Source organism: Mesorhizobium sp. M0909, from assembly GCF_040319515.1.
Classification (GTDB): domain Bacteria; phylum Pseudomonadota; class Alphaproteobacteria; order Rhizobiales; family Rhizobiaceae; genus Mesorhizobium.
In genome coordinates this window covers 223,786-281,068 of sequence record NZ_JAMYOA010000005.1, presented here as the reverse complement: position 1 = coordinate 281,068, position 57,283 = coordinate 223,786, and the positions used below count along the sequence as shown (strand labels likewise).

At 59.9% G+C, this 57,283-nt stretch carries 52 protein-coding genes and 2 pseudogenes (2 of these 54 running past the window's edge); 28 read left to right on the top strand and 26 right to left on the bottom strand.

Annotated elements, in window-relative coordinates:
• The 3 genes from NKH83_RS10120 to NKH83_RS10110 all read right to left on the bottom strand — a co-directional run.
• Positions 1-346: the 5' portion of a DUF411 domain-containing protein gene (locus NKH83_RS10120; RefSeq protein WP_352691287.1), read on the bottom strand. The gene continues 95 nt to the left of window position 1, outside the view; 346 of the gene's 441 nt are visible here — the first part of the coding sequence; it begins with the start codon at positions 344-346; its stop codon lies beyond the left edge, outside the window.
• A gap of 28 nt (positions 347-374) precedes the next feature.
• A complete protein-coding gene (locus tag NKH83_RS10115) occupies positions 375-1,811 on the bottom strand; it encodes a multicopper oxidase family protein (protein ID WP_352479359.1) in 1,437 nt (478 codons plus the stop codon).
• A 139-nt stretch (positions 1,812-1,950) separates the two neighbouring features.
• Positions 1,951-2,301 carry a hypothetical protein gene (locus tag NKH83_RS10110; protein WP_352803735.1) on the bottom strand — a complete coding sequence of 117 codons (351 nt, stop codon included), beginning with the start codon at positions 2,299-2,301 and terminating at the stop codon, positions 1,951-1,953.
• Positions 2,302-2,517: 216 nt separating this feature from the next.
• Between NKH83_RS10110 and NKH83_RS10105 the strand changes: the two genes are divergently transcribed.
• Entirely contained in the window at positions 2,518-2,868 is a 351-nt protein-coding gene (locus NKH83_RS10105; protein WP_352479357.1) for a hypothetical protein, read from the top strand.
• Between the two features lie 56 nt (positions 2,869-2,924).
• Here the strand turns inward: NKH83_RS10105 and NKH83_RS10100 are convergent, their stop codons facing one another.
• Positions 2,925-3,593, bottom strand: coding sequence for an ArsR/SmtB family transcription factor (locus NKH83_RS10100; RefSeq protein WP_352803731.1), 669 nt, complete (start codon positions 3,591-3,593; stop codon positions 2,925-2,927).
• 70 nt (positions 3,594-3,663) lie between these two features.
• Here NKH83_RS10100 and NKH83_RS10095 point away from each other — a divergent pair, with 70 nt between their 5' ends.
• Positions 3,664-4,401: an MBL fold metallo-hydrolase gene (locus NKH83_RS10095; protein ID WP_352803728.1), complete on the top strand. Its 738-nt coding sequence runs from the start codon at positions 3,664-3,666 to the stop codon at positions 4,399-4,401.
• Positions 4,402-4,479: 78 nt separating this feature from the next.
• On the top strand, positions 4,480-5,670 hold the full coding sequence (locus NKH83_RS10090) for an MFS transporter (RefSeq protein ID WP_352803726.1): 1,191 nt from the start codon (positions 4,480-4,482) through the stop codon (positions 5,668-5,670).
• Between the two features lie 56 nt (positions 5,671-5,726).
• Here the strand turns inward: NKH83_RS10090 and NKH83_RS10085 are convergent, their stop codons facing one another.
• Positions 5,727-5,921: a hypothetical protein gene (locus tag NKH83_RS10085; protein ID WP_254819356.1), complete on the bottom strand. Its 195-nt coding sequence runs from the start codon at positions 5,919-5,921 to the stop codon at positions 5,727-5,729.
• A 161-nt stretch (positions 5,922-6,082) separates the two neighbouring features.
• A pseudogene (locus NKH83_RS10080) lies at positions 6,083-6,339 on the bottom strand (KUP/HAK/KT family potassium transporter); the annotation flags it as partial.
• A gap of 123 nt (positions 6,340-6,462) precedes the next feature.
• On the opposite strand from NKH83_RS10080, the gene NKH83_RS10075 reads away from it, so the two are divergent.
• Positions 6,463-7,107, top strand: a complete 645-nt coding sequence (locus tag NKH83_RS10075; protein WP_352803724.1) for a hypothetical protein — start codon at positions 6,463-6,465, stop codon at positions 7,105-7,107.
• Between the two features lie 166 nt (positions 7,108-7,273).
• Here NKH83_RS10075 and NKH83_RS10070 read toward each other — a convergent pair whose 3' ends face one another.
• The 10 genes from NKH83_RS10070 to NKH83_RS10025 form a co-directional block, all read right to left on the bottom strand.
• Positions 7,274-8,185, bottom strand: coding sequence for an ABC transporter permease (locus NKH83_RS10070; RefSeq protein WP_352803721.1), 912 nt, complete (start codon positions 8,183-8,185; stop codon positions 7,274-7,276).
• Positions 8,182-9,282 carry an ABC transporter permease gene (locus tag NKH83_RS10065; RefSeq protein WP_352803718.1) on the bottom strand — a complete coding sequence of 367 codons (1,101 nt, stop codon included), beginning with the start codon at positions 9,280-9,282 and terminating at the stop codon, positions 8,182-8,184. Before NKH83_RS10065 ends, NKH83_RS10070 begins: the two co-directional genes overlap by 4 nt.
• Positions 9,279-10,802, bottom strand: coding sequence for an ABC transporter ATP-binding protein (locus NKH83_RS10060; RefSeq protein ID WP_352803716.1), 1,524 nt, complete (start codon positions 10,800-10,802; stop codon positions 9,279-9,281). Before NKH83_RS10060 ends, NKH83_RS10065 begins: the two co-directional genes overlap by 4 nt.
• A 2-nt stretch (positions 10,803-10,804) precedes the next feature.
• Entirely contained in the window at positions 10,805-11,899 is a 1,095-nt protein-coding gene (locus tag NKH83_RS10055; RefSeq protein WP_352803943.1) for a BMP family ABC transporter substrate-binding protein, read from the bottom strand.
• A 25-nt stretch (positions 11,900-11,924) separates the two neighbouring features.
• Positions 11,925-13,304: an amidohydrolase gene (locus tag NKH83_RS10050; RefSeq protein WP_352803713.1), complete on the bottom strand. Its 1,380-nt coding sequence runs from the start codon at positions 13,302-13,304 to the stop codon at positions 11,925-11,927.
• A 1-nt stretch (position 13,305) separates the two neighbouring features.
• Positions 13,306-13,965, bottom strand: a complete 660-nt coding sequence (locus NKH83_RS10045; RefSeq protein ID WP_254819361.1) for a glutathione S-transferase family protein — start codon at positions 13,963-13,965, stop codon at positions 13,306-13,308.
• On the bottom strand, positions 13,962-14,807 hold the full coding sequence (locus tag NKH83_RS10040; protein ID WP_352803710.1) for an aromatic ring-hydroxylating dioxygenase subunit alpha: 846 nt from the start codon (positions 14,805-14,807) through the stop codon (positions 13,962-13,964). The genes NKH83_RS10045 and NKH83_RS10040 overlap by 4 nt, the downstream gene beginning before the upstream one ends.
• Positions 14,804-15,454 carry an aromatic ring-hydroxylating oxygenase subunit alpha gene (locus tag NKH83_RS10035; protein WP_352803708.1) on the bottom strand — a complete coding sequence of 217 codons (651 nt, stop codon included), beginning with the start codon at positions 15,452-15,454 and terminating at the stop codon, positions 14,804-14,806. The genes NKH83_RS10040 and NKH83_RS10035 overlap by 4 nt, the downstream gene beginning before the upstream one ends.
• Positions 15,455-15,597: 143 nt before the next feature.
• Positions 15,598-15,867 carry an acylphosphatase gene (locus tag NKH83_RS10030; RefSeq protein ID WP_352648277.1) on the bottom strand — a complete coding sequence of 90 codons (270 nt, stop codon included), beginning with the start codon at positions 15,865-15,867 and terminating at the stop codon, positions 15,598-15,600.
• An 817-nt stretch (positions 15,868-16,684) separates the two neighbouring features.
• The gene (locus NKH83_RS10025) at positions 16,685-17,614 is read right to left on the bottom strand and encodes a substrate-binding domain-containing protein (protein WP_352803705.1); all 930 of its coding nucleotides are present in this window, start codon (positions 17,612-17,614) and stop codon (positions 16,685-16,687) included.
• A 34-nt stretch (positions 17,615-17,648) separates the two neighbouring features.
• On the opposite strand from NKH83_RS10025, the gene NKH83_RS10020 reads away from it, so the two are divergent.
• From NKH83_RS10020 to NKH83_RS09970, 11 genes and pseudogenes are all read left to right on the top strand, one after another.
• A complete protein-coding gene (locus NKH83_RS10020) occupies positions 17,649-18,695 on the top strand; it encodes a sterol desaturase family protein (RefSeq protein ID WP_352479343.1) in 1,047 nt (348 codons plus the stop codon).
• 97 nt (positions 18,696-18,792) lie between these two features.
• Entirely contained in the window at positions 18,793-19,758 is a 966-nt protein-coding gene (locus NKH83_RS10015; protein WP_352509023.1) for a sugar ABC transporter substrate-binding protein, read from the top strand.
• A 134-nt stretch (positions 19,759-19,892) separates the two neighbouring features.
• Complete coding sequence (locus tag NKH83_RS10010) at positions 19,893-20,903, top strand: ABC transporter permease (RefSeq protein ID WP_352803940.1); 1,011 nt, start codon at positions 19,893-19,895, stop codon at positions 20,901-20,903.
• Between the two features lie 9 nt (positions 20,904-20,912).
• Positions 20,913-21,935: an ABC transporter permease gene (locus tag NKH83_RS10005; protein WP_352704698.1), complete on the top strand. Its 1,023-nt coding sequence runs from the start codon at positions 20,913-20,915 to the stop codon at positions 21,933-21,935.
• 58 nt (positions 21,936-21,993) lie between these two features.
• A complete protein-coding gene (locus NKH83_RS10000) occupies positions 21,994-22,788 on the top strand; it encodes an ATP-binding cassette domain-containing protein (RefSeq protein WP_352803700.1) in 795 nt (264 codons plus the stop codon).
• A 138-nt stretch (positions 22,789-22,926) separates the two neighbouring features.
• Complete coding sequence (locus NKH83_RS09995) at positions 22,927-23,931, top strand: Gfo/Idh/MocA family oxidoreductase (RefSeq protein WP_352802950.1); 1,005 nt, start codon at positions 22,927-22,929, stop codon at positions 23,929-23,931.
• The gene (locus NKH83_RS09990; protein WP_352479339.1) at positions 23,928-24,887 is read left to right on the top strand and encodes a sugar phosphate isomerase/epimerase family protein; all 960 of its coding nucleotides are present in this window, start codon (positions 23,928-23,930) and stop codon (positions 24,885-24,887) included. Before NKH83_RS09995 ends, NKH83_RS09990 begins: the two co-directional genes overlap by 4 nt.
• A 12-nt stretch (positions 24,888-24,899) precedes the next feature.
• Positions 24,900-25,208 (top strand): MocE family 2Fe-2S type ferredoxin, encoded by a 309-nt coding sequence (locus NKH83_RS09985; protein WP_352802953.1) that lies wholly within the window; start codon positions 24,900-24,902, stop codon positions 25,206-25,208.
• Between the two features lie 5 nt (positions 25,209-25,213).
• Positions 25,214-25,300, top strand: a pseudogene (locus tag NKH83_RS31610) (hydroxypyruvate isomerase); the annotation flags it as partial.
• A gap of 50 nt (positions 25,301-25,350) precedes the next feature.
• Positions 25,351-26,175 (top strand): 3-methyl-2-oxobutanoate hydroxymethyltransferase, encoded by an 825-nt coding sequence (locus NKH83_RS09975; RefSeq protein WP_352803691.1) that lies wholly within the window; start codon positions 25,351-25,353, stop codon positions 26,173-26,175.
• Positions 26,176-26,180: 5 nt separating this feature from the next.
• The gene (locus tag NKH83_RS09970) at positions 26,181-26,531 is read left to right on the top strand and encodes a MurR/RpiR family transcriptional regulator (RefSeq protein ID WP_352479336.1); all 351 of its coding nucleotides are present in this window, start codon (positions 26,181-26,183) and stop codon (positions 26,529-26,531) included.
• Positions 26,532-27,175: 644 nt separating this feature from the next.
• On the opposite strand, the gene NKH83_RS09965 is transcribed toward NKH83_RS09970, so the two are convergent.
• Positions 27,176-28,045, bottom strand: coding sequence for a LysR family transcriptional regulator (locus NKH83_RS09965; RefSeq protein WP_352648298.1), 870 nt, complete (start codon positions 28,043-28,045; stop codon positions 27,176-27,178).
• A 234-nt stretch (positions 28,046-28,279) separates the two neighbouring features.
• On the opposite strand from NKH83_RS09965, the gene NKH83_RS09960 reads away from it, so the two are divergent.
• Together NKH83_RS09960 and NKH83_RS09955 are read left to right on the top strand one after the other, a co-directional pair.
• Positions 28,280-28,435 (top strand): YjiS-like domain-containing protein, encoded by a 156-nt coding sequence (locus tag NKH83_RS09960; protein ID WP_352648301.1) that lies wholly within the window; start codon positions 28,280-28,282, stop codon positions 28,433-28,435.
• A gap of 10 nt (positions 28,436-28,445) precedes the next feature.
• Positions 28,446-29,429, top strand: a complete 984-nt coding sequence (locus tag NKH83_RS09955; RefSeq protein WP_352803686.1) for an aldo/keto reductase — start codon at positions 28,446-28,448, stop codon at positions 29,427-29,429.
• A gap of 109 nt (positions 29,430-29,538) precedes the next feature.
• Here NKH83_RS09955 and NKH83_RS09950 read toward each other — a convergent pair whose 3' ends face one another.
• The gene (locus NKH83_RS09950; RefSeq protein WP_352803683.1) at positions 29,539-31,383 is read right to left on the bottom strand and encodes a calcium-binding protein; all 1,845 of its coding nucleotides are present in this window, start codon (positions 31,381-31,383) and stop codon (positions 29,539-29,541) included.
• Positions 31,384-32,270: 887 nt separating this feature from the next.
• Between NKH83_RS09950 and NKH83_RS09945 the strand changes: the two genes are divergently transcribed.
• Genes NKH83_RS09945 through NKH83_RS09930 form a run of 4 tightly spaced genes read left to right on the top strand, consistent with a single transcriptional unit; the run spans position 32,271 to position 38,961 of the window.
• Complete coding sequence (locus tag NKH83_RS09945) at positions 32,271-33,491, top strand: glycosyltransferase family 4 protein (protein WP_352480465.1); 1,221 nt, start codon at positions 32,271-32,273, stop codon at positions 33,489-33,491.
• The gene (locus tag NKH83_RS09940) at positions 33,488-34,744 is read left to right on the top strand and encodes an O-antigen ligase family protein (protein WP_352803680.1); all 1,257 of its coding nucleotides are present in this window, start codon (positions 33,488-33,490) and stop codon (positions 34,742-34,744) included. The genes NKH83_RS09945 and NKH83_RS09940 overlap by 4 nt, the downstream gene beginning before the upstream one ends.
• Before the next feature lie 4 nt (positions 34,745-34,748).
• Positions 34,749-36,743 (top strand): asparagine synthase (glutamine-hydrolyzing), encoded by a 1,995-nt coding sequence (gene asnB / locus NKH83_RS09935; protein ID WP_352480467.1) that lies wholly within the window; start codon positions 34,749-34,751, stop codon positions 36,741-36,743.
• 1 nt (position 36,744) lies between these two features.
• Positions 36,745-38,961 (top strand): GumC family protein, encoded by a 2,217-nt coding sequence (locus tag NKH83_RS09930; protein WP_352803677.1) that lies wholly within the window; start codon positions 36,745-36,747, stop codon positions 38,959-38,961.
• 312 nt (positions 38,962-39,273) lie between these two features.
• On the opposite strand, the gene NKH83_RS09925 is transcribed toward NKH83_RS09930, so the two are convergent.
• The 5 genes from NKH83_RS09925 to NKH83_RS09905 form a co-directional block, all read right to left on the bottom strand.
• Positions 39,274-40,320 (bottom strand): class I SAM-dependent methyltransferase, encoded by a 1,047-nt coding sequence (locus NKH83_RS09925; protein WP_352803674.1) that lies wholly within the window; start codon positions 40,318-40,320, stop codon positions 39,274-39,276.
• Between the two features lie 95 nt (positions 40,321-40,415).
• The gene (locus NKH83_RS09920; protein ID WP_352480470.1) at positions 40,416-41,459 is read right to left on the bottom strand and encodes a glycosyltransferase family 2 protein; all 1,044 of its coding nucleotides are present in this window, start codon (positions 41,457-41,459) and stop codon (positions 40,416-40,418) included.
• A complete protein-coding gene (locus NKH83_RS09915) occupies positions 41,456-42,991 on the bottom strand; it encodes a lipopolysaccharide biosynthesis protein (protein ID WP_352480471.1) in 1,536 nt (511 codons plus the stop codon). Before NKH83_RS09915 ends, NKH83_RS09920 begins: the two co-directional genes overlap by 4 nt.
• A 163-nt stretch (positions 42,992-43,154) precedes the next feature.
• Positions 43,155-44,237 (bottom strand): NAD-dependent epimerase/dehydratase family protein, encoded by a 1,083-nt coding sequence (locus NKH83_RS09910; RefSeq protein WP_352480487.1) that lies wholly within the window; start codon positions 44,235-44,237, stop codon positions 43,155-43,157.
• 243 nt (positions 44,238-44,480) lie between these two features.
• Positions 44,481-45,191, bottom strand: a complete 711-nt coding sequence (locus NKH83_RS09905) for a helix-turn-helix transcriptional regulator (RefSeq protein ID WP_352480472.1) — start codon at positions 45,189-45,191, stop codon at positions 44,481-44,483.
• Positions 45,192-45,478: 287 nt separating this feature from the next.
• Between NKH83_RS09905 and NKH83_RS09900 the strand changes: the two genes are divergently transcribed.
• Entirely contained in the window at positions 45,479-47,218 is a 1,740-nt protein-coding gene (locus NKH83_RS09900) for a PAS domain S-box protein (RefSeq protein WP_352480473.1), read from the top strand.
• 180 nt (positions 47,219-47,398) lie between these two features.
• On the opposite strand, the gene NKH83_RS09895 is transcribed toward NKH83_RS09900, so the two are convergent.
• Positions 47,399-48,073: a LuxR C-terminal-related transcriptional regulator gene (locus tag NKH83_RS09895; RefSeq protein ID WP_352480474.1), complete on the bottom strand. Its 675-nt coding sequence runs from the start codon at positions 48,071-48,073 to the stop codon at positions 47,399-47,401.
• 512 nt (positions 48,074-48,585) lie between these two features.
• Here NKH83_RS09895 and NKH83_RS09890 point away from each other — a divergent pair.
• The 6 genes from NKH83_RS09890 (at position 48,586) to NKH83_RS09865 (ending at position 54,762) form a co-directional block, all read left to right on the top strand.
• The gene (locus NKH83_RS09890; protein WP_023675619.1) at positions 48,586-49,308 is read left to right on the top strand and encodes a nucleotidyltransferase family protein; all 723 of its coding nucleotides are present in this window, start codon (positions 48,586-48,588) and stop codon (positions 49,306-49,308) included.
• Between the two features lie 47 nt (positions 49,309-49,355).
• Complete coding sequence (locus tag NKH83_RS09885) at positions 49,356-50,492, top strand: DegT/DnrJ/EryC1/StrS family aminotransferase (protein WP_352480475.1); 1,137 nt, start codon at positions 49,356-49,358, stop codon at positions 50,490-50,492.
• Positions 50,489-51,163, top strand: a complete 675-nt coding sequence (locus NKH83_RS09880; RefSeq protein WP_352480476.1) for a sugar transferase — start codon at positions 50,489-50,491, stop codon at positions 51,161-51,163. The genes NKH83_RS09885 and NKH83_RS09880 overlap by 4 nt, the downstream gene beginning before the upstream one ends.
• Before the next feature lie 74 nt (positions 51,164-51,237).
• Complete coding sequence (locus NKH83_RS09875; RefSeq protein WP_352480477.1) at positions 51,238-52,242, top strand: SDR family NAD(P)-dependent oxidoreductase; 1,005 nt, start codon at positions 51,238-51,240, stop codon at positions 52,240-52,242.
• A complete protein-coding gene (locus tag NKH83_RS09870; RefSeq protein ID WP_352480478.1) occupies positions 52,239-53,513 on the top strand; it encodes a hypothetical protein in 1,275 nt (424 codons plus the stop codon). Before NKH83_RS09875 ends, NKH83_RS09870 begins: the two co-directional genes overlap by 4 nt.
• Complete coding sequence (locus NKH83_RS09865; protein WP_352803665.1) at positions 53,500-54,762, top strand: polysaccharide biosynthesis/export family protein; 1,263 nt, start codon at positions 53,500-53,502, stop codon at positions 54,760-54,762. Before NKH83_RS09870 ends, NKH83_RS09865 begins: the two co-directional genes overlap by 14 nt.
• A gap of 36 nt (positions 54,763-54,798) precedes the next feature.
• On the opposite strand, the gene NKH83_RS09860 is transcribed toward NKH83_RS09865, so the two are convergent.
• Together NKH83_RS09860 and NKH83_RS09855 are read right to left on the bottom strand one after the other, a co-directional pair.
• Complete coding sequence (locus NKH83_RS09860) at positions 54,799-56,097, bottom strand: HlyD family type I secretion periplasmic adaptor subunit (RefSeq protein ID WP_352480480.1); 1,299 nt, start codon at positions 56,095-56,097, stop codon at positions 54,799-54,801.
• A 242-nt stretch (positions 56,098-56,339) separates the two neighbouring features.
• A protein-coding gene (locus tag NKH83_RS09855; protein ID WP_352480481.1) for a type I secretion system permease/ATPase crosses the window boundary here: on the bottom strand, positions 56,340-57,283 show its 3' portion. Its footprint extends 808 nt past the window's final position; 944 of the gene's 1,752 nt are visible here — the last part of the coding sequence; its start codon lies off the right edge, out of view — the gene reads right to left on this strand; the stop codon is at positions 56,340-56,342.

Genomic DNA, 57,283 nt, shown 5'->3' with positions numbered 1-57,283 from the left:
CTGCCGGCATGCCGGCCAGCGTGATGCCGCTAATGGCTGGCCGCTCGGTCAACAGCTTCTTGACGATTTCGACTGGCACAAGGCCGTCGACGACATAGCCGTCGACAATCAGTGTATGGCAGCCCTCAAGGTCCGCCGGCACGCCGGCATCGCTGCTGATTTGAGAGAGATTGTTGACCGGCTTGATATCGACCTTGAAGCCATTGTGCTCAAGATAGTTGGCGTAGGATTCACAGCAGCTGCATTGCGGGTTCTTGTACATGACGGCGTTGATCGTTGCGGCGAAGGCGGGCAGCGGCGTTGCGATCAGCAGGGACAGTGCGGCAAGGCGGTAGGTCAGTTTCATTGCAGTTCTCCTTGGTTGGATAAAACTTTCAGGTCACGCGGAACACTGTCATCAGGCCGGCCATCTGGTGATCGGCGACATGGCAGTGCAGCATCCAGTCACCGGGATTGTCGGCAACGAAGGCGCATTCGATTGTGTCCTTGGGGGCGAGCAGCACCGTGTCCTGCCATTGCCGGTGCGGTACCGGCAAGCCGTTGCGCGAAAGCACCGACAGGCTGAAGCCGTGAACGTGCATGGGGTGCCACCAGGCGGTTTCGTTGCGCACAGTGAGGTGGCAAGTCACGCCGCGTTTGAGCGTAAACTGCGGCGCCATGCCGGCATGGCCATCGCCAGTCATCGACATGCCGTTGATTGCCCAGGCGGCGGCGCCGTTCATGCCGGGCATCGCCATGCCCATCATGCCGCCGACGCCGGCCAGCTTGCCGCCGCCCATCATGCCGCCTTGCAGGACGATCTCATGCTGTTCAGCCTTGGCCAGGTCGGGGGCCGGCAGCGGATTGGCGGGCAGGCGACGCGGAGCATCGAGAAGATGGTGGCGCAGCGGCGGCGCCTTGTCATAGGCAAGCGTTGTCAGCGTGTAGACGAGGCCGTCATAGAAGTCGTCGACCACCGCGTGCCTGCTGCCGGGACCACCCTGCATGTCGAGCATAATGTCGATGCGCATGGCCGGTGCCAGCACCAGGCGGCCGTCTTCCGGTTCATGCGGGTCGCAGGGCTGGCCGTCGACCGCGACGATCACCGGACGGTGACCCTCGAAGCGCAGCGCCACCATGCGGGCAAGGCAGGCATTGGTGAGCCGCAGTCTGACGCGCTCACCTGCCGTCACGCTCAGGTCGGCCGGCGCCGCGCCATTGATGGTGACGGCATTGCCGACGCGGCCCGACATCGACGCATCCATCATGCTGCCGAAGCCGCCGGCGATCTGGCCGTCGCTGGTGAGCCGCCAGTCCTGCAGCAGCCAGAGGAGATCGCGGTCGGCGGCGACGGGTTCACGTTCCTCAACGATCAGCGGGCCGGCGAGTCCACGGCCGATCTGCACCAGGCTGTCGGCATGCGAATGGTACCAGAAGGTGCCGGCATCTGGCGGCGTGAACTCATAGACGAAGTTCTCGCCCGGTCCGATCGGCCTCTGGGTCAGGCCCGGCACGCCGTCCATGGCGTTCGGCAAACGGATGCCATGCCAATGGACGGTCGTGTCTTCGTCTAGTCCGTTCTCGACAGTGATGCGGACCGGCTGGCCCTGCCGCAGGCGCAATGTTGGGCCGGGGGTGGTGCCGCTATAGGTCCAGACTGCGGTAGACGGACCGTCGGCGCCATTGAGCAGCGCCTGGCCCGGGCCGGCCTTGATCCTGCGCTCGTCCTCGGTCGAGGCGCGTGCAGGACGCAGCGAGCAGGACACGGCAGCGCCCGCCGCGGCCGCAAAAAACCCGCGGCGCGATATCGAATGACTGAAATCGTATTTCACCCTGCTTGCCCTTTGCGATCTCGATCGATGGCGAGCCACTCGGCATCGAACTGGAATGCTGTATGCGCCCGCGCGCGCAACGATGCGCAACACAGGCGATCAGGCGCCGGGAATCAGCCGCGTCACGGCTGAAACGGCGTCAAGCGCTGAGTCGGGGAGGGTATGGGTCGGGTAGGGAACTTCGTCCCTGCAGGAACGGGGCAGCTTGCGTCGATGGCTGCTGCACGTGGAGAACTGCCGTCACCGCGAGGTCTTGCGGCAGCACCGTCAGCACCGGTGCGATGCAGGTCGGCGGACAATGCATCGGGTTGCCACTGTCGCCGATGTCTTTGAGGCACGCCCTGCAGTCGCCGTTCATGGAAGCACCGGCCAAAGTGCCTGTGCTGGCACCGGTGGACATCGCCATAGCGTCCGCCATCTTGGCCGACATGACGCTGGCCTGAGCGGCAGACAGGCTGAACCCGGCGGTCAGGAAGACCGCTATTAGCATGACGAGGAGATGCTTTGGCGACAGCCGGGCCATCATCCGCCTAGGCTGGCCGCAAAATGCAGCTTTTGCAAGTCCCCGATGCTGCGACATCAAGACTTACGCGATAAGCTCCGGATTGGCTTCGGTGAATTCAGCGTGCGGAACGAATGATGGCTAGTTCCTTCATCGCGAAGGGCCCGGTCGATCAGCACGAAATAGGGCGGTGGTCCAAGCACCGTGATCTGGCCGGCCGAGGTGATGCTGATCAGCAGGCGGCACCCCGACGCGAAAAGCTGCTCGGCGACCGGCACGGCGAAGGAGGAGCCGACCGCACAGCCAAATGATGCCAAGCGTCTGGCCATCCAGTTCGAACTCGTGAAGGACGGTATGATAGCAGGCCCAGCCCGACGATGGGCGGGCGCGGCCTTCTTTGCGCAACCGGCGCACTATGTCGCCGTCCGGATCAAGGACACACACAGAAGGCATGCGTTCCGGCGACAGGTCTTTTTGCCGCCGCGCCTCGCGAAGCATGCTTTCAACCTGAAACACGGACTCGGCCGAATAGTCCTTCAGCTCGAGCAGCGGTGATCGCGGAACTGGTGGCGTCATGTTGTTCGACCGAAGACTTTTGGCTGCGGGACCACTCAGGCCGCTGCCTCAATTGGTAGGCCTGCGGCCTTCCAATCGGGATACCCGTCCTCGAGCCGGTGAGCGACATACCCTCGCGCCCGCAATGCCGCGACAGCCTCGAACGAGAGAACGCAATAAGGGCCGCGGCAATAGGCAATGACCTCCCGGTTCGCGGGAAGTTCCGCCAGCCGGTTTTCAAGTTCAGCGAACGGGATGTTGAGCGCTCCCGGTAGATGTCCGAGCGCGAACTCGTCCTCCGACCGGACATCGAGAACCGTGACAAGGCCATCACGCAACCTTGAGACAAGCTCTTCACGCGACACAGCCTCCAAGGCGTCGCGAGCCTGGAAATAGTCGGTCATGACGCGGTTGACCTCGGCGACGTTCCGCTCACCCACGCGCCCCAGAGCCTTCATTAATTCAACCACCAGAACATCTCCTGCAAGGCGATAGAGCATATGCTTGCCCTGCCGCTCGGCCTCGACAAGTCGCGCGCGTCGAAGGATTTGAAGGTGGCGCGAGGCGTTGGCAAAGTTGAGGCCGGCCCGAGCCGCCAGTCCTTCGACGCTGCGTTCACCCTGTGCGAGGTGCTCCAGCAATTCCAGCCGGTGCGCATGCCCGAGCGCCTGAGCCACCTCGGCAAGGCTGGCGAAAATCGCCTGTTTTGGTCCAATGCTTGACACGACTGTTCCTCGGTGAAACATTCAGCAGAATAATTGAATATTACCGCAGGCGAGGTAGGGAGCGCAAGCCATGATCCTCCGTCAATTCCTCCATTCCGATCCCGTCGCCGCATCCTACCTGTTCGGATGTGGTGGAAAATCGGCCGCTGCGGTGGTCGATCCGGTCGGTGACATTGCGCCTTACCTTAGGGTCGCCGAGGCGACGGGCATGCGCATCCTCTATGTGGTCGACACGCACATCCATGCCGACCACATTTCCGTCGGGCGGGCGCTCGCTGCAGCGTCCGGCGCGGAATACCTGCTCTTCGAAGGCGCGGAGGCCGGGTTCCCGTTTCTGCGCGCCAAGGACGGTGACGTGCTCGAACTCGGCAATGTGACGATGGCCGTCATGCACACGCCCGGGCATACGCCGGAGCACATTTCGCTCATGGTCACCGATCGGACACGCGCGAGCGAGCCGTGGTTCGTGCTGACAGGCCACACGCTGATGGTTGGCGATCTCGGGCGAACCGAACTGGCAACCGACGCCAAGGCCGGCGCGCGGACGCTGTTTTCCAGCGTGCGCCGTCTCAAGCAACTGCCCGATCACGTCGAGGTGCTGCCCGGCGCATATTCCGGCTCGGTCTACGGGCGCTCGCTCAGCGGCAAGCCGACATCGACGATTGGCTTCGAGAAGCGCTTCAACAAAGCATTCCGCATTGAGGACGAGGGCACCTTCGTCGCCACGATGGTCGCCGACATACCACTCCCACCGCCGGATGCGGCGCGCAACCGAGCCACCAATGCCGGGTCGGTCGCCGCGGCCTGACCGATGGGCGTTTCGCGGTCAGCAGGCTCGACTGTCAGACTTGGGCTTAGGGAAAACTGGCGGCAGTTTGCTCTCCTGATGCTGGTGAATGCTTTTGTCGGCGGCATGGTCGGGATCGAGCGAACGGTCGTGCCGCTCATCGGATCGGAAGAGTTCGGCATCACGTCAACGACACTTGTCGTCTCCTTCATCGTAAGCTTCGGCGTGGTCAAGGCGCTTGCCAATCTCGTCTCCGGCCAACTCGCCGATAGCTGGGGGCGCAAGCGCGTTCTCGTCCTCGGCTGGCTTGTCGGCTTGCCGGTTCCGTTCATGATCATCTGGGCTCCGAGCTGGGGATGGGTGATTGCGGCCAATGCACTGCTCGGCATCAATCAAGGACTGGCCTGGTCGATGACTGTGGTCATGAAGGTCGATCTCGTCGGTCCGAAATCACGTGGCCTTGCAGTCGGCCTCAATGAGTTTGCCGGCTATCTCGCCGTCGGCGTAACGGCATTCCTCACGGGCTATCTCGCTTCGCGATACGGCCTGCGCCCGGTGCCCATCTATCTCGGGATCGGCTACGCCATCGTCGGCACCGTATTGTCGGTGCTGCTAATCCGTGACACGCGCGACCACCTCCGGTTGGAAACCTCCGCTCACGCAACGCAATCCGCGCCGATCAGTTTCCGGGAGGTGTTTGCGCTGACCTCGTTCCGGAATCGCAATCTGTTCGCGGCTTCGCAAGCCGGCCTCGTCAACAACCTCAACGACGGCATGAGCTGGGGTATTTTCCCATTGTTCTTCGTGTCCTTCGGACTTGGCATCGAGCGCATCGGCATCCTGAAGGCGGTCTATCCCGCAACATGGGGAATCCTGCAGGTCGTCACCGGCCCCTTGAGCGATCGCTGGGGCCGCAAGGGCCTGATCGTCGCCGGGATGTGGACCCAGGCCGGCGGTCTGTTTCTTACCGCCGCCACGGGCCGGTTCGAATGGTGGCTCATCGGCAGTCTTCTGCTCGGCCTTGGAACGGCAATGGTCTATCCAAGTCTGATCGCTGCCGTTTCCGACGCCTCGCATCCCAGCTGGCGCGCCCGCTCGCTCAGCGTCTATCGGTTCTGGCGCGATCTCGGCTACGCGATCGGCGCGCTCTCAGCAGGTCTCATCGCCGATCGCTTCGGGCTCTCGTGGGCGATAACATCGATTGCCGCATTGACGTTTGTCTCTGGCGCAATTGTTGCCATCGCGATGCAGGAGGCCGCCAAAGGTTCGCGCCAACCTTCCCGCAGATAGTCGACCGGGGGTCGGCCTGATATCCGATGGCACTCACGGACTCGCTCACGCTCATCCTACGGTACATTGGTGTTGCGCAACTGGCCATCATTGCCGGCCTGGCCGTTCGTGATCTGCGCTTCAGTCTCGTCGGCTATCTCGTTGCGGTGTTCTGCTTTGGGGTCGCCTCCAGCACCAGATTGCGAGCCTGCCGGCTCGGCAATCCTTAGCGTGTAGTATTCGATCGGAACGCCTCTCGTACCGACGCGCATCAGCTTGTTCCTCGCTAAAGGAACGCATTCAGGCAGTATGCTCGCATGGGTTGGATAAATCCATATGATGTCGACGCGAGCCAATGCGCCTGTGGGCTCACGTTGGGTTGACGGATGGGCAGGTGCCAAGTCGGACCAGCGCCTACTGTATATGCAGAAGCTTAGACAGCCACCTGGGTTACGATCTCGACCACACGTCCGGTCGGAATCTTGCAATATTCAGTCGCATCAGCCGCCGTGCGCGCCAGCCCGGTGAACAGCTTGTCCTGCCAGACCGGCATGCCGGAATTGGGCGATGTCTTGAGCGAGCGCCGCGACAGGAAGAAGGATCTCGTGATGTCGAACTTCCAGCCTTCTTGCGGCAGATCGCCAGCGCGCGGGGGATGTTGGGCTGCCCCATATAGCCGAAGGTCAGCGTCCCGAAAAAACCTTGGTCAAGCAACGGGGTAGAGCCCTCCAATTTCTGGAGCAGGGAACTTGCTTCTTCACGGGAAACACCGGAGGAATGATGATCAACTGAGAATTGATTCGGAGCTTGTGCATGCGCGGGGTGCAAGCGGCTTTGGCTGCGCTGATTCTGACCGGTTCCTTCACTTCCGCCCTCGCCGACAACCGTTCTCCCTTCATCTATTTTGCAACCGAAGATCCTTTCGCTGCCGGTCAACCGACGAAGAACGACGTCTATGTTTTTGGGGGCGTCTTTGTGACCGGGTCCTTCGGGGATACTATCAACGTCTTCGGGGCCGACTATACGAACAATTACATGATCGGAGCTGCTTACGGCCGTGATTTCGCCGATGTTGGCGCCGGTTTTGTCCTTGGCGGTGTGACTGGGGCTGCCATAAGGTTTGGCGAGGACGACGATACATCCGGAGAGCTTTGGGCCGGGATGCGGCTTCGCCACCAGGGCCTTGTCATCGGCGATCTGGCGATTGCGCCAGCGCTGACGGCCGGTGTCAGTGCCGTTACAGGCGTCACCGAGATCGAGCAAGCCCGCGAAATCCATTACGATGGCGATGCATCCTTCCTTGGTTTTATCGGCGCGGAGCTTTCTTTCAGACTAAGGCAAGCTCCCAACGTCGAGCTTGTCTATCAACTCCATCACAGATCCGGCGCCGGTGGCACGTTTGGAAACATGGGAGAGGGTTCCAACGCGAATACTGTTGGAGTGCGTTATCGCTTCTAGCTGACGCCTGAATGCTTCGAGTCGGGGCTGACATTCTGTGAAGGTGCGCCGGTTGCCGCCGCCCGTAGGCGACGAGCGGGGCCGAGTCGGCGCGCTGGATGGCTTCAGAGCGCGGGCGCAATCCACCATTCTTCACGGGATCCTTGATGGGCCGTACCAAGCGACACTATCGTTCGAAAGGTTCTCCCAGCGAAGCCACGCCGTTGAGCTTGAGCAGACGGCGGTTCGAAGAGATGATGCCGAGCACGATCACGGTCACGAGATAAGGCAAGCTCGACAGAAGTTGCGAGGAAACGTCCAGCCCTGTCGCCTGGGCCGCGAGGCTTGCGAGGGACACGGCGCCGAAGAGGCACGCACCGAGGAAGATACGGCTGGCAAGCCAAGTGCCGAAGACGACGAGCGCAATCGCAATCCAGCCGCGCCCTGCGATCATGCCATCGGCCCAGAGCGGAGTGTAGACCACGGATGCGTAGGCACCGGCGAAACCTGCCAACGCGCCGCCGAAGGCGACCGCGGCGAAGCGCACGGCGATCACCGGATAGCCGAGCGCACGGGCCGCCTTGGGGTTCTCGCCGACGGCGCGGACGACGAGGCCTGTTTTGGTGTAGGCGAACGTCGCCCAGATGGCGACGGTCGCGGCAAGCGAAAGCCACACGACAACGTCTTGGGCGAACAAGCCGCCGATCACCGGGATATCCGAAAGCCCGGGCAATGAAAGCTTCGGAAGCCCCTTAACCGTGAGGCTCTCATAGCTCTTGCCGAACAGCGCCGAGAGGCCTTGGCCGAGGATGCCTATGGCAAGGCCTACCGCAACCTGGTTTGCGCGAAATCCCAGCGCGATGACGGCAAAGACCAGGGAAAGAGCCGCGCTGGCGAGGCCCGCGGCGAGGAAACCGAGGAGATGCCCGCCGCCTTGATAGACGATAATGAAGGCGATGACGGCGCCGAGGGCCATCAGTCCCTCCACCCCGAGATTGAGGACGCCGGCCCGCTCGGCCACCAGTTCGCCGAGCGCCGCCAGGAGAAACGGCGTAGCCGCCGCCAACATCCCGGCGATGATGAACTCGACGGCGTTCATGACGTGCTTCCGTGGGCGGCATGGCGCCATTCGAGCCGGTAGCGGACGAAGGCGATGGCGACGAGATAGGCGAGCAGCAGGCTGCCCTGGAAAACCCTGACCGCAGCGACCGGCAGATTTGCCGAGACCATGGCGTTATCGCCGCCGATATAGAGGGCCGCCATGAGCAACGCGGAAAAGGTAATACCGACCGGGTGAAGGCCACCCAGATAGGCCACGATGATGGCGGCATAGCCGTAGCCGGTCGAGATGGAGCGCTGCAGCTGGCCGAGCGGCCCGGCCACCTCGGCCGCTCCGGCGAGGCCTGCCGCGAAACCGCCGATGAGCAGGGAAAGCCAGATCGCCCGTCCTTCGTTGAAGCCGGCATATCCGGCCGCGCGCGGCGCGAGGCCGCCGACCTGCAGCTTGAAGCCGGCGAAACTCCTCTGCATGAAGATCCAGGCCGCAAGGGAGAGCGCGCAGGCGATAAGCAGCGAGACGTTGACGCGGGTGCCGGGGATCAGGATCGGCACCATCGCGTCGGACTGGAACATCACCGATTGCGGGAAGTTGAAGCCGTTTGGGTCCTTCCAGGGGCCGAGAAGCAGGTAGTTGAGCAGTTGCGCGGCAACGAGCGCCAGCATGAGCGATACGAGAATCTCGTTTGCATTGAGCTTCACGCGCCAGAAGGCCGTGAGCGACGCCCACAGAGCGCCGCCCAGCGCACCGATGACAAGCATGGAGGGCCAGATCCATTGGCCCGTTGCCTCTGGGAACCAGATGGGAATGGCCGATGCGAAGATCGCGCCGAGGATGAACTGGCCCTCGGCGCCGATGTTGAAGACCTTTGCGCGAAAGCCGATCGCGAGCCCCTGCGCGATCAGCAGTAGCGGCGCGGTCTTAAGCAGGACTTCCGAGAAAGAGGCCCAAGACAGGAAGGGCTCCAGAAGCATCGCGTGGAAAACGGCTACCGGATCGCGGCCCATAAGGAGGTAGAGCACGAGATTGAGAAGCGTCGCCAAGGCGAGCGCGACGGGCGGGGCGATCAGTTTGACGGGAAGCGAGGCATGCTCCCGGCGAACGAGAACAGGAAGGAGCGGCGCGGACAGAGCGCTCATGCAGGGACCTTTTTGGCCGTCGAATGCGCGCCGATCATGTAGCGGCCGATCTCCTCGGGTCTCGTGTCGCGCGTCACCAGCGGCGGGCTCAGCCGGCCTTGATGGATCACCTGGATCGAATCGCAGAGTTCGAACAGTTCCTCCAGTTCCTCCGAGATGACGAGGATACCCATGCCTTCGTTGCGCAGGGCAACGAGGCGCCGGCGGATGGCGGACGCGGCGCCGATGTCGACGCCCCAGGTGGGTTGCGCCACGAACAGCAATTGCGGGGACAGCATGATCTCTCGACCGACGATGAATTTTTGCAGATTGCCGCCCGAAAGCGAGCCGGCCTCCGCCTCCGAACCGGGCGTGCGCACGTCGTATTGCCGGATGCAGTCCTCGGTGAAAGCCTTCACCTGGTTCGTGTCGACGAGGCCGCGTTTCAACAGGCCGAACGGATGGGCGGTCAGAAGGCTGTTGAGGACGAGCGACATTTCCGGCACGGCGCCGCGGCCGAGCCGTTCCTCGGGAACGAAGGCCAAGCCCAGTCGGCGGCGGGCGGCCGCGTCGAGCGCGCCAACATCCTTTCCCATCATGTAGATACGGTCGGACTGTTCGCGCGGCAGCACAGTTTCGCCTGAAATCAACGCTGCCAGTTCACTCTGCCCGTTGCCCGATATGCCCGCGATCCCGAGGATCTCGCCGGCCCGGACCGTCAGGCTGACGTCGGAAAGCGCCACGGCGAAGGGATCGTCCGGCCGATGGTCGAGGCCGACGATTTCGAGGCGCTTTTCACCGCCGGAATGCGCAAGCGCCGGCATGGGCTGCGGCATGTCGCGGCCGATCATCATCCGGGCAAGGTCGTGCGCGTCGTGGTCGCGCGGGTCCACGCGGCCGGTGACGCGCCCGCCGCGCAGGATGGTCGCGCGGTCGCAGACCGCGCGGATCTCCTCCAGCTTGTGCGAGATGAACAGGATGGACACACCGCGGTCGCGCAGCCGCCGCAATGTCTCGAATAGCTTGTCCACCGATTGCGGGGGCAGGACGGAGGTCGGTTCATCGAGGATCAGGAGTTGGGGTTCGGTCATCAGGCAGCGGATGATTTCCACCCGCTGCCGCTCTCCGACAGAGAGCGCGTGCACATGGGCGAGCGGATCGACTTCGAGTCCGAACTCGCGGCCGAGCATGCGGATGCGATCCGCAAGATCCGATTTGCCCCTGGGCACGACCAGCCGGATGTTCTCCACCACCGTCAGCGTCTCGAACAAGGAGAAATGCTGGAAGACCATGCCGATCCCCTTGCGCCTCGCATCCGCCGGGGAAGCAAGGGCCAGGGGTTCCCCATTCCAGGTCGCCATTCCGGCGTCCGGCTGCTCGACGCCATAGATCAGCTTCATCAGCGTCGACTTGCCCGCTCCGTTTTCCCCGAGGATCGCATGGATCGAGCACGGAGCCACATCCAGATCGATGTCTCTATTGGCATGGATTTGGCCGTAGCTCTTGGAGATGCCGCGCAGCGACAGGAGCGGGGTGGTCATGGTTACTTGGGCAGCGGCGTGGTGACACCCTTGACGTGCCAGTCCATTGCGACGATCTCGGCATCGGTCATCGTTTTGCCGGCGGGGACTCCCTCGCTGCCGTCGGCCTTGGCGAACGGACCGGCAAAGGGCGAGAAGCTGCCGCCGGCGATCTTGGCTTCAACCTCTTTGATCCTGTTCATCATGTCGGCCGGGATACCCGGGTTCCAGTCAACGACCTCTACAACCTTGTCGCCGACACCCAGGAAAGCGTTGACGCCCTTGAACTTACCGGCGAGGTGGGCGTCAACCGAGGCTTTGAAGAAGGGTGACCAATCGGTCGCCACGCAGCCTAGATAGGCTTTAGGCGCATATTTCTTCATCGACGAATTGAGGTTGAAGGCAGGGACGCCGGCCTCCTCGCAGGCCGACACGACGGAGGGCGTGTCCTGCGCGTTGGAGAAGATCACGTCGCATTTCTGCGCCAGCAGCGCCTTGGCGGCTTCCTGCTCCTTGGCCGGATCGAACCAGGAGTTCACCCATACCACCGAGACCTCGACATCGGGTTTCACCGCTTGCGCGCCCAGCGTGAAGGCATTGATGGAGGTGATCAGTTCGGGAATGGCGAAGGCGGAGACCGAGCCGAGCTTGCCGGTCTTTGACAGCGCGGCGGCCGCCATGCCCATCAGGTAGGTACCCTGGAAATATTGGGCCGCGAAGGGCGAGAAGTTCGGCGCTACCTGGAAACCGGAAGCATGCAGCACGGTGACGTCGGGGTTACGGCGCGCGATCTGCAGGGCACCGTTCTGGTAGCCGAAGGAGCCGGCGATCAGGAACTTGTTCCCGTCGGCGACCACCTTGTTCATGATGCGGTCGGCATCCGGTCCTTCCTGTATATTCTCGATGATGGTGACCTTCACCTTGTCGCCGTAGGCTGCCTTCACCGGCTCGAGCCCGTCGGCGAGCGCACGGCCCCAGCCGACATCGCCGACCGGCGACGGGACCACGAGCACGATGCCCAGAGGTTCGTCGGCAGCAAGCGCGCGGCCGCCCGCCGCTGCGACGAGGCCGGAGGCGGCCGCGCCCTTCATCAATGTTCTGCGGGTTAGATTTGTCAGCATGTCGGTTCCCCTTGTTTTCGGTTTAGAATTCCACGGTCGCGAGCGCCGCCTCGGCTTCCGCGAACAGCTGCGCCTCGTCGAGCCCCGGGAACTCGCCCTTGGCCCAGACGATGCGGCCGTTGATCATGGTCATGTCGGTCGGCATGCCGATGCCCACCTTGGCAAGCAGGCTCAGCGGATCGTGCCGCGTGCCGACATAGTCCATGCGCCGCGTATCGATGGCGAAAAGGTCGGCAGCCATGCCAGGCGTCAGCCTGCCGATGTCGCCGCGCCCGAGCAGCGCCGCGCCCCCGGTCGTCGCATAACCGAGAAAATCGGCCGGCGGCGGAACGGGATGGTCGCGTGTCGATGCCGACAGACATTGCAGCATGTAGGCGGAATGGATGCAGTGCATCAGGTTGGAATTGTCGTTCGAGGCGGCACCGTCGCAACCTAGTCCTATGCTGAGGCCGAAGGCCGACATCGCCGGGATATCGGTGATTTCGGCGCCGACGAGATAGACCGGCTCAGGGCAATGCGAGACGCCGGTACCGCTTGCGGCCATCTTGCGCAGCTCGTCGTGGGTTAGCTCCCAGCAATGGGCATAGAAGGCATCCGGCCCGCAGAAGCCGATCTCCGCGCAGTAATCCACCGTCCGCATGCCGTGACGGTCCTCGATGACCGGGCTTTCGCCCTCGCCGACATGGGTATGCATACGCACCCCGCGATCACGCGCTAGCGCCACCGATTCCACGAAGGTCTCGCGATAGCAGTTGACTGGCTGGCAGGGCGCGATGGCGACCTGGCCCATGCTGAAAGGGCCGGCATCATGATAGGCGTCGATCAGCCGGGCGCAATCGGCGATGAACTCGTCCGTCGTCTCCAGCATGGCATCGGGGATGGTCGAGCCTTTCGATTTCGGCAGCGTGTTGCCGCCGCGTCCGGCATGGAAGCGCATACCGAGGAGTTCGGCTGCTTCGAACTGCCGGTCGATCAGCCGCTTGCCGGCCTTCCACGGAAAGCAATACTGATGGTCGAATGCGGTCGTGCAACCGTGCTTTATCAGCTCGGCCATCGCCGTGACCGAAGCGTGGTAGAAGCATTCCTCGGTCAGCCGCGAGAAAATGGGATAGATGCGGTCGAGCCATTCGATGACCGACAACTTCGTCCAGTCCAGATCGGCGCGGTTTCGCACGAAGCATTGAAAGAAGTGATGATGGGTGTTGACGAGGCCGGGATAGACGAACCAGCCGGCGGCGTCCTGCGTGACGGTCCCGACGGGCAACTCTCCCTTGTCGAGGTCTTCGCCGATGGCCCGTATCGCCGGGCCGTCGGTCAAGACATCGACATTGCGCCGGATGTCCGGACCGTTGCCCTCGTCCACGATGACCGCTGCGCAGTTCTTCAGCAAGTGGCCCGCCAAGTCACGCCTCGCCGGCTTCGAGGACGGGCTCGGGCTTCAGTTCGTGCAGCCGGTGGATGCCGGGCATCTCAATGAAGCCCTCGAGACTGCGGATCGCCCGCGACCAGAGCCGGATCGCGGGATAGGGGTCGAGCGAAACGCCGCCGTCCGGCGCCAGCGCCACATAGGGAAAGCAGGCGACGTCCGCGATCGTCGGCCGGTCCGACGCGAGGAAGCGCTGGCCGCGGATATGCTGTTCGACAAGGCCGGCTTCCAGCTCCCGCAGGGCCGCTATCCCCTGCCCATGAAGGGTGGCGATATCGCCCGGACGCAGCAGCATCTCGTGCAAGCGCGCCGCCCCCAGGCTGCCGGTCAGCCGATGCGAGAAGGAAAGCCATTGCTGGACACGTGCCGCCTGCAGAGCAGTATCGTTGCCCAGCCATTGCGGTGCGGCCTTCGCGGCAAGATAGACCAGCATGGCCGAGGATTCGGTCAGGACGAGGTCGCCATCCTCCAGGATCGGGATCGAACCCGCCGGATTGAGCGCCATAAGTTCGGGACCGCGATGCTCGGCGCCGGGATGGAAGTCGACGGGGCGGATGTCAAGCTTCACCCCGGTCAGCGCAGCCATCAGGCGCGCCTTGTAGCAACTCGGGGACAGCACGTAGTCGTAGAGCTTCATTGCGCCACCAGTTGCGCGCCGTAGGTGTAGCCGTGGCGTTTCAGCCAGCGCCGGTAGGCAACCGATGTCAGGTCCGCCCTTGTGGGGATCTCCATGCCCGGATCGAGCGGCAGCAGCGTCGGGATCTGGTTTTCGAGAATCGACCGGTCCTGAAGGAAGATCGTCTGCTGGAAATGGATCAGGTCTGCCATCGATGTTTCGTCGTCAAACAACGCCATCCACGGCCAGACGTCGCACAGGTCTTCGGCAAGCGGCTGCACGAAAAGCGTGATGACGTCCCATTCACCCGGGCGCGGCGGGCAGGTCTTGTAGAGGATCGAGCAGGTCGGCGCAGGCACGCGATACATGTATTCGGTAGTTATGCCGCCTTCCGCCGACTTGGCGGCCTGCGGCTGGTAGAACTTCACCTGGGTCGCCCAAACCTCGTCTTCGTCCTCCCGTATCTCGACCTTGTAGTTCGGGACTTCCGTGTGCGGTTCGGCCCCTAATATGTCCGTATGCACGAAGGGGAAATGCGCAATGTCCAGGAAGTTCTCCACCGCGCGCAGCGGCGAGCAGCGCACGCGCACAACCCCGACATCGACGAGCCGGCGGCCGGGCTGATCAGCCTCGGGGATGGCAAAGAGCGCCTTTTGCGGGTCGCCGAGCGACGACCAGACATGGCCGTAGCGGATGCAGACCGGCAGGGCACGTCCGTTGCTGCCCGTAACCTTCGCGTTTCCGTCTGCGCCGAGCCTCACCCCGATCGGCTCGCCCATGAGCGCCGTCTGGCGCTCATGCGTGTCAAGCCGGCCGGCAAGGCCGACCGGATACCATTGGTCGATCATCGCGTTGCGGGTCATTGGGCGACGCCACTGCGCAGAATATCTTCGGCGGTCCGCCGTAGCGTCTCGGCTGCCCTCGACGCAGCGATACGCTTGGCCGGACCAGTGCCTTCGTCGACCAGAACATGCATCAGCGTCCGCGCTTTCCCCTGGGGGGTGAGCAGCAGCCGTAGGGTCTGGGCATTTTGCGCGTAGTCGAGCAGGCCTCCGTCGGCCTTCGTACCGGCGGCCGACTCCAGCGCGGCAATGCCCGCCTCTACTATCATGGAGCGAAGAGGGGCTAGGCCGTCGAACCGCGGCGGCCGAGCGGTGGGTTCGCCTACGGAAATCCATATGATTCCGCCGCTGTCCTCGACGGGCTGTGTTGCGACACCAATCGTTTCCGGCGGCGTCAGGCCCGGATGGGCTGGAATGCGCAAGCAGTTTCCGGCCTGGGCATAGCTCCAACCGTGATAAATGCAGGACAGGGCCTCACCGCGTACGAAACCACGGGAAAGGCGCATGCCGCGATGAGGGCATCTGTCCGCGAAGGCCGCCGCGCGGCCGGACCGGCTTCGCCAAAGGGCGATCGGTCCGACCGGGGTTTGCGCCGGCATTACGGTTCCCGCTGGCAAGTCCACGGAGAGGGCAACTGGCATCCATGAGCCGGACGGATAGGGCAGCATGCATCAACCTTCGAACGACATCGACCCATCTTCCCAAATGCAGATTCGCGGTCAAGACATGACGATCAGTCCGATCACGTTTGCACAATATTTTCGCACTGGCAACAATGCCCAAAAAAGAGGCAGAGACCCTGGTCCCAAACCTAGCCTGATTCGTTTTCTATCGGCGTCCGACGAATGGCCTCGACCCAGACATCGATTGGTCCAAGAGAGCACCCCATCTCCATCATATCGACCAGTTCCGCACGACCGGCAACGTCGAGTTCGATCCGGTCGGCACCGGCAACGAATATTGCCGGCGCGAGGCCGAGCTTGGCGGCATGACGCTCGATCCATGGAAGAAAGGATGCCGCTTTGACATCGCCGAGGATTGTCATGCGCTCGCGTGTAAAACGTCGATCTTGCTCGTTCATGAAGGACCCTAGCAACGAAATTGATATACAGATACGTCGTATCCAATCACGTGGCTAAGGGCGTGAAAAGGCGGGCGGATCTTTCGCCGACAAGGACGCTCGTCATCCTCGCCGACCGGTCAAGACCGGTCGCTGCCGTCCCGATGCTCCTTGGTAAGCGACAGACCTTTGACGGGCCATGTCCGGTAGCCCGTCATCGAGGGATCGGTTCGGAACTGCGTCGCAAGATCGGTCATCCGGCTCCAGGACTTTCCTAAAAGCGTATTTTCGGGAAACCAAGCCAGACGGCACCTGCGGAATAGTGGCGCCGGGGTCGCGGAACCATACGGAACGATGCGGGAAGATTTCTGATTTATACGAAAGGAGTACAATTCATTGAGGTCGGCCAGGAACCACCGACGGCTGGCGGTTGGCCAACTCCTGAAGGGCTCACGCAAAGGGCTGTATCGATGGCCACAGCGTTGGTTGTTCAAAGCGCTGCAGCCGGGATTGCTCGGCGCCGGAGATGGCGCGCAGCTCTTCGTGGATGATGCGAAGCAGGCATTTGGTGTGGCCAATTTCAAAGCGTCCGGTGGGGGCGGAACGATACGAGACAATACGGGAAACTCTCTGATTTAGGCCCACGAAAAAGCCAATAAAATCAATAGTTCGAGGACGTCCCCCAACAGTGCGCGACAGTGACCGTCCTACCAATAATGAATGGTGCCTTTAAATTGTTCATGCAGTCTCGACGAGGTTCGGAACCAGCGATCGGCAGCCTTGGCCGGACTAGCCCGATCCGCAAAGCACCGCTTGAATCATCGCCGAGATAAAAGCGTCAGATGTTTTCCGGCGTGACTATTTCAAAAGGTATAGACCGCTGAAGGGTCGCGACCGGTGCTTGCGGTCCAATCACGTCAATCATCGTCTGCACAAGGAGAGCCGAGGTCGCCTCGAGTGGATGACAAAGAGCTGCAGTGATCATTCCCTCGGACAAGCCTTTTCGCGTATCGGGGCCAATGTCACGGCAAACCAGCTTGATGCCCGCCCGCCTTTCAGCAGGGATCTCTCGAAGCGCACGGAGCACTCCAGTTATTCCGCCGCCCACGATCAGAATTCCTACGAGATCATCAGTCGTCTTCAGGAGTTCGGCCACCATACGGTAAGCCTCGCTCGATTCCTCATGAGTAGGGCGACTTTCTTCCACTGTGAGCCGCGGAGCGTGTTCGCGCAAATACGAACGGAAGCTGGCATCTGAAACGTCTTGGCATTGATATCGGTGATTTCCTATGAAAACCGCAATGCGACCCGGACCTTGGGTGGTTTGCGCAATCAAGAATGCCGCCGTACGCCCGAGCTTCCAGTTGTCCGTTCCCACATAGGCCGCTCGTTCCGGCGCGGATTGGTCCGTAATGTAAGCAACAACGGGCTTCCCCATTTCCTTCAGTGAACGGATTGCCTGTCCTATTATAGGGTGATCTGGTGCGATCACCGCGACTACGTCGCAGGTGTCGCCGAGCGCCACGAGTCGGCTAGAGATAATCTCCGGCGTCAGGAGATCCACAAACTCGACGACGGCCTCAACAATTTCGTCGCGACGATCGCGACAAGCTGCGATGATTTTCTTCCCGAACAGTTTGTAGAGTTCACGGGTCGATTGCTGCAGCAGGAAACCAAATCGGTGATGCGGCGACAGTTTCTTGGCCCGGTCGTCGATCGCCCCGAGCCCATATGAATCGCCTCTGCATTGAAGCCCGAACTGGTCCAAGGCCGGTTGGATGGTCGGTCAGGAGGCTATTAAGATGGATGACCTTCAGTATGGAACGCGCGACAAACGCGGAAACTGGGTCCCGCACCGCCGCGCCGAGCCGGTGCCGATCTGGCATCGCCCGTTCAACGCCAAGAAGGTACTGGCTTGGTTTCCCGAGTTTCTGTGGCCTTGGAACGCCTTCCACATGGCCACGGCAATCATCTGGGTCAACTTGCTCATTCCGAGCTGGGACAGCCTGGCAACATTTTCGCTGCTCAACTACCTTTGGCTGTACGGCCTGAACGCAGGGGGCATTTTTCTCTTCTACGGGTTCTTTGAGCTGCGCTATTACATCCAGCGCAAGCAAGAGACGCGCTTCAAGTATAATCCAAAATTCCCCTCCGACGCGCCGTCCGACGTCTTCTGGTTTCAGAGCCAGAATATCGACAATTTCAGCCGGTCGTTTTTCATCACTATACCGCTGTGGACCGTGGTCGAAATCGTGATGCTGTGGGCCTACGCTAATAGCTGGGCGGTCTGGCTGCCCTGGACGACGAATTGGCTTTACCTATCGTTCCTCGTCATCATCGCGCCGGCCGTGCATGAGATCTATTTCTTCTTCCTGCACCGCGCCATCCATTGGCCGCCGCTCTACAAATGGGTGCACTCGGTTCACCACAACTCGATCAACCCCAGTCCGTGGTCGTCGCTGTCCATGCATCCGGTGGAAGGGTTCCTCTACCATGCCGAAGCCTGGCTGCACCTGCTGATCCCATCCAACCCTGTCTGCGCGTACTTCACACTGCATGGGGCCGGCTTCGGAGCGGTGAATGGCCATCTTGGGTTTGAGACCTTCGAACTCACCGACAAGATCAAGCTCGATAGCCATTCCTATGTCCACTACCTGCACCACAAGTATTTCGAGGTGAACTACGGCGGTGACGGTCTGGTTCCTCTCGATAAGCTTTTTGGCACTTGGCACGACGGTAGCAAAGAAGCTGACGAGGCTATGAAGGCGCGCTTCCGCAAAAAGAAAGAAAAGCTGCGCGCGCAGCAGGAAGCCCGCGGCGGCCCGGCCACTGGAATGCCGGCGGAATGACGATCAGACGCTGTCTCGGCTAGGCCCGAGAGGAGCGGGTGCGGGGCAGCCAGGCTTTTGTTGAAACCCGCGGGGCGGGTAAACCGGGAGGAAGACTATGAAGCTTTTCAAGATACTTGTGTCCACAGCAGTGCTGGCTGCGTACAGCACCAGCAGCACGCTCGCCGCCGACATCTTCGTTATCGGCGGCAAGCCGGACGATCCATTCTGGTCAATCGTCAAGCGTGGTGCCGAAGACGCCGGTAAGGTGGTCGAAGCTCAAGGTGGTAAAGTCACCTGGCTCGGGCCGCAGAACTACGACAATCTGGGTGTGGACGCGGCCGAACTGATCCGCCAAGCCATCGACCAGAAGGCCGACGCCATTGTCGGTCCGGACTGGGTGCCGGAAGCCATGGATCCGGCGTTCAAGGCGGTTGTGGACGCTGGCATTCCGCTTGTTATCTACAATGCCGGCGGTTTGCAGGCGGCTGATCGCCTCGGCGCTATGAACTATGTCGGCTCGGACGATTACAAAGGTGGCGTCGCCGGCGGCGAGTATCTCGCTAAGGCCGGCAACAAGAAAGGCGTCTGCATCAACACACTGCCGGGTGCGGCCAATATCGAGGCCTACTGTGGTGGCTTTAGGGAAGGGATGAAGAATGGCGGCGGCGAGGCCGATGTGTTGCCGTTGCCAGCTACCTCCTTCGGCTCGGCAACAGCAGTGGCGCAGGCGGTGAAGGCCTATCTGCTGCAGCATCAAGCCGTGACCGCGGTGTTCACCATCGGCAATGTCGACGCCAATTCGGCCATGAACGGTATTACCCAGGCCGGCAAGGCCGGGCAGGTTCAACTCTGCGGCATCAACTTTGACGAGACCATCCTGAACAACATCAAGGATGGAAAACAGGCCTGCGCGATCGACCAGCAGGGCTACTGGCAAGGCTATCTCGCCGTCTCAATCTTGAATGGCAAGGTAAACTACGGGCTGACTGTGCCGACGCGCGAGATCCTCACCGGTCCTGGTATCATCGACAAGAACACTGTCGAGCTGACCATTGCCGGCGTGAAGGCCGGCGCGCGCTAGGTGTCCTTACGGCCGCCCGCCGTGTGAGGCGGGCGGCCAGTGCATTCTACTTCCATAGCGACCGCAATTTTTGGCGCTCGATAACTCGCGGATTACCCATGACGGCACATCCCGTGACATCCACCCCAACGCCGATGGCAAATCGCGGCCGTTCTGGACTGGCCCCAGGTCGTCTGGCACGGCGGCCCGAGACGGGCTCGTTCCTGGGCATGGTCGCAGTCTTTTTGTTCTTCGCCATATTCGGAGGCAGTGGCTTTTTGTCAGCAGCCGGTACGGCCAGTTGGCTGAGCATCGCCTCCGAGATCGGCATCATCGCTCTGCCGATAGGGCTGCTGATGATCGCTGGTGAGCTGGACATTTCGGTCGGCGCCGTGATTCCCGCGGCCTCTCTAACGGCCGCGATCATATCCGGCTACTATGGCCTGCCTGATTGGCTCGGCATCACGGCCGCCCTTGGGCTCGGTCTCGCCATCGGCTTAATCAACGGCGTGTTCGTCACGCGAACCGCGATCCCGTCCCTGATAATCACAATAGGAACGATGTTCGGCACAATGGGCCTGACGCTGGGCCTTACGGTGATGATCGCCGGCAGCACCGGTGTCTCGCTGGTACCCGACGAACTCACGAAGATGCTTCTCGGCCAATATCTCGGGGGCATGTTCCAAGTGACGATTCTCTGGTGGCTCGTCTACATCGCCGCCCTTCTCTGGCTCCTCCACATCTCGCCCGTGGGCAACTGGATCTATGCACTCGGGGGCGACAAGGAGAGCGCGCGCAACGCGGGCATCCCCACCAAGCGGCTTACCATCGGTCTATTCATGCTTTCGGGGTTTTCCGCCGCGTTCGTCGGAGTCAGCCAGGTGATGGTCTACCAGAGCGCTCAGGTTCTGGCTGGGCAGTCCTTCATCTTCAATTCGATCATGTGCGTAGTCATCGGAGGCGTTCTGCTTACCGGCGGATTTGGCTCTGTCGTAGGTATCGTGTTCGGCACGATCACCTTCTCTATCGTAAACCAGGGCATCTACTTCACGAGTATCGATCCCAACATAGGAAGCGTCATCATCGGCGCGCTTCTCCTGATCGCCGTACTCACCAACGACACCTTTCGGCAGCTGGCGCTCAGCTACTCATCGAAGAAGGCTTGAGGGACCGCCATGACTGAGGCAATCAAATCCTTGTTGCGCCGCCCGGAAGCAGGCTCGATCCTCAGCCTGATCGGGGTGGTGCTGTTCTTCGTATTTTTCGGTGGCGTGGACCTGGGCACACTCCTTGGGGCGGCGAGTTGGGTGAACTTCGCCGCCAATCTCGGCATTGTCGCCATTCCGGTCGGTCTGCTGATGATCTCGGGTGAACTCGACATCTCCATCGGCGCATTGATTCCCGCGGGCTCTATGACCACCGCCATCCTTAGCGGCTACTATGACCTGCCCATCGCGGTGGGCATGGCCGGCGCCCTGGCGGTCGGTGTGGCGGTCGGCCTTGTCAATGGTTTGCTGACGATCCGCACCTCGGTGCCTTCGTTGATCATTACGCTCGCCACCCTGGTTGCGATGCAGGGCTTGGTGCTCAGTGGGTCCGTGTTGCTAACTGGCAACGCTAGCGTTGCCGTCACCGCGCCCGAATGGGCCAAATTCCTGTTCGGACAGCTTATCGGTGGAAGCCACCAGGTCATCATCGTCTGGTGGGTGGTGTTCGCTGTCATCATTGGCTTCGTGCTGCACAAGACCCGCTTTGGCAACTGGCTGTTTGCAATGGGCGGCGATCGCGTCAGCGCCCGCAATGCAGGCATTCCGACAAGCCGCATGACCATCGCACTGTTCGTGCTGTCCGCCGTCAGCGCCACATTCGTTGGCATGTGCCAGGCGATCCTGTTCAACTCGGCCCAGGTTTCCGGCGGAATGAACTTCATCTTCAACGCGATCGTGTCCGTGGTGGTCGGCGGCGTGCTGCTCACGGGAGGGTTCGGCTCGGTCATCGGCATCTTCGTCGGTACCATCACGTTCGCCATTGTCAGCCAGGGCATCTACTTCACCCAGATCGACCGGAACTGGTCGAACCTGATCATCGGCGTGATGCTTTTGACGGCGGTGCTGATGAATCAGGCATTCCGGGAACTGGCTCTGTCTTACCGGCGAGGTTCAAAACAAAGCGTGCCGAGGGCACCCATACAGCACTGAGCGATGCGGCTGCAGTTGCGATCAGCGACTGCTTGGAAGAACGAAAGATGCGATAATTATGAGCGAAAAACCTGCCATTCTCGAACTGAAAAATGTCAACAAGTCTTTCGGCCCGATCGACGTGTTGCATAACATCTCGCTGCAAATTCGCCGGGGTGAGGTCTTGTGTCTCCTCGGCGACAACGGCGCAGGAAAGTCCACTCTCATCAAGGTGTTGGCAGGCGTCCACAAGCCGACCAGCGGCGAGATACTGATGGACGGAAAGGCGGTCAGCTTCGACCGTCCGAGCGCTGCGCAGGAGCGGGGCATTGCCACCGTGCACCAGTTCGGCGGAACGTTCCCCTTAATGAGCATCGGCCGCTCCTTCTTCGTTGGGTTGGAGCCGACAAAGGGTTGGTGTCCGTTCAAGATCTACGACCGCAAGCGCGCCAACGAGATCGCGGTGAAAGCGGTGCGGGATTTCGGCATCACGCGTATCGACGACGGTGACCGGCTTGTTGGTGGCCTGTCAGGCGGGGAACGCCAGTCTTTGGCCATTGCCCGCGCCGTGCATTTCGGCGCTCGCGTTCTGATCCTCGATGAGCCGACAGCAGCGCTCGGCGTCAAGCAGGCAGCTCACGTGCTGCGCATCGTCAATGAAGCCAAGCGGCGCGGTCTCGCGGTCGTCTTCATCACCCACCAGGTGATGCACGCCATGGCGGTGGGAGACCATTTCGCCGTCCTCATTCGCGGTGCGATCGCCGCCGATTTCCGGAAGCGCGAGAAAACCCGCGAGGAGATCACCGATCTGATGGCCGGCGGTGAAACCATGGCTGACCTCGAGGCGGAAATCGAGCATGAATTGCATGCATGATCACAATGAAAATGCGCCGCCTCTCGAGCTGGATGGGCGGGCGGCCCGATCGTTTTCCTCGGGAAACCTCTGCCTTCGACCGGCCCTGATGACCCTTGGCGCCACCAGCCTCTTCACGTCGAACAAAGCAGAAGAAATATGACAATACGGATTGCGGTGATCGGTGCCGGTGTGATGGGCGCCGACCACGCCAGGATAGTGGCGGAAGACCTTCCCGGAGCAAGCCTTCAGCTGGTGTGCGACATGGATGAGGCGCGTGCCCGCACTGTTGCCGACACCTTTGGTGCGCTCGACATCTCCACCGATCCAGAAGGCGTTGCCGCGCGGAAGGACGTGGACGCAATCATCGTGGCGAGTCCCGATGCCACGCATGCGCCGCTGTCGAAAGCTTGTATTGCCGCCGGCAAGCGTGTGTTGTGCGAAAAGCCCCTCTCCCAAGCGTACGCTAACTGTATCGCGGTGATGGAGGCCGAACAGAAGTCGGGCGCGAAATTCGTCCAGCTTGGTTTCATGCGGCGCTACGATCGCTCCTACGAAGAGATTAAGCGGGCGCTCGCAGACGGCCGCCTTGGCCGGCCCCTGATGATGCACAATTTTCACCGGAATGTCGAAACGCCGGCTGCAGATTTCACCGGCGCAATGGCTATCACCAATTCGGCTCCACACGAGTTCGATGTCGTGCGCTATGTGCTCTCGACGGAATATGCGTCGATTTCGGCCTTCCAGCCGAAGCGCTCAGATGCCCGGGTCGCGCCTGTCTTCATGGTGCTGGAGACGGTCGATGGCCAACTCGTCAACATCGAGATCAACAACAATGCCGCCTATGGTTACGATGTCCGTGCCGAGCTGATCGGCGAGCGGGGCACCGTTGCGATGAACAACGTCGCCTACACTCGCATCGATTCTGCGCTTACACAGAGCACGAGCTACGACTCCGACTGGCGGACCCGCTATGCCGATGCCTACCGTCGGCAGAACCGCGACTTCCTACGCTTCGCCATGACTGGTGAGTTCCCGGCAACCGCTGCGAATTGCTGGGACGGTTATTGCGCCGCCGTCGTTGCCGAGGCGGGCGTGAAGGCGTTGCACGAGGGCCGCCGCGTACCCGTCCAAATGATCGCAAAGCCGGAGTTTTACGCGTGAAGCTGGGTTTCGTTTCAGACAGCCTCGGCAACCTGCCCTTCGAAACGATGCTGGATCATGCGAAGCGCATGGGTGTCTCCGGCGTCGAGGTGAACACCTGTGGCTGGTCCACCGCGCCGCATTTTCGGCTTTCGTCCATGCTGGGCAACAGGGAAGGCCAGAAGCGCTTCGTTGGCGCGTTCGAGGCGCGCGGGCTAGAAATCATCAGCCTCAACGCAAACGGCAATCCGCTGCACCCGACCGACCCGGCCCAGGGCGAAGGGCTGAAAACCACTATTCGCGTCGCGGGCGAAATGGGCATCCGGACGGTCTGCACCATGAGCGGCCTCCCGGCCGGCAACGCTGCAGATACAATGCCCAACTGGGTCGTCTCGTCGTGGCCGCCGGAAACACAGGCCATTTTGAAATACCAGTGGGAAGAGAAGCTGATTCCCTTCTGGACCGAGATCGTGGCGTTGGCTGAAGAGAACGGCGTGGAGCGCATCGCGCTTGAACTCCACGGCAACCAGTGTGTCTTCAACGTGCCCTCGCTTCTGAAGTTGCGACAGGCGGTCGGACCCGTCGTGGGGGCGAATCTGGACCCTTCGCATCTGTTCTGGATGGGTGCCGACCCGCTGGCGGCGGCTCAATCTTTGGGCGAGGCGGTATATCACGTTCATGCCAAGGACACGATGCTCAACGCACCAGTGCAGGCGACGACATCTCTGCTCGAGAATGGCAGCCTGATGGATCTTCCAGCCCGGTCATGGAGCTACATCACGCTTGGCTTCGGCCATGGCGAGGAGTGGTGGCGGCAATTCTGCTATCGCCTCAAGATGGCCGGCTATGACGGCTGGCTTTCCATCGAGCATGAGGACGTGCTCCTGAACTCTCTGGAGGGACTCGAAAAGTCCGTGGCGCTACTGCAGGGAGTCATGCCGTCCGCCCCCGCCGACTACAAACCGCAAGCCATCTGAAGGAAGGTTTCCATGCCTTGGATCGACGCCTGTGCCGCCGCCGACATCGAAGCCGAGGAAGCCAGGCGCTTCGATCATGGCGGTCGCACCTTTGCGATCTTTCGAAATGATGCGGACGAATATTTCTGCACCGACGGGCTTTGCACGCACGAGAGTATTCACCTCGCTGACGGTCTCGTAATGGGGAATACAGTGGAGTGTCCTAAACACGCATCCGTTTTCGACTTCACGACTGGGGACGTAGAGACCCCGCCCGCTTGCGAGAATCTCAAGACGTACAAGACGAAGGTCGAAAATGGCCGCGTCATGATCGAGATCTGAGCCATATGGACCAGCCGTTCCAGCTTGCAGCCTGCGCCGAGATGCTCTGGCGCGACCGCCCGATTACTTGGCGCGCCGAAATGAATTGGCCATTCATCGCCAAGGCGCTGTTTGACTGCCTGATCCCCTGCGGAGGCTGATTATGGGCATGTATCACAACCGTCCTCATGTCGAGGACATCCGCAAGATGAAGAAGAGCGGACAGAAAATCTCCATGCTCTTCGTCAGCATCCCGGATGAGGCGGCTGCCGCAGCCGCCGCCGGCATCCATATGCTCTCCATCGAAGGTCGATATTTCGATCCGGAAATGCGCCAAGCAGCCGGCGATTGTTTCGTACAAGTCGGTTTGCCATATGGCAGCTATGGGAGTTTCGCGGGCCGCCCGCTCGCAACAGCGGAGGACTATCTGCGTGCAGCGTTCCACTTTGCCGGCACAGGCGGCGACGCCTTTTATTGTGCGGCGTCATACGACATCCAGAAGACGTTATGCGACAACTACATTCCTGTCGTTGGCCATATCGGCCTAGTGCCGTCTTATATCACCTGGACGGGTTGGCGCGCAGTCGGCAAGACCGCGGACGAAGCAGTGCGCATTTGGCGACACACCCAAAAGCTGGAGCAAATAGGAGTCTTCGGCGCGGAGCTGGAAGTCGTCCCAGATCGCGTCGCGAAATTCCTCACCGAAAACTCCTCGCTTGTCATGCTAGGCATGGGCGCTGGCAAATATGCCGATGCGCAGTACCTCTTCACAGAAGACGTTTGCGGTTACGGCAAGAACCATAAGCCGCGACACGGAAAAGTTTATCGAAACCTTGGCCCTGAGCTGGAGAAGATTCAGGACGAGCGCGTCGCTGCCTTTAAGAACTACAAGGCAGACGTCGATTCAGGCAGATATCCCGGTTACGAGCACACGGTTCCGATTGTGGATGCCGAGTTCGATATCTTCATGAAGATAGTTAAAGGTTGAGAACTATGTCTGTGGGCTCATCTTATCCCTCACGGACATGCGGTCGACAGCGCGTATCAGTTGACAACCGACGAGCGCCATCGCTTGACGAGCTCAAAGCGCTGATTGCCAAAAGGGAACTGACACTTCCGGAGAAGTCGGAGGCTGTCGCCCGGGTGATATTTGCGGAGCCGGATTACGTGGCTTTCGAAAATGCCGCCGCAATCGCGCGCCGATGCCATGTATCACCCGCGACCGTGTCCCGACTTGCATCGCGTCTCGGGTTTGGGTCGTTTGTGGAAATGCAGAGCTGCTTCCGAAATCATATACTGCATCGATTCAAACTTCAGGAAGAACACGTGAAGGCGAACTGCTGAGGATCATGTGCACGGACTTTTGACCCCGACAGCCGAGTGCTCTTTCCAAACTTGACGGCGATCGTAATTCCCGAGGCGGCTGTTGGGAGCTTTTTCGCTGACGCCCACCTTGCGCAGTTCCGGCCCCTGCTGAAGCCTGTCGAGAATGGCGACCTGGTGGGTGAGCGATTGAGGGCGGTCGCCCTGCCGGGTCATGCTCCCGGTCATACCGGCTAAGCGTTCGACACGGACGAGGACCGTTTCCTATTCTTCGGGGACGTCGTTCATGTGCCGGCCTTGCAGTTCGGCAATCCCGCGTTCAGTTGGGGCCATGACGACGATCAGCCGACGGCGCGCGCAACCCGCCTGAAGGTTTTCAGTGACGCGGCCAAGGCGGGGGACGTGGATCGCCGGCGCGCACCTTGGCTGGCCGGGCATCGGTCGCGTGGTGCGTAAGGGCGAAGCATACGGCTATGAGCCGGCAGGAGGACGAGTGACCGGATAGGCGGCCCGGTGCTGATCGGTTTATACCGCTCTCTTCGCCCAAGGCAAGGATCTCGACGAGCAGCGCGCCTCACTCCGGCGTCCTCAACAGCGGCGGCGCATCGTCCGGCCCACAAAATATCTGATTCTTGATCCACTGGCGGCCGATCGACGCCTGAGGCTTACCGGATCGGCGTCTCGCCGCGAAACAGCGGCTGGTGCGCCCGCATCAAGGCGGCAATCCGGTCGGCGACTTTTCGTACCGGCGGCGAGTGACGTTCCTCGTGATGGGTGACGATCCATTGGTCGGTTTCGAGCTCGGGGATAGGCTGAGCGACGCGAACCAGCCGCGGATCGCTGTCACCGACGAAGCACGGAAAGACCGAAAGGCCGGCGCCGGCGGCCACCAGTTCACGCACCGCATGGGTGTTGTTGCCACGTACGGCGATGCGGTCGCCGTGATGGGCTTGCAGCCAGCGCGCCGATGCAACGTTTGCGCCTTCGCCGGTGACGCCGACGAACAATCCAGCGGCGATGCCGTTGATCAGGTGACGTCCGGAATAAATGGCGTGAGCGACTTTGCCGCTCTGACGGCCGGCCAGCCACTGCTCGGTCGGACGCTCGCTGCGGATGCCGATGTCGGCGGCACGGCGGCCGATGTCGACCCGCTCGGTCGTGGTGACAAGCTCCACCCTTATGCCGTCATCGACCGTCCAGATCTCGCCGATATGGGCGGAAACGAAGGCCGACGTCCATGGCCCGGCCGAGACGCGGACAATGCGGTCGGGCAGGTTTCCCTCGCGCCAGCGGGTCAGCGACTGCATTGCTGCCTCGACGTCTTCGGCGCGCCGCAGCAGTTCTTCGCCGACCGGGGTCAGCCGGTAGCCGGTCTGCTGGCGCACGAACAGAGGTTCGCCGATCTGCTTTTCCAGCGCGGTGACGCGTCGTCCAAGGGTGGCTGCGCTGAGGCGCGTGGTTCCCGTCGCTGCGCTCAAGCCACCCAGCCGCGCAACGTCGAGAAACAACCTCAGATCGTCCCAGCCGATATCCATTTTGCAGAAATGAAAAACTCCTTGCGACCGTGGCTGTAGCGCGAAGGGCCATCATGCGCAAGTATGCAGGCGTTGGACGCGTTGGACATTCTTGCTTGGCGGGACAGTGACAAGCGCCTCGGCTGGCTAAGAAGCCACCGCAATCTTTTCGATCGCGCATGCGCTTCGCGCCGATGCTTTGCGCTTTCGACCAACCCAGGCGCGCGGGCATTCTGCACGCCAAAGGAGACGATCATGTTGGATGAACTTCGACACCGTTTCGCCCGCTGGCTTGCCTATCGCCAGACGCTTGCGAGCTTGAGGCGGGCCCCAGACAGCACACTTGCGGATGCTGGCATTTCTCGCGAAGAGATCCGCGAGCATGCCCGCCACGCCAGCGTGCGTCGTTGAGGAACCGGGCATGCAGATGATTGAGCTTTGGGATGGCCGCTCGGTACCGGGCATTGGCATCGGCACCTGGGCGGCGGGTGGCCCCGCGCGTTGGCGTGACACGGCGACAACCTATGGCGAGGTCGATGACATCAGGTCGCAAGCCGCGCTGGCGATGGCCTATGAGATCGGCGCGCGGGTGTTCGACACGGCGGCCGCCTATGGCGCCGGCAATGCCGAACTGATCCTCGGGCGAGCGTTGAAGGGTAAGGACGAAGCCGTCATCGTCACCAAGGTCGGCTATTTCGGCGATCCCGAAACGCGCAAGATCGCACCCGAGGATGCCTCTGCCGCGGCGATTCGGACATCGATCGACAATTCGCGGCAGCGCCTGCAGCGCGATTGTATCGACGTCGTGCTGCTACATATCAACGAGTATCCGATCGAGCGCGCCGGCGAGGTGTTCAATACGCTCGATCTGTTGCGCCAGGAGGGCAAGATCGGCGGCTTCGGCTGGAGCACCGATCACCGCGAACGGCTTGCCGCCTACGCGCCGCGCGAGGGCTTCGTCGCCGTAGAGAACGACTTCAATGTGTTTACCCCGGCGAACGGGCTGATGGCCGTTGCGGCGCGCGAGAACCTCGTCTCGTTCAGCCGGCTGCCGCTGGCAATGGGGTTGCTCACCGGCAAATACACGCCGGCCATGCGGCTGCCCACCAACGATGTGCGCGGCGGCAATGCCGAATGGATGGTATTTTTCAGGGATGGCGCCGCCAACCCGCACTATCTGTCAAGGCTCTCGGCAATCCGCGACCTGCTCACGTCGGGCGGACGCACGCTTGCGCGGGGCGCGCTCGGCTGGATCCTCGCCAAGTCGGCAATCGCGCTGCCGGTTCCCGGCTTCACGCGGCCCGAGCAGGTCGAGGACAATCTCGGTGCGCTGGAAAAAGGGCCGCTGCCGGCAGCGGTGATGGCCGAGATCGACGCCGTGCTGAAAATTGCCGAGACTGCTTAGGGTGTGGCGAATCCGAAATTCGCATTGGCGATAACGCGGCCTTCAGTGGCGCAATGGACAAAGACGGAGCGGCGGACACGCTCGAGTTGAAGGTCCGCCGCTCCGGTTTTCAGATCAAAGAGTGATGCTGCCACGGGAGATGGGTGGCGAGCTGCGCTTGAGCTGCGCCGCCGACCGCGTCGCTGTCGAGAGAGAGCGACCCGGTTGAGCTGTCAAAGATGATGTGGTGGGAACCATCATCCGTGGCCGTACCAGCAGGAGACGCATGCAATGAAAGCCCGCCCGACTTAAGCTCGGCAAGAGCGGCTTGATCGAGGTGGAGCTTGTCCTGAAGCTTGCTGAAGTCGAAGGCATCGTTGCCTCCGTGACCCGACATGATCTCGGCGGCGGCGCCGTTCTTTGCCTGGGCCCCGACATTTTCACCGCTCTGGACGGTCTGGGCGAACCCATGGCCGGTCAGGTTGGTTGCCGTTCTGTCGGAGTGATTGTTGGTGGCGAGAAACTCCGAGCCGGCAGAAAGAGCATGGCTCAACACAGCCAGCACCCGGTCAACGCCGCTGCCCAAATCGTCCATCTTGTTGCCGCCAGTGTCGACATGGGAGGTGTCGTTGCCGCTATGGCCCGCCATTTCGTCGGTGCTTGCACTTGCATGGGAGGCATCACTGGTGGCCTTTCCGTGACTGGCCGTGCGGTGGGAAGTCGCAGCTCCAGCAGAATTACTATCGCTAGTGCTGGCGTCGGAAGGGGCGATGGCGGTAGCAGTCGCAGTAGAAGTGCCATGGCTGGTCTTGGAGTCGGAGGCGGCCACAGTAGAGCTATTATCGGCAGCGGTGGCAGTGGAAGGCACAGTTGCAGTGGAACTGCTATCGCCCGTCGCGGCTTCGGAAGAGGCCGCGGCAGTCGAACTGCTATCGCCGGTGGCGTCATGGGAAGGGGCCGTGGCAGTCGAACTGATATCGCCGGTGGCGTCATGGGAAGGGGCAGTCGCAGTCGAACTGCTATCGCTGGCGGTGGCGTCGGAAGGGGCCGTAGCAGTCGAACTGATATCGCCGGTGGCGTCATGGGAAGGGGCAGTCGCAGTCGAAGTGTTGTCGCCGGTGGCGTCATGGGATGGGGCAGTCACAGTCGAACTGCTATCGCTGGCGGCGGCATCGGAAGGGGGTGTCGCGGCAGCGCTGCCGTCGCTGGTGTCGGAAGGTTCGGCCCCGGTGGTAGCGAGGTTGTGCTCCCGGAAAACGGCTTGCAATTCGGAGGAGCTTTCAAGCGCGGTGTCGCCGTTCTGCGTTCCCCATTTGTAGGTGTAGTCGAAGCCGGGCGTCGGAACCAATGCGGCCCAATGATCGATCATGGTTTGCATCTGTTCGGGGGTGGGCATGACATGTCTTCCGCCATCGGAAGTCTCCCAGTTACCGCCGCCAAAGGCCTGATATACCGGAACGATGTTGTTAGCCGGGATGCCCGACTTCACCGCTGCAGCCACGGCTCGATCGATCATGTCGTAATCGACCGTGTCCGTTCCCGTGCGCACCGGATAGGGGTCTATTCCGAAATAGTCGATATGCGTGTTGGCCGGATTGTAGGTGTTCGTAAAATCCGGATTGGTCGGGGATCCCATATTCATCATGGTGATGAAGGTCTTGGCGCCCGGAAAATGCTCATGGATCCAGTCGGATTCCGCCTTCAGGTTCTCAGCGGTTGCGTAGGTGCCCCACCTGCCGGTGGGATCGGGCTCGTCAACAAGATAGAATCCGAACACGTTCGGATTGCCGAGGAAGGGGGTCATTTTCTCGATGAAGGATGAGGTTACGCCCTCGTGCTCATTCAGATACACCAGGCCCTTCATGCCATCCGGCAATGCGTTGACCTGGCTAACATATTGAACGTCGGCCAGATTGAACCCGGCGGTTGCGATTTCGGTGGCGGAGCCACCCGAGGCGTAGTGCAGAGTTGCCATCCAATATTCCTTTGTCTCATTCGATAGCGCCCGGGGATTGCCTACTAGAGGGTGTATATTAGCGCCAAATCACATACCTGCAGCCTCTGATAGAATGGTTGATCGCCAGTAGGAATGCTGCACAGAGGGAGAAATCCCAATAGATGTATTAAATAAATATCAAGTATACAATCACGTTAAGCTCGCATAGCTATGCAGATCAATCCCAATTTAATTGAAAATCGATAGATTAATTGTTTAAAAATTTAGCCTGCATGTTGCGGTATTGAGTTGTTAATTTAGCTGTTAACCTGCAAATTTACAGATCAGAAGAACATTTAATCTAAGGGACAAGGCCCTTCGTAGTCCATTGCCGCAACCAATTAGTTGTGGACAATTCGTAAGCGTCTGCCCGCTCGTCGCGGGATATCGGTCGGCAGATCAGGTTTTCGACATCGGAGGGGTCGAATCGGCTTGCCCGCTGGTCGCAAGGAGGCAAGCCGCGTCAGGGATTGTGGGTGAGAGGGCTGATCATCATGCCTGGTAACACGCGGACCGGACAGGGAGCTTAGGAATCGCAGCGTAGAGCAGCCGTACAGCGCACGACTGTCGGAAGGGCTTTCTTCGGTTGGCTTATCAGTGACGAGTCCGGCTTGGCAGAAGTCGCCAGAGTTCGAGGCACAATTCATCGGCGTATCCACAAGATGCCGTCGAGGTGCTTCGCGCTGTGCGTAAGGCCGTGATCCCAATGCGGTTTACCTCATTCAAACAGACGAGGACAGTAGGCAAGCCTCCTCCTACCGTACCCTTTCACGCGCACAGAAGTAACGAAGCAAAACCATGAAAGCAGATGCGAAAGGTAGTTACTTCATGCGACCGAAACACGGCGCACGGACGGGAGCTTCGGGATGAATCCGCATCTCGTTTGTGTGGGAGGCGAAGATCACGCCCTGAGAATTCCGTTCCTAATGTCGCTGCGCGAAAGCGGCTTCCGGGTCACTGCGGTTTCGACCGGCGATGAGGCTGCGTTTTTGCGGCATGGCATTCCGCATCGCCGCTACGGTTTCGACCGATTTGCCAGCGGCGGTGGCGAGTGGACCGCCGTAAGAGCGATTCGGAAACTGGTTGCGGAACTCCGGCCTGACATTGTCCAAAGTTTCGACACCAAGCCTAACCTGCTCGCACCCCTTTCGCTGCGCGGAACAGTCCCGGTCGTACGCACGATCAACGGCCTGGGCTGGACATTCTCCTCGCTCGAACCGCGGGCTCTGACCCTGCGTCCAATCTTTTGCGGACTGCAGTGGCTTGCTTCCTTCTGGACGGCAGCGACGGTGTTTCAGAACCGGGACGATGAGGCCTTCTTCAAGCGCTTTCGATTAATTGAACCCGGCAGCGGAAGAGTGATCCGCAGTTCTGGCATCGACGTCGATGCGTTCGCCATGGCGAGGCATCTTGCTCCGCCGGCAACGAAAATGCGCAAGGAACTCGGGCTCCAGTCAGCGGAGATCGTGATTTTTGTGGGCCGGCTGACCCGCCAGAAGGGCATCCCGATACTGCTTCAAGCAGTGCCCCGCGTCCTTTCCAAAAGACCTAATGCTCGTTTCGTGCTTGTCGGCCCTTGGGAGTCCGAAGGTCCATTTGCAGTCGACAAGTCGGAAATCGATCGACACGCTCCTCATGTTATCGCGCTTGGCCCACGACGCGATGTTCCAGCCCTTCTTGGCATGGCCGACGTGTTCGCCTTCCCCACACAATATCGAGAAGGAATCCCGCGCGTCCTGCTCGAGGCAGGGCTGGCGGGTTTGCCCATCGTTGCCTCGAACATGCCCGGCTGCAATGAAGTGGTCGAGGATGGATGGAACGGCTATCTTGTCCAACCGCACGACGCCGATGGTCTTGCATCTCGAATAGTTGACATCCTTTCCGACCGCAGTCGCGGAAAAGTCATGGGCGGTCGTTCCGTCGAACTTGTCCGGGAGCAGTTCGCGCTGCCGCGGGTGGTGGCCCAATATTGCGATCTGTACAAAAATATCCTTGGTGCCAAACCCCACAGCGATCTCGCCCGACCGGCGTCTCCGACCTTGTTTGGAGAGGGTGCTGCGAGAAGCAGATTGGACGGGCGCCGATGATCCGGGACGCGATCCTGGCCTGCGGCCTCGCAACGACCTATGCGGTGCAACTCGACATTCCAGGGTCGCCCTTAGGGGTTGGCGAACTGTTCATCGTACTTTGGATCATGCTGTCGATTGGGCGCGTACTCGCCGGGGGCCACCTGGAGACAAGGCCGGCGCTGACACGCCTTGTGAGCTTCTGGACGATCATGGCGCTTGCTCTCGGGATCGGCACCGTCGTCGGCTATCTGACCACAATTCTATATCTGACGGGCCTGATGCACGATACGATGGCCTACCTGCTGTTGGTCAGTATCACCTGCCTAGCCGCTGCAGAACCCGACGCTGATCGCCGGCTGCGTCGTACTGGCTGGTGGGTTGTGGGCATCGCGAATATCGCGCTTGCCATTCAGCTGGGACAGGGCTGGGGCTGGATCCCCCAAGCTGGCGTCGATCCCTGGTACTGGGACCGCTTTCGTGGCTGGTCGCATAATCCAAACCAGCTCGCGCTCTACTGCGCAATCTTTGGCCCGCTAGCCTTGCATCTTGCGACCACCACCAGCAATCGATGGGGCAGGTTTCTTGGGATCGCCAGCTTGTTCCTGACCTTCTATGTCGGGAGGCTGACAAAGAGCGATACCTATTTGTACACCAGCATCCTGACCTGCCTGACGTTCCTCGGGCTGCGGATCAGGACATGGCTCAAGACCGGTGGCAACAGGGTCAGCTTTTCACGGCAAGCCGTCCTCCTGTTGCTTGTCGGTATCCTTCCGTTGGCGATCGCGATAACCCCTTACGCCGTAACTGAGGCGAGCGTCCTCGAAAATTTCGCCAAGGGCCTGACCAAGGACAAAGGCGGCGAGGCCACTGCCGAAACCGCCGCACTCCGCGTGCATCTCTGGAACGAAGCGCTGGAGAAGGGCGCCGAATCCGGGTCGCTGGGCCTTGGTCCAGGTCCGCATCTCGAGCGCCCATCAGTGTTCGACTCGCAATTTCTGGAACGGCCCTTCGAGGCTCACAACACGATCCTCGACCTGTACACTCAAGGTGGTCTCATTGCGGTTCTGGCGCTGGTCTGGATAGTCGGCGCCGCCATCATATCGGTGTGGCGTGCGAAGCTCGACGCGCTGTTAGCGCTCGTGGTGTCAATCATCATCTTCGGGATGCCGCATCTGATCATCCGCCACCCGATCGTATGGTTTGCGCTAACCATCTGCCTTGTCGCCGGTACGCCGAAAGCAGTTTCTGCAATCTCCAACAATCCGGGGTAATGGTATGTGTGGTATTGCCGGAATTCTTCTTGCCTCCGATTCAGCCGACACGAGGCCGCTCAGGGCAATAGAGCAGATGACGGCCGCACTTCGTCACCGCGGGCCGGATGGCGAGGCATTCTGGGTAAACTGTGAATCGGGGGTCGCCTTCGGTCACAGGCGGCTGGCCATAGTTGACCTGTCGGAGGCTGGCCGTCAGCCGATGCATTCTGAAAGCGGCCGATATGTCATTACATTCAACGGCGAAATATACAATTTCCGTGATTTGCGCCGTGAGCTGGAGAGTACAGGCCATCATTTTCGGAGCGCCAGCGATACCGAAGTCATGCTCGCCGCAATTGAGAGTTGGGGCCTCGAAAAAGCACTCACCCGTTTCGCCGGCATGTTCGCTTTAGGATTGTGGGACCTTAGGACAAGGACGCTCCATCTCGCCCGCGACCGAATGGGTAAAAAGCCGCTTTATATCGCCTCAACACGCGATGCACTTGTTTTTGCTTCCGAGTTGAAGGCGATCAACCGTTTTCCAGGGTTTTGCCAGGAGCTCGATATCGATGCGGCCGCGGCAATGCTTTCGAAGGGATGGGTACCGGATGACAGCTGCATTTGGCGAGGCGTGTTCAAGCTGCCGCCGGGTTCGGTCCTGTCGGTAACGGCCGCTGAGTTCTCCGGGGAACGCAGTGTCGCCTCTCTGTCGCATCGCATTCGACGCTGGTGGTCGCTGGCCGAAGCCGCCACGGAAGGGCGGGCGGAACAGGTCGCCGGCAGCGACGAGGAACTCACCAATGAACTGGACGGCCTGCTTCGACTTGCCGTTCGGGAGCGCATGATCGCTGACGTCCCGCTCGGGGCCTTCTTGTCGGGCGGAATAGATAGCTCGACGGTTGTGGCCCTTATGCAGGCTCAATCGGAAAAGCCTGTGCGCACGTTCACGATCGCTTTCGGAGAGGGCGGGTTCGATGAGGCTCCCCACGCTGCGGAAGTCGCGCGCCATCTGGGGACCGACCATACCGAACTCCACCTTTCGGCTGCCGTAGCGCGCGACGTCATTCCAGAACTGCCGCAGATCTGGGACGAGCCATTCGCTGACGAATCGCAGATACCAACTCTGCTGGTGGCGCGGCTCGCTCGCCGGCACGTTACGGTGGCTCTGTCGGGCGACGGTGGCGATGAATGCTTCGCCGGCTACGCACGCCACTTCATGGCGGCCCGCCTGCGACGACAGCATATTCTGCCGTCAGCACTGCGTCGGGCGCTCGCGGCAGGCACTGGGTTATTGGCCCGTGCAGCCCGCCACGATCTCGTCGGCAAGCTGCCGCTTTCGGAGGGTGCACGGCATGCGCTTCGGGGGGATCGGCTGAATCGCCTAGCTCAGCTGCTTGCTGCAGCCAACGAGGACGAGTTGTATCGGCGACTTACGGGATCATCGAACGAGAACCTGAGCCTCCACCAGCCACCGTCATCAATTCACGTCGAGCACCGGCTTGATGGGCTGCTGTCCCGTCTGTTGTATGACGATATGGCTGGATACCTCCCCGGCGATATATTGGTGAAGCTGGACCGCGCCAGCATGGCCAACAGCCTCGAGGGGCGATGCCCGCTGCTCGATCATCGGGTTGTCGAATTTGCCTGGCGCCTGCCGACGAATACGAAAGTTCGTAATGGCAAAGGCAAGTGGATCCTTCGTCAGTTGTTGCGCCGATACGTTCCGCAGCGGCTGATCGAGCGGCCGAAGCAAGGTTTTGATGTTCCTATAGCCGTCTGGCTGAGAGGCCCGCTGCTGAGTTGGGCAAACGACCTTGTCGCCGATATGCGTTTGTCCGGAGACGGGATTTTCGACCTTGCAGAGGTGGATGCGTGCTGGCGCGATCACGTTGACGGCAGGCACGACCATTCTCGTGAATTGTGGCCCGCTTTGATGTTCCAGGCCTGGCACAACGAGGCAAGGCGCCCATCGCCCACAGCAACGGGTTCTCGCGTGCCCGAACTTACAGGAGATTAAGATGGAAGGGTCCATAGTTAGCCGCATCCACCTTCCGCACGTTAACGAAATGCACGTGCCAGCGCGCGAAATCGCTCCGCGCATGAAACGGCCTTTACGCGAACAGATGGACACGCAAACCCCATTCCATCAGCTCCTCATTACCCTCTCAAGAAAAAAATGGTTCCTGCTGGCCATGGTCATCACTGGCGGTGTATTAGCCGCGCTTGCGGGTCTTGCACGGCCTGCCCTGTATGAAGCCACTGCACAGGTAATCGTCGACGCACCTAGTAGAGCGGCCCCTGCCGGCGGCTCGGTCTCTACTCAAGATGTGCTGGATTCCAGCATTGACGACCACATCACCATGCTCTCGTCGCAAGGCCATCTGCGAAGCGTGGTGGCAGCGCTGCGCAAAACGGACGCTCTCAACAATACTAGAAAGGCTGATGCTGTTACCGAAAATTCTGCTGCTGACCCTGCGGGCGTCGAGCCGCCGAAGTTGCGCTCGGGTACAGCCGATCTGCTGGCCGAAATTTGGCCGCGAAGCACTCCGGCGGAGCCAGATGCGGCTGAACTCAAGATACTGCGTAAGGGTATAAGGATCGGCCAGGAGTTGCGATCAAGAGTCATCAGTGTCGGCTTCACCGATCACGATCCGGCGCGAGCTGCTTTGATCGCCAATACGTTCGTGCAGGTGTATATTGGCGATCTGGCAAGGAAAAGCCAAGCATCGGACAGACTGGAACTTGAATCAATAGTTGCCGGACTTCCAGCTACACAGAACAGTCTCGCAGAAGCGACCGATCGTCTTGAGAGGTATCGGCTGAGCCATGGCGCGATCGACCAAGGTGCAGCGGATAATGCCGCCAAGGAGATAGTCGAACTCACCCAGCAAATCTCCTTGTCGAAAGCGGATCTCTCCGCATCGGAATCTCGACTCCAACACATTCAGGACTTGCGAAAGGGGGGCGCGTCGGTTGCCGCGGTAGCCGAAACCATCGGATCACCCGTGCTGGCCGATCTCTTGGCACGCCAGGCCAACGGCACAACAGATGAGGATGTCACAAATGCGATCGATCGTGAGATCGAACAAGAAATCGCCCGCGTCGCTGCCGAGACGAACATCTATCGCTCCCAAATAGCGGTGCTGCAAAAGCGTAAGGACGTCCTGGATGCGGTTGTGGCCGATACAGCCGGCCGGCTTTCCGGATTGCGCGCTCTCGAGCCCCAGGTCGGCATCCTGACGCAGCGCTACAACGACCTTTTGACCCGGCAACAAGACTTGATGCGGCGTATTGCAAGTCCATCCCCCGGAGTCAGGCTTCTCTCAGCGGCGTGGCCTCCTACCAATCCAACGACTCTTTCGCCAATATTTCTTATTCCGCCCGGCATGGTTGTGTTTGGCCTGATTGGGGGGATCTTCATACTTGTCCGCCAACGCTTCGATAGCACCTTGCACGGGGAGGCCGAAGCTGAAGCAGCGCTCAAAGTTCCGTGCCTCGGGCTAATACCCCAGGCTGCCACAACGCACGCGAGGCGACTGCAGCAGCTGGTTTCAGGTCAGCAGGAGTCAAGATACAGCCGCGCCGTGACGGCCCTGCTTGTCGCTGCAGCGCCCCAGCGGGCGAGGGATTGCTCGAACATAATCTTGATAACATCCTGCAGTGAGGATGATGGCAAGACCGAGCTCGCATGGAGCATGGCCTTGGCGGCCACAAGACTTGGAGGGCGAGTACTCTTTATTGATCTGGACCGCACGGACCGCCGCCTTACAGGCGAGTTTGTGAAGGAATTCAGCGCACGTAAGCCGCACAATTTTTTCGGAGACTATATCAATGACCGTTGTGCGCTGCGCGATGCGATAGCTGGAATGTCGGCAATCGGAATCGATTTCATGGCGCTCGCACCGTCGGAGGATCTGCTGCCCTTACTGTCCAGTGTCGATGGCTCCCCTTTCAAAGATGAACTGCACTCGGTCTATCGGGTGGTCATCATAAATGGGCCGCTGGGGCTTGAGGGACCAGAGGCCAGACTCCTGACAGGCTGGGGTGACGTGGTTCTTTTCGCCATTCGCTGGGCGAAAACGCGACGCAGCATCGCGCGAGGCGTCCTAGACTTGCTTGCGGGCGATACGCCAGCTTCGGTTCCCGTCGCAAGCGTTCTCACGAAGGTTAATCTCAGGAAGCACGCGGGTTACCGGTTCGGGGACAGCGCTGATCTCTTGCTGGAGGGAGCATGACGAGCTCGGCTTTTACTGTTACCTCCTTCCCACCACCGCTCGTTGAAAATCACTGTTTTGGGCGCCGATCGGCTGCCGGCGCAGGCCATTCGCTCGTAGCCGAGGTTGCCGCGGAGAGATCCGTCCGGAGCGTGGGGCCGAGGTGTCACAACGGAACCTACTGGCCAGGAGCCGCCGGACGGGCATTCATGAATTTCGGGAGCCACGCCTGAGGCGACGCCCCTGATGCCATCCTTCGTCTGCTTGGCAGGTCCAGCAGCCTGGTGGTGTCAAAATCACCTTCCCGCTACAAGCGGCGTGGCGCACCGCTCATTACTGCTTGGCTTGGCGATGAATCTGTGGCGCAGGTGACGAGACTTTGTCGATTTTCGCCCAGAGTGCGCTCCCGCCCATCGTAGATGCGTTCCTGATGGCGTATGCCCATGCCGGCAAGCGTGACGGTGAAATCGCAAGGGCGGTCAAACCTTGCGCCATTCGTTGCGCTTTGCTTCGCGGCAAGGCCCGCACGAACTCACTCACACTACCTGGTTTTTGTCCCTTACGCAAAAAGCTGTGGACGATGTCTTGCTTCAGGAATTTGGCGAGATTGAACGGCTCGCGCTCGCATTTGCTCAATTGCAAGCCGTGCCGCCGACATATGGCATCGAAGGCTCCTTTCGTCCATCGGCCAATGTGGTTTGGTGGCATGTCTACGAGCGAACCGTGAGACTCCATATAGTACGTTCTGTTTTCATTTGGCACGGCAATGAAAACAGATCCTTGGGTTTTCAGAAGATATTTTAAGCGAGCAAAAACATCATCCACTTGGTCCATATGCTCGAAGACCTGAAACATGAAAATAAAATCGAACGCCTCTTTCATGCAATTGAAGCTGCCATCTCGAAAGTCACTTGCAAATGTCTTGAAACCTTTTGACGCCAGTACTGATCGCGCCGTTTCGTTGTAGTCGACGGCAGAAATATCCGAAGTATGGAAGAATTTATTCTTGATGCGGTCGAGAAAATACCCAAACCCCGATCCCACTTCGAGAGCAGTCTTTCCGCCAGTATTCAGGCCCGCGAGCTCTTCGATTGTCCTTGCATATTCCCATTTCATAGTTGGATAAGAAGGGTACGCCCAGGCTAAGTTATAAAACTCAAAGCCGCCGGCGACGAACGGATCTGCGAAACCGAATCCGCAATCTGCGCATTTGCGAATGTCGCAAGTGTTACGGCCCCAGAGATCCGACAGGTGGCTTGTTAACTTTCGGGAGCGATCGGGGTCCTGACGCGGATTGATGAAATGTCGAGAGGCCTCGTCTGCTGTCACTTCGAACAATTTTGCGGTTGATACACTGCCACACGCCGGACAAATGGTCATCTCGCTATCCCTGAAGCCTGGACGAAGGAAAGCCGCCTTCGACGGTGTAGAATGCGTGCCAGCCGGCCAACGCAGGCCTCAATGATGCCGCCACGCTAAATTCGCCTCTGGCTACGCAACCGGCCCAGTCTCGGGCGGATGGCGAACGCGTAAGTAAGAATGTGCTGGCTCGCAATTTTCATGACTGATGGGCGAAGAATTTGCATGGCATCTTGGATCGTCGCTCGCCATGACTGCTGGTGGAATCTGCTGGGAATACGAGCAACCCGCAGCGCCCGTAACAAAGTCTCGGGGCGAGGGAGGTGTTTACGATCCTGAATTAGATTCCAGTTAAGCTCTTTGACAGCAAGAGTTACTTGATCAACTTCGTCAAAATTCTTAGTCGTAGTGATGCTCGGGTGATTGGTCGCGTCGTAGAAAATCAAGCCGTCATTTATCGCGACCATGTCTCCGTGGCACGCCAGGTCAACAAAGAACAGCTGGTCGACTCCGGCCGGGATAGAATTGTGCGCGCGCATCAGGCAACCCGCGTGAATGACGTCGCGGTTGATCAACAGCGTCGACGGGATGATCCCGAGGCTCCGCGTCGTACGGACCAGATAGAGGTCCGTTAGGCATTGCTGGCTCGAGTAGACGGAGATCCGTTGTCGCCCTTGCGGTGGCAATCGGAATTTCATCCGATCGTCTTCAATTATATTCGCGGCACAGGTCATGAATGCAGCCGAGGGATGCTTGGTGGAAACCTCGGCAAAGGTCTTGAGTGCGCCTGGGGCGAGCCAGTCATCGTCATGGAGCAGCTTGATCCATTTTCCGACGCAAGCGAGCATGGCGTTGTTGGTATTCTCGACCTGACCCCGGCCCCGACCGTTCTCGACAATTCGGATGCGAGGCTCGGTCCGTGCATACTCGGCCACGATTGCCCAGGTCGCTCCCTCGCGGCCCTCGTCGTCGCTGACGACCAGCTCCCAACTGGCGAAATCTTGACTCAGAATGCTATCCATCGCCCGGCGGATCGTGTCCGGTCGGCGAAAGGTCGGGATGGCAACTGAAATGAAAGGGCGCAGTCGCGAAGCATCAGCGCGATGATGTTGGTCAACCACATCGGTCGTTGGAAGCTGATCAAGCTGCGAGTGCTTCATGGTGTTTTTCCCTCGAGATGATGACTCTGCTTTGGTATGGCGGCTCCCGATGGTTCGACGTAGTGGCGGAGAAGATACAGAGAGGCCGCCGTTTTCAATGCAAACCCGACGGCGCCGCCGGCCGCCATCAGATAAATGACTTTAAGTGGTTCCCAACCTGCCTCAGCACCGGCGAGTAGCGGGCCAAATACAAGCGCCGTCCGCGCGCCGTCGACGAGAAGTCGTACCTCTTGCCGCCGCAGAAGAGCCGGGACATCTTGAAGCGGTGTCGACAACGCCTGCGTGGCACCCATGAACGCCAGCGCGGTCATAATGTCTGCGGCGGGAACCCAGGGCGCGCCCAGGAGGGGAACGACGATATATGGCGCGGCCAGGCCAAGCGCTAATATTGGCAATGCAGTGAGGCCGGCTGAAAGCATCAACAGGCCGTGCGCGGTGCCGAGCAAATGTGCGCGACTGCTGGTTTTGTTCGCCTCAGATACAAAAACATTGCTAAGCGGGTTGGCGATCAGCGTCACGGGTGCAGTCACCAGCCGTGACGCAACTCCCAGGTAACCGGCAAAAGCGGCGCCAAACAGCGAACCAACGAGTATTGCGGGAAGATTGATGATGGCAAAACTCGCTAGGGCCGAGGGAATGTCGAACAATGGAAACTTGTATTCTCGCCTGGCGACTGCAAAGACGGTCCGCCACGGCGCTCGGGCGATGCCGCCTATGTCCTTTCTGCTCAGAACCCGAGAGCCGAGGATTCCGATAAAGATGAATTGGCTCAGGATATGAGCATGCACCATCGCCTCACCTCCGAAATGGGCGAGCCCAAAAGTTAGTTGCAGCAGGGCCATGGTCGCCGGCAAAATCAGGCGGCCGAGGGCGAAGTCGCGTAGCAGGCCTACGCGCAAACTCCAGCAGTTCATTGCTTCGACGAGGCCGGCACCCCCCATCCCAAGTGGAACGAGCCAGGCGAGGTGGCCAACTCGCGCTGGAGCGATGCTCGCCCACAGCAGTCCTGCCGCAAAGGCAAGGACACTCGTCACCATGACAGCCAGGAGAATGAGCTTAACGGTCACGTATGCCTGCGCACTGTCCTTGACCCCATAAAGCGAGGCCTCGAAACGCAATGCTGCGATCGCACCGAGGATGTTTACGATCGACAGGTAAATCGTGAAGATCCCGAAATCTGCCGGGGAATAGAGCCGGGCCAAAACGGGAATGGCGGCGACCAGGGTCAGCTGGCCGGCAATCGCCATGGCCGAAACGCCTCCTGCCGCGCGAAGAATACCGCCGATCGGGCTTGGAGGAACACGGGTGATTATTTTCTCGACCGTAGGAACCGTCCTGGATCTCAGAAAGTAGCTTTGGGACATGAGCTCGCGATTCCGAGGAGGCAAAAATGCGGTCGAATAGAGCTTACGATGGGGCCTGAACGTCACCATCATCCATCTGAATGACATTGTTCGGCAGAACGCGGATGCGGCGAATTCTTTGTGCTCCGTGCCAAGTACAACTTCAGTCTCTGAATTGAGATCGCTCATTGGAACTGCCCGCGATAAGCTGATTTGCGCGAGGATCGCGCGGGGCATCGATGACCGGAAATTTCGTCGTTACGCTGTGCGGCATCACCTTGATCTTTTGACCAGACCAGCAGCCGAGACAGGATAACAGACGCGTGGATCCGTCGCTCCGACAAGGCGCGGATCACACGGTGGCCCCTACATGCACCAACGTTTGTTGCCGTATGCTGGTCGCGGTGTCCCTTCCATGAAAGTCCCGGTACCATTCGACAAAGCGTTGCACTCCGTCCTCAAGGCGCGTCGTCGGGGCGAAGCCGACGGCCTTGCGAAGATCGCTGACGTCGGCGCGTGTCTCTAAAACGTCGCCAGGCGGCAACGGCACATCCACGCGAAGCGCCCGGCAGCCAAGGGCGGTCTCGATGATCGAAATGAGCCGGTTGATCTCCTCGGGCCAGTCGTTGCCGATGTTGTAGACGCGATACGGCGCGGAACTTGTAGCAGGATCGGCGGTGAAAGGGTCCCAATGCGGATCGGGCCGCGGCGGTGCAGCAAGCGCTCGAACCACGCCCTCAGCGATATCGTCGATATAGGTGAAGTCTCGCCACACGCGGCCGGCATTGGCTACTTCGATTGGATTCCCCTCGATAATCGCACGCGTGAACATATAGACCGCCATGTCGGGCCTGCCCCAGGGGCCATAAACAGTGAAGAAGCGCAGTCCAGTCATAGGTAAGCCGAACAAGTGACTGTATGAATGCGCCATGAATTCGTTTGAACGCTTGGTTGCGGCGTATAGACTGACAGGATGATCGGCGCCGTGATGCTCGGAAAACGGTATGGTTCGATTTGAGCCGTAGACGGAGCTCGACGAGGCATAGACGAGGTGATTAACGCCGAAGTGCCGGCAGCCCTCAAGGACGTTGAGAAAGGCTATTATGTTCGATTGCAGATAGGCATGCGGGTCAACTAGTGAATGTCGCACGCCGGCCTGAGCCGCGAGATGCACAACGTTTGAAGGTCGAACTTCTGAAAACAGCAACTGGACACGCGCCGCATCCGCCAGATCAATTCGCATCGGAGTGAAGCCCGACTCGGTACAGAGGCGCGCAAATCGCGCTTCCTTGAGTCGTGGATCGTAGTAGGGAGAGAAATTGTCGACGCCGATGACTTCGACACCCAGACGCAAAAGCCGCAAAGCGACGTGAAAACCAATGAAGCCTGCCGCACCGGTGACGACGATCGGTCCGGTCCGTGCCAGTCTCTTCACCGCGCGGTCCGAACGCGATCGAGCGATTTCCACCTTCTTCGCTGCGGCAAGAACAGACTCGCTGCCTACATCGTTGTCCAACTTGTCGCCTTTCGAATCCGTTCGACAGTACCGAATGGCCGGTCCGGGATTGCGGCTTCCGTCATGCGGTGCACGACCTGCCAAGTCATGACACTCCAACTTGCGCCGTCTGAATCCCCGGGCGGATGCCGACGTCCGGCGATGGTATCCAGTGGCCTGCCCCTACGGCAGGACCGAAATGCGGCCAAGAAGGGCCACCAGTTCCGCCTGGCGTTTTGTTTCGGTCTTGGCGAACAGCGAGGCAAGCTGGGAACGGATCGTGGTGCGGCTGAGGCGCCAGCTGCGAGCGATCTCCAAAGGAGCGTCGCCCTGAGCCAGGCGCAAGGCGAGGTGCGTTTCTGCGCTCGTCAGGCCAAACATTCTTTGCAACGTGCGAGGATTTGGCCCAGATCTGTTATCCCGATCCAGCAACGCCACAATGCTCGTTCCGTCGGGAGCGATAACGCCGTTCTCGTTCAGAATCACCGGACGGTCGCCTCTGCTGCGGATCACCACCCAGGATAGTGAGCCCGGCAGGAATTGACCCGGAACATTTGCGATCAGCCGCCTTAGGGCGGTCGTAAGCCCGCTCGCCGTGTCGGCCGCTTCGCCCTGGCGCTCAAGCGTGGTTTGGGCGGCTGCGTTCCACTCGACCACCTTTCTCTCGCGATTCAGCACGAGATAGCCACAGCCAATGCGATCAAGCACGCCGGTTATGGATTCCAGACTGCGGCCTTTTTGTTCGCCGAACCTTGCGTCCAATAGATCCGATGCGCGATCGGCAAGGTGACCAGAAGAGGGCCGCGTATTCCGCGCTTCAAAATCATACCTGGTCCTCGTAGCAATGTACCGATTGCTCGAAGAGGTATTGACCTGTCTATCGATCAGATTCATTTTCTACCCCTAACCCAAAGTTTCACACGCCCGAAATAAGTATTCGGGATTCATGTAGTCTTCTATGTGTCGCTGGATTCTAGTCTTCTATGCGCTGACGGATAATATGTTCATCGCCACCTTGAAAAACTTAATATGATCCGACAGTTCTAAGGCAGCTCTTAGGCCCCGCTGCGTCCGATAAAATGCGCGCTATGATAGCGGTATGGCAATCCGGCAGTGGTACTAAGCTGTACGTTTTTTGCTCTAGTCTCGACGGGCTAGTCAGAAGGTTGTAGTCTGTGTCCATGAGCTCGCAGTCGCGCAGGTCGAATTCGAACCCGTCGGGCAGATTGCTAACTCATATTGCCTCTGCATCGGTGTTAGCTGCCACACTGATATTTGAAATCAAATCGTCAGCCTATATTGGGCAAGGCGCAAGTTTTCTGGAATTTATTCCGGCGATTATTATTATCGCCTATCTCGAAGACCGCGTGGCAGCGCTTGCTGCGACCATTCTTATGGTGACTGTCGGCCTGTGGGCGCGAGGACACGATCACATTTCAAATGGAGATTGGGCACGCGCAATCCTGCTTCTGGTTTCGGGCGGGGTAATTGCCATGACGTTCCATCGCCTTCGGCAGGACTTGCGTGAGTTGCTGGAAGTCGCGGAGGCCAGGCTAGCTGCCGTCGAAGCGACAGAAAGCCGCTATCGTTGGGCCTTCGAACGTGCTGCCCTGGGATTCGCGAACACCAACGAGAAAGGTGAGTTGCTTCAGTCCAACAAACGCCTTTGCGAGATGACCGGGTACAAGGAGGAGGAGCTTGCCCAATTGCGGCTCGATACGCTCGCCCATCCGAATGACCGGCATACCTTGGCGCAATTGTTGGCAAGGCTGGGCAATGACATCTCTTCGTTCGTTTCCGAGGTCCGTCTGTTAAGAAAGGACGGTATGGCATTCTGGGCTCGGCTAACGCTTTCTTCGTCCGTGCCCAAGGGGGGACTCTCGGAGAGCATCTTCGTGGTGGTCGACGATATTTCGGAACGACGCGCTGTTCACGAAGCGCTTCGGGCTCAGAAGGAATGGCTGGACCTCGCTCTGTCTGCTGGACGCTTGGGCACGTGGCGCATCGACCTTAAAGACGGGACAGTCACGGGCTCGGACACGTTCTGGGACATTCTCGGCCTGGCCCAGGCCAATAGCCGCAGTTTGGAGGAACTGTCAGCTGTCGTGCATCCGGCGGACTGGCCAAAGCTGGCCGCATCGAGAAAGGCCGCACCATCGGTCACGAATTACGATGTTGAGATACGTGTCCGCCGACCGGACGGACATATCCGCTGGGTTGCGCTGCGCGGAAGGGAGGAAAGACATGATGATGGTGGACAGCGGCTTGGAGTGGCTGCCGACCTGAGCGAGAGACGACAAACCACGCTGCTGCGTGCCGCGGCAAAGAAGCGGGAGCGCATCATGCTCGAACAGCGTCATAGATTCGGCAATGTTTTCGCGGTGATCACGGCGCTCGTGAAGATGGTCGATGTTCCCGGAAATAACGTCGCCAAATACAAGGAAATGCTGATCGATCGGATACGCGCGCTCGAGGCAACCCATTTGCTTCTTTCCCGCAATGGCAGCGTATCGGGGGCGATAAACGATCTCGTTGCGCAAGAGTTGCACCCTTATATGGGGACACGCGCCATATCGGTCAGCGGTCCGTCCGTGGCGATATCGGGAGGCGCCGCCGAGAGTTTTGCAATGATCGTTCACGAGCTTGCCACCAATTCCATGAAATACGGAGCGCTTGGCGATTCAAAAGGCCGGATCGACGTAAGCTGGACGTTCGCAGCTGAAGACACAGGCAGCGATATCGTGTTCGAGTGGGTCGAATCGGGGCGGCGGCGGACCTCAAGTGTAGTCCGTCATGGCTTCGGTTCCATGATAATCGGAGTGGATGGAGCGCCGCTTGTCGGTCACTCTCCCAGGCTGGAAATATCGGACCAAGGGTTGCGGTATTCGCTGCGGCTGTCGCGCAAGGAAATCGGATTGTAGTGCAGTGCTACAATCGGAAGCAGATATCTAAAGGCGAGTGGCGCTGAGCGACCTTTGAGATGGGCAGTGTTCTTTCCAAGAATGTCGTTGGCCCAAAGCTGCGCCGTGGCTTTGGATATGCAGTAATATGCGTGAGGAGTCATGGGATGCCGTTGCACGTCCAAAAGGACGCGCGGCGCTCTAGCTGGCATGTCTCGAAAGCCAAGTCTTCAGCATAACGGCAGCCTCGGTCCGATTTCGTACCCCCAATTCACGCAGAACCGCAGCAGCGTGGATTTTCGTGGTCGCCTCCGCGATTTCCAGATCGCGCGCAATTTCCTTGTTTGAATAGCCTTCCGCCATCAGCTTGAGGACTTCCTTTTGCCTCGAGGTCAGCCTGCCAAGGTTGACGCCAGCGGTACGTCGCTGTGGGCCCTTCTCGGAGTGGGTATGCGCGTGGGTTGCTTGCGTTGCACCCGACCGTGACAGAAGTGCGGGAACATAGATGCGCCCGGAGAGGATTTCATTGACGGCCAAAACAACCTCTTCGTCCGTCTGCGACTTTACGATGTAACCGTGAAGCCCGATCGACAGAGCCGTGAGTATTTCCGAGCGTGAATCGTTTCCGGAAACGATCGCAAATCGCGTATCCGGATAGGCGGACAGGATCCCGCCGAGCACTTCTTGATTGAACAGGCCTGGCATATTCAGATCCAGGATCGCGAGATCCACGAACGATTGCTCCGCCAGCAAACTGAGCACCGCGTCGAAACAAGACGCTTCAAATATCTCTACACCTGGAATGCCTGCGGTCAGTGCCAATCGCAAGCCGCGACGATACAAGCCGTGATCGTCGGCGATGACGATTCGATACATTGAACTACCCCAACGCGTATCTGAATGGATTGAACGGTGATGGGCCTGAAGTCGTAGCCATTCACTCGTCGATTCATCCAGCCGACGCCGCGGCACCCCCAACACCGCAAACGCCGAATTTCTAATATAATCTTAAATAACGGGAAACGCTCCTCTTTTTTTTTGCCCCTTGTGAGCGAACCCGCCGAACGTCGTCGAACATACGTTCTGACCTTTTGGAAAGCTGACAGACCGGCTGGTCGTTCAGCACTGCCATAGATCCAAAGATATAGAACAGCAAAACGGCCGAATTGTTACCATTCGAATGCACGACGACATCCACCCCGACGGCCACATACCATCCAGATGCAATGTCCGGATCAGGGATCGGTGGGGAAATCTCACCGGTCTTCTACGGGAAATCTCACCGGTTCTTCGGAGGGGCAAAGAACGTGTTTCCCGGGTGCTGACCAAGGCAGGATAGCCGGCCCGTGACGATAGCGTTCAGGCCGAATGAACAAGGGAGGACCAGGATGAAAGCGGTGATTCAATGTGGAGGAATGGGAACACGCCTCCGCCCCTTCACTTCGGTCTTGCCGAAGCCGCTCATGCCGATCGGCGCACGGCCGGTTCTCGAGATGCTTCTGAAATGGTTGCGACGCAACGGTATTCAGGAAGTCTATATTACAACCGGGTATCTCGGCCACTTGATCCGCACCGTGTGTGGAGATGGCTCGCAGTGGAACCTGAAGATTCGATATACGCAGGAGATGGAGCCGCTTGGCACCATCGGGCCACTGTCTTTGATCAGGGATGAACTGACGGAGCCGTTTATCGTTCTCAATGGCGACGTCCTTACGGATCTAAGCCTCAGTCGATTTGTAGCAGCGCACCGTAAGCACACCGATCCGGTGACGATCGCAACAGCCTGTCGTCTGATCAAGATGGATTTCGGCGTCATCGACGAAGTCGACAATACCGTGCAGGTCTTTCGCGAGAAGCCGACCCTCTCGCATCTGGTCAGCATGGGAATTTACTGCATGAACCCGGACGTTCTGCAGTTTATCCCATCCGGCATACCCTTTGGGTTCGACGACCTGATGCTGCAGATGATGCAGAACGGCACAACCGTGCACGTGTACAAGCATGAGGGTCTCTGGCTCGATATCGGGCGCGTCGACGACTTCCAGAACGCACAGACCATTTCCTGGGAAGACCAATCGGCCTCGATCGAGGTCACCGCGACGGCTGCATGATGAAGTCACGAGCTCGGTTCCCACAATTATCAGTCTAGGAGGTTGTGATGCTCTTGGTCAGTGCCCCGATCCTGGGTGTGCCGGAAAAGACTGCTTTGACCAAGGTCATCGACAGCGGCTGGCTGACAATGGGGGAGCAGGTACGAGCCTTCGAACAAGCTTTTGCCGACGTCCATGGTGCGGAGGATTGCGTCGCGGTCGGTTCTTGTACGGCAGCGCTTCATCTCATTTTGCACGCACTTGGCATCGGGCCGGGCGACGAGGTGCTGGTGCCATCCTTGACTTTCGTGGCGACCGCAAATGCGGTCCTCTATGTCGGTGCGACGCCGGTCTTCGTCGACATCGAGTCAGCCGACGTGCCGCTGATGTCGATCGTGGAAGCCGAAGCGAAATGCACGACCCGCACCAAGGCAATCATTCTCGTCCATTTCGCCGGCTACCTCGCCGATCGGGAACAATGGCAGAGGTTCGCCCGTGCCCGGGGGCTGCATATCGTCGAGGACGCGGCGCATGCGCCGGGCTTGAAGGAGGTGGGGACATTTGGTGCCGCGGCCGCCTTCAGCTTCTACGGCAACAAGAACATGACCACGGCGGAAGGCGGGGCTGTGATCGCCAGGGATGCCGGTCTGCTCGAGACAATCCGCCAGGCGCGTGGACATGGGATGACCACCGGGACACGTCAAAGGCTGAACAGCCGCACCCCTCAGTATGATGTCACCATGCTCGGATTCAACTATCGCATGGATGAATTGCGGGCTGCGATCGGACTCGTCCAGCTGCAAAATTTGCAGGAGTGGAATGAGATCAGGCGTATCCTGGTCATGCTGTATCGCCGTCTCATAGCCAAGCATTGTCCGGCCGTGACCATCCCGTTCCACGAGCCGCGGACGTCGGCCTACCACATCATGCCTATCCTTTTGCCACGTTACGCCGACAGGCAAGACGTCATCGACGCACTGCGCGCGCAAGGGATACAAACCACTATCCACTACCCGCCGGTGCACCAGATGACGCTCTATCGTGAGCTTATCCCCGATACTCATTTGCCGCGCACCGAAGATTTCGCGCAGCGCGAGCTGACGGTACCGCTGCATCCGCAGGTCACGGCACCTTTGGTCGAAACGGTGGTTGTCGCTCTTGCCGCAGCGGTTAGCGGTTGCGCTCAGACAGGAACAGCCGCATGAATGCCCTGGACCTAGCCATTCACCGGCCTAACGTCTCAAGTGCCGCCCATGGGACTGTGAGACGAGCAATTGATCTCGTCATTGCTGCGGCCGCGGCGATCGTCTTTGCTCCGCTGATGTTGCTGATTGCCGTGGCGCTGCTGCTGGAAGGCGGTCGGCCCATCTTCTTTACGCAGACCCGCGTCGGGGCCGGTGCTCGCCCATTCCGCATGTACAAGTTCCGCAAGTTCAGCGTAAAATGCGATCCCGGTGGCTTGGCGCTGACCATGGCCGATGACAGCCGCATGACGCCGGTAGGACGGTTCCTCGCCGTCACCAAGTTCGACGAGCTGCCGCAGCTTTGGAACGTCTTCAGGGGCGAGATGGCAATCGTCGGGCCGCGCCCGGAGAGCCTTGTCTTCGCCGATTGTTTTCGCGGGGGCTTCGAGGGTATTTTACAATACAAGCCAGGCTTGCTTGGTCCAGCCCAGGTTCTCTTCCGGAATGAAGCGCATTTTTATCCGCGATCCGTGGACCCGTTACTGTTCTACCGTGAGGTCTTGTTTCCGGCCAAAGCCAGGCTTGACCTTTCCTATTATCCGCAACGCACGATCGTCTCCGATGTCATCTGGATGGTGCGCGGCCTGCTGGCGGTGCTTGGCGTCGTTTCGCCGCCGCCGATCGAAACTTGAGAGCAGGTGGGACATCGGCGCTCTCGTGGATTTGCAAAGTCAGTGCCTCACGTCATAGGGGGAACGCTTGGGTCATGGCATACAAGGGCAGGAAAGTTCTGGTTACGGGTGCCGATGGGTTCATCGGTTCGCATCTCACCGAGGCGCTCGTCCGTAGCGGTGCCGACGTCACCGCGGTGGCTCTCTACAATTCCTTCGACAGCCACGGCTGGCTGGACGATTTACCGGACACTATACGAAGCCAGTTGAACCTCATCCGCGGCGATGTTCGCGACAGCGCGTTCGTTAATCGGATCGTGCGCGGCCAGGCGGTCGTGTTTCATCTCGCCGCACTGATCGCTATCCCGTATTCGTATGCCGCCGCCCAGTCCTATGTGGAAACCAACATCCTGGGCACGGTCAACGTCCTCGAAGCGGCGCGCCAATGGGAGACAGAGCGTGTGGTGCACACCTCGACAAGCGAGGTTTATGGCACCGCGCTGACAATGCCTATCAGCGAGTCCCACCCATTGCAGGGACAGTCACCGTATTCGGCATCCAAGATCGGTGCGGACATGATGGCGGAGTCCTACGCCAGATCGTTCGACATTCCCGTGGTTATCATGCGGCCCTTCAATACGTACGGCCCACGCCAAAGTGAGCGGGCCATCGTACCGACCATCATACGTCAGGCTCTCGATAAAAAATGCCCTGCGATCATGGTGGGAGACACAAGCCCGATCCGCGACCTTACTTTCGTGGAAGACACTGCGGCGGCGTTTTTGACCGCAGGTTCGGCCGAGCTCGAATTTGGCCATGCCTACAATGCCGGAAGCCAGCGCGCTGTGACGATCTCGGACATATTGGATCTGGTGATCGAGTTGAGTGGCTGCAAGAAACCAATTCACCGCGACGAGCGCCGGCTGCGGCCGCAGAATTCCGAGGTGCGTGCCTTGCTGGCCGATTCTTCGCTCCTCGAAAGCAAGACTGGATGGCGCGCCCAGACCAGCCTGCGCGAAGGCTTGGAGCGGACCATCGGATGGTGGCAAGGGCGCCTCAGCGAAGGCCGGGTGCGACACGAAATGGGCTACATGACATGACCTTTCGCCCGCGTGGGTTGGCTCCGCTGTTGATTGCGGCTGCCTTGTCGTTGGGTTTGTCCACGGCCAGCGGCCGGCAAGACAGCGCGCCGACACAGTTTGTCGCGCCAGTGATGATGGATCTGCCCGATTATCTCCAACCCGCGACGGATCCAGCCTTCGGGACAGTTTTCATGCGCATCACCAAGCCTGGCGCTCTTGGCAACGGCGTCGTATGCGAGAAGAAATTTTGCAGCCACCGTTATTCCAGCTCCCAGGCGTGGAATTCAGACCAGAGCCTCCTCGTCATCACCAACGGCTGCAATGGCATGTGCTTTTTCGACGGGCACACCTATGTCCCGCTTTTCCGTCGCGCTCGATCGGCTGAATGCGAATGGCATCCGCAAAATCCCGATCTGATGATTTGCGTTCAGGACCGGAAAATTTCGACCTGGGCGCCACGGACCAATCGCGAAGACGTGCTGTTCGTGTCGCCGAATTACCATGATCTTCAGTTCGGTCCGTCCAAAGGCAATCCTAGCCGCGACGGCGATCGCATAGCAGTGCGCGCGATCCGTGGGGATGGTGCGATGGTTGCCTTTGCCTATGATCTCAAGCAGCGCCGGAAATTTCCTGACATCGATCTTGCCCAGCTTGCCGGAACGGTCAGCGCCTGCTCGATCTCCCCGCTGGGAGCGAACATCCTGTGCTTTCAGAACGTGAACGAAGACACAGAACAGCGAGCTATTTTCTCCGTCGACGGGACGTTGCGGCAGAGGTGGACGGACCATCATCGGCCCGGCCATGGCGATATGACGGTCGATGATGACGGTAGCGAAGTTTTCGTGGGCATCAGCAAATCCGACCCTGACAAATATCACGTCATCAAAAGGAGACTGATTGACGGGAAGGTCACCTCGCTTATGAAATTTGGCGAAGCGGAGCATGCGTCCGCGCGGGCACTGGACAGGAGCGGCTGGGTGTTCGTGAGCTATGGCGGCAATCCCGATGAGATATCTGCCAATCGCGACTGGGCGCCATATGCGCGAGAGGTGATCGCGCTGCGCCTCGACGGCAGCGGTGAGGTTCGACGAGTCACGCAAACCCACAACGTCCCGTCCGACTATTGGAGCGAAACCCATGCCTCGCCGTCCCCCGACGGCTCACAGGTGATCTGGTCGAGCAACTGGGGCGTGCCTGGCGGGCCAGTCTACGAATTCATCACCCGTCTCGATTGGCCGGAAGAGTCGCGGTCGAACCAGAAGGAGATTGCCGCCAATGGTCCTCGTTAATCGAATCCTTCTTGTCGTGCTCGGCATGCTAGCCGCGATGGAAACGGCCGCTGCGGCGGAAGCACGGGTTCCTTATCGACTTTCCGCCGGCGATACCGTCGAGATAGGAATTGCCTCCATCTCTGAGCGAACGCAACGTGCGGTGGTCCAGATGGACGGCACGATCGCGCTTCCCGAAGTCGGGATGGTTTCGGTTGGCGGCCTGACTCCGGCCGAACTGCAGACACGCATGCAGACGATCTTGCCAACCAAGATATTCCACCAGCGGCTGCCTGACGGGCGGGAGCAAATGATCGTCATCAAGCCGACAGACGTGACCGCCGTGGTTGCAGAGTACAGGCCGATCTATGTGACTGGCGACGTGCTCACTCCCGGACAGCAGGCCTATCGCCCGCTGATGACCGTGCGGCAGGCGATTGCCGTGTCAGGTGGCTTCAGCCTTTTGCGGTCCCGGGCAAACCAGGTTGGCCCCGATCCGGTGGATCTGCGGCGCGATTATGAGTCGCTTTGGGGGGAATACACGAGAGACTATTTTCACAGCGCCCGTCTCCGCGCCGAACTTCAGGGTAAGTCGACTTTCGACATGCAGCCACCACAAGGGTCGCCCTTGTCGGCAGGTTTTGCGTCGGCGATCGCGCAGGCCGAAGCAGAAGGGCTGAAGCTCTCGTTGGACAATTTCCAGAAAGAGCAGAGCTTTCTCGATAAAAGTGGCAAGGATGCTGCAACACAAACCGAGACCTTGCTCGAGCGCGAGCGGGCCGAAGCGGATGGGGTGAAGGCGGACGAAGACGAACTGGCGCGCGTAAGGAAAGCGTTTGAGTCGGGAAATCTAACCAATACCCGGCTCGCCGACGTCCGGCGCGCTTTGGTGCTCTCTTCCAGCCGGGCACTCGAAACCTCGGTTGAACTTATGAGAGCACGACGTCAGCAGGACGATTTTGCCAGACAGCGCGAACGCAATGACAACCAAAGAAGGATCGGTCTGCTGACCGAGCTGAAGGATACCAACGTGCGCCTTGCCGACGTCAGCGCAAGACTTCGCGCCGCCAGCCAGAAGTTGCAGCCCACGGGAGCGGCCGCCCTGCCGTTGCCGGTTGCCGGCGAAAGGATCCAGGCCGAGGTCACGATCGTTCGCAAGCTCGGCGAAGAATGGCGGAAACAGCTTGTCCAAGAAGACACCGAGGTCATGCCGGGAGACACGATCGAGGTCAGGTTCAGCAGCGCTCTCGAAAACGCGGCGACCCGATGAACCCGCCGGGCTGCCGGTTGAGAGTGTGGCAGCCCCTTACTGCCTGAAGGCCCTGGAGAACTGGTCGGTAAGAGGCTTCATCAAGTAGGACCAGACACTGCGCTCGTCGGTTCTTATGTGGACTTCGGCGGGCATGCCGGGTTTGAGTATTTTCTCTCCAGTCAGGCAGGTCGCTTCATTCTCGACGTCGATGCGAGCCGAAAAATAGGAAAGCTGGCGTTGCTGATCCTTGATCAGATCCGCTGAGACGCGCTTGACCGAGCCTTCGCAAGCAGGTGTGGTGCCGGCGTCGAACGCCGGAAAGCGGATCGACACCTGCTGTCCGGGATGAATCTCATCGATACGCGACGGAGGAATGGAAGCGTCGACAACAAGGTTGTCGGAATCGGGCACAATCATCATGAGCACCTCTCCGGCGCCAATTACGCCTCCGACGGTGTGGACCGAGGATTCTTGTACCGTGCCCGACTGCGGGGCACGAATGTCTGTCCTGCTGAGTTCGTCTTCGGCCACCACCTTGCGCTCACTGAGTTCGGTCTGCTTGGCTTCCGTTTCGCGAAGTTCGTTGGTCACGTCGCTCCGCATTTGTTCGTCGAGCTGAAGCACCTGCAGGTCCGTTTCACTGATGTGAGCCTGTACCTCCGCTATCGCCGCGACAAGGCGTCCCGATTCGCCGCGAGTCCGGGTCTTCTCCAGGCTGACATTGCTCAACCTCTCCTTGGACACCAACTTCTTTGCATAGAGAGATTCGACATCTGCAAGGTTCTTGGTCAGCAGATCCAGAGACTCGTCCGTCGCAGACTGCTGCGATTTGAGGCCATCGATCTGACGTTCCAGCTGCTTCGAGCGGCTTTGCAATTGGGCTTTCTGGCCAGCCAGCGCCGCAGCACGGCTTTCAAACAAGGCACGCTCGCCACTGACAAGTGCCGCCACTTGCGGGTCACCCATTTGAGCGCGAAGGTCGGGCGGGATCTGCATTTCCGGCAGACCCTGGCGCTCGGCCTCCAGTCGGGCCAGACGAATGGTGGCGCGATTGAGGTCCTCGGTGATTATCTGCAGGTTTGCTCGGGTCAAGGTGTTGTCCAGCCTGACCAACACGTCGCCGGCCTTCACATGATCGCCGTCCTGCGCGAAGATTCCGCCGATGGTGCCGCCGGTTTGATGCTGCACTTTTTTTATGTTGCTTTCGACCACCACAGTCGCAGGCGCAATCACCGCGCCGGCAATCTTGGTCAATCCCAACCAGAGCCCTCCGCCAAAGACCAACAGCAAGCTGGTTGCCAGGCCCAGGAGCAGATTGGCCCGGATTCCATCCGGCTCTGGCTTCGTCCCCAACGAACGGCTCTCACCGCCGGCGGCGACGTATGACGACACGGTAACAGTGGAGCGATACCTCGCATATGCTCGTCCGCACCTTTGCGCGGCGGAACGACAATTTGTTGCCAGGCCCCGGACCAGATTACCCCAGGGTAGATTGGCTCGAATGCCATCCGACTCCGGCTTCGCCCCGGTCGGCTGGCCTTCGCCGCCAACCGCAGCATATGACGACATGGTCACGTTAGACACTAAGCAATACCTCACGCATGCCCGCTTGCACCGTGCTGCAGCGGAACGACAATGTTTGGCTTGTCCGGACGCGGGAAGGGCCGGACCACATTTGCCAGAACGTCTTCGCGCGAGCCGAACGAATGGAGCATCCCGTTCGACAGGACGAGTACCTGATCGATGTTGACGAGAGCGGAGGGGCGATGCGCAACGACGATCACGATACCGCCGCGCTGACGCACAGCCAGGATTGCGCCGGCCAAAGCAGCATCGCCGTCTGCGTCCAGATTGGAATTTGGTTCGTCAAGAACGACAAGGAAGGGATCGCCGTAAAGTGCCCTGGCAAGCCCGACGAGCTGCCTCTGCCCAGCCGAAAGGGCCGCGCCGCCTTCTCCGATGCGTGTTTGAAAACCCTGCGGAAGACGCATGATCATCTTGTCCACGCCCGCAGCCTTGGCAGCTGCCAGCACGCCTTTTGCGTCGCTCTTGCCGCCGAACCTCGAAATGTTATCGGCGATCGTCCCGTCGAACAGCTCAACGTCCTGTGGCAGGTAGCCAATATGAATGCCGAGCAGTTCTGAGTTCCACTGATCGAGCGAGGCGCCGTCCAATCTTACCGTGCCACGAAGCGGCTTCCACGCCCCGACCAAAGCGCGCACGAGCGTGGTCTTGCCGGAGCCGCTCGGGCCGACGACCGCGAGCCCTGCGCCTCTTGCCAAGCGGAAGCTTACATTGAAGATGGTTGGCTTCTGCAGGCTTGGTGGCGCGACAGTCAAATCTTCGACCGCAAGCTCCGCCTTTGGGCGCGGCAGTTCCATTGTCTCTTGCTGGCTAGCAAAGGCATCCAGCGCTGCCGCCAGCTCGGAATAGCTCTTGCGGGTTGCCAGAAACCCTCTCCAGTTTGCGATGGCCACATCGACCGGCGCCAGTGAGCGGCCCAGCAAAATGGACGATGCAATGATCACGCCGGGCGAGG

What these genes read in the sequence shown, in the direction of transcription:
- NKH83_RS10110 (WP_352803735.1), bottom strand. Translation starts at nt 2,301, where the DNA reads ATGCTAATAGCGGTCTTCCTGACCGCCGGGTTCAGCCTGTCTGCCGCT.
- NKH83_RS10095 (WP_352803728.1), top strand. Translation starts at nt 3,664, where the DNA reads ATGATCCTCCGTCAATTCCTCCATTCCGATCCCGTCGCCGCATCCTAC.
- NKH83_RS10090 (WP_352803726.1), top strand. Translation starts at nt 4,480, where the DNA reads ATGCTGGTGAATGCTTTTGTCGGCGGCATGGTCGGGATCGAGCGAACG.
- NKH83_RS10085 (WP_254819356.1), bottom strand. Translation starts at nt 5,921, where the DNA reads ATGCGCGTCGGTACGAGAGGCGTTCCGATCGAATACTACACGCTAAGG.
- NKH83_RS10075 (WP_352803724.1), top strand. Translation starts at nt 6,463, where the DNA reads ATGCGCGGGGTGCAAGCGGCTTTGGCTGCGCTGATTCTGACCGGTTCC.
- NKH83_RS10070 (WP_352803721.1), bottom strand. Translation starts at nt 8,185, where the DNA reads ATGAACGCCGTCGAGTTCATCATCGCCGGGATGTTGGCGGCGGCTACG.
- NKH83_RS10065 (WP_352803718.1), bottom strand. Translation starts at nt 9,282, where the DNA reads ATGAGCGCTCTGTCCGCGCCGCTCCTTCCTGTTCTCGTTCGCCGGGAG.
- NKH83_RS10060 (WP_352803716.1), bottom strand. Translation starts at nt 10,802, where the DNA reads ATGACCACCCCGCTCCTGTCGCTGCGCGGCATCTCCAAGAGCTACGGC.
- NKH83_RS10045 (WP_254819361.1), bottom strand. Translation starts at nt 13,965, where the DNA reads ATGAAGCTCTACGACTACGTGCTGTCCCCGAGTTGCTACAAGGCGCGC.
- NKH83_RS10040 (WP_352803710.1), bottom strand. Translation starts at nt 14,807, where the DNA reads ATGACCCGCAACGCGATGATCGACCAATGGTATCCGGTCGGCCTTGCC.
- NKH83_RS10035 (WP_352803708.1), bottom strand. Translation starts at nt 15,454, where the DNA reads ATGCTGCCCTATCCGTCCGGCTCATGGATGCCAGTTGCCCTCTCCGTG.
- NKH83_RS10030 (WP_352648277.1), bottom strand. Translation starts at nt 15,867, where the DNA reads ATGAACGAGCAAGATCGACGTTTTACACGCGAGCGCATGACAATCCTC.
- NKH83_RS10020 (WP_352479343.1), top strand. Translation starts at nt 17,649, where the DNA reads ATGGATGACCTTCAGTATGGAACGCGCGACAAACGCGGAAACTGGGTC.
- NKH83_RS10015 (WP_352509023.1), top strand. Translation starts at nt 18,793, where the DNA reads ATGAAGCTTTTCAAGATACTTGTGTCCACAGCAGTGCTGGCTGCGTAC.
- NKH83_RS10010 (WP_352803940.1), top strand. Translation starts at nt 19,893, where the DNA reads ATGGCAAATCGCGGCCGTTCTGGACTGGCCCCAGGTCGTCTGGCACGG.
- NKH83_RS10005 (WP_352704698.1), top strand. Translation starts at nt 20,913, where the DNA reads ATGACTGAGGCAATCAAATCCTTGTTGCGCCGCCCGGAAGCAGGCTCG.
- NKH83_RS10000 (WP_352803700.1), top strand. Translation starts at nt 21,994, where the DNA reads ATGAGCGAAAAACCTGCCATTCTCGAACTGAAAAATGTCAACAAGTCT.
- NKH83_RS09995 (WP_352802950.1), top strand. Translation starts at nt 22,927, where the DNA reads ATGACAATACGGATTGCGGTGATCGGTGCCGGTGTGATGGGCGCCGAC.
- NKH83_RS09985 (WP_352802953.1), top strand. Translation starts at nt 24,900, where the DNA reads ATGCCTTGGATCGACGCCTGTGCCGCCGCCGACATCGAAGCCGAGGAA.
- NKH83_RS09975 (WP_352803691.1), top strand. Translation starts at nt 25,351, where the DNA reads ATGGGCATGTATCACAACCGTCCTCATGTCGAGGACATCCGCAAGATG.
- NKH83_RS09970 (WP_352479336.1), top strand. Translation starts at nt 26,181, where the DNA reads ATGTCTGTGGGCTCATCTTATCCCTCACGGACATGCGGTCGACAGCGC.
- NKH83_RS09965 (WP_352648298.1), bottom strand. Translation starts at nt 28,045, where the DNA reads ATGGATATCGGCTGGGACGATCTGAGGTTGTTTCTCGACGTTGCGCGG.
- NKH83_RS09960 (WP_352648301.1), top strand. Translation starts at nt 28,280, where the DNA reads ATGTTGGATGAACTTCGACACCGTTTCGCCCGCTGGCTTGCCTATCGC.
- NKH83_RS09955 (WP_352803686.1), top strand. Translation starts at nt 28,446, where the DNA reads ATGCAGATGATTGAGCTTTGGGATGGCCGCTCGGTACCGGGCATTGGC.
- NKH83_RS09950 (WP_352803683.1), bottom strand. Translation starts at nt 31,383, where the DNA reads ATGGCAACTCTGCACTACGCCTCGGGTGGCTCCGCCACCGAAATCGCA.
- NKH83_RS09945 (WP_352480465.1), top strand. Translation starts at nt 32,271, where the DNA reads ATGAATCCGCATCTCGTTTGTGTGGGAGGCGAAGATCACGCCCTGAGA.
- NKH83_RS09940 (WP_352803680.1), top strand. Translation starts at nt 33,488, where the DNA reads ATGATCCGGGACGCGATCCTGGCCTGCGGCCTCGCAACGACCTATGCG.
- asnB (WP_352480467.1), top strand. Translation starts at nt 34,749, where the DNA reads ATGTGTGGTATTGCCGGAATTCTTCTTGCCTCCGATTCAGCCGACACG.
- NKH83_RS09930 (WP_352803677.1), top strand. Translation starts at nt 36,745, where the DNA reads ATGGAAGGGTCCATAGTTAGCCGCATCCACCTTCCGCACGTTAACGAA.
- NKH83_RS09925 (WP_352803674.1), bottom strand. Translation starts at nt 40,320, where the DNA reads ATGACCATTTGTCCGGCGTGTGGCAGTGTATCAACCGCAAAATTGTTC.
- NKH83_RS09920 (WP_352480470.1), bottom strand. Translation starts at nt 41,459, where the DNA reads ATGAAGCACTCGCAGCTTGATCAGCTTCCAACGACCGATGTGGTTGAC.
- NKH83_RS09915 (WP_352480471.1), bottom strand. Translation starts at nt 42,991, where the DNA reads ATGAGCGATCTCAATTCAGAGACTGAAGTTGTACTTGGCACGGAGCAC.
- NKH83_RS09905 (WP_352480472.1), bottom strand. Translation starts at nt 45,191, where the DNA reads ATGAATCTGATCGATAGACAGGTCAATACCTCTTCGAGCAATCGGTAC.
- NKH83_RS09900 (WP_352480473.1), top strand. Translation starts at nt 45,479, where the DNA reads ATGAGCTCGCAGTCGCGCAGGTCGAATTCGAACCCGTCGGGCAGATTG.
- NKH83_RS09895 (WP_352480474.1), bottom strand. Translation starts at nt 48,073, where the DNA reads ATGTATCGAATCGTCATCGCCGACGATCACGGCTTGTATCGTCGCGGC.
- NKH83_RS09890 (WP_023675619.1), top strand. Translation starts at nt 48,586, where the DNA reads ATGAAAGCGGTGATTCAATGTGGAGGAATGGGAACACGCCTCCGCCCC.
- NKH83_RS09885 (WP_352480475.1), top strand. Translation starts at nt 49,356, where the DNA reads ATGCTCTTGGTCAGTGCCCCGATCCTGGGTGTGCCGGAAAAGACTGCT.
- NKH83_RS09880 (WP_352480476.1), top strand. Translation starts at nt 50,489, where the DNA reads ATGAATGCCCTGGACCTAGCCATTCACCGGCCTAACGTCTCAAGTGCC.
- NKH83_RS09875 (WP_352480477.1), top strand. Translation starts at nt 51,238, where the DNA reads ATGGCATACAAGGGCAGGAAAGTTCTGGTTACGGGTGCCGATGGGTTC.
- NKH83_RS09870 (WP_352480478.1), top strand. Translation starts at nt 52,239, where the DNA reads ATGACCTTTCGCCCGCGTGGGTTGGCTCCGCTGTTGATTGCGGCTGCC.
- NKH83_RS09865 (WP_352803665.1), top strand. Translation starts at nt 53,500, where the DNA reads ATGGTCCTCGTTAATCGAATCCTTCTTGTCGTGCTCGGCATGCTAGCC.